Here is a 57,671-nt window from a genome sequence, read left to right on the forward strand (position 1 = left end):
GTGGCATTGTTGGTTTACCTAACGTTGGTAAATCTACCCTTTTCAATGCGTTAACTAAAGCGGGTATCGAAGCCGCAAACTTTCCATTTTGTACTATCGAGCCAAATACGGGTGTAGTACCGGTTCCTGATAATCGCCTAAATCAATTGGCCGAAATCGTGAATCCACAGCGTATTTTGCCAACGACTATGGAGTTCGTTGACATTGCTGGTTTGGTAAAAGGCGCATCAAAAGGTGAAGGCCTAGGTAACCAATTCCTAGCTAACATCCGTGAAACTGACGCCATTGGTCACGTAGTTCGTTGTTTTGAAAACGAAAATATCGTTCACGTTGCTGGTACTATCGATCCTGCAGATGACATTGACGTTATTAACACAGAGCTTGTATTAGCGGATATGGACGCAGCTGATCGTGCAATCCAGCGTAATGCTAAAAAAGCAAAAGGTGGCGATAAAGACGCTAAATTCCAAAACGTTGTACTTGAAAAAGTAAAAGCACACCTAGATGAAGGCCTTACACTGCGTTCATTACACTTGGAAAAAGAAGAAAAAGAAGCAATTAAGCCATTGAACTTCTTAACCATCAAGCCAACGATGTACATTGCAAACGTAAACGAAGATGGCTTTGAAAATAACCCTTACTTAGACAAGGTACGTGAAATTGCTGCGGCTGAAGATGCTGTTGTGATCCCTGTGTGTGCGGCAATCGAAGCTGAGCTTTCTGAGCTTGATGAAGAAGATAAATTAGAGTTTATGGAAGATTTAGGCCTTGAAGAACCTGGTCTAAACCTTGTGATCCGAGGTGGTTACGAGCTACTTAAACTTCAAACTTACTTCACTGCTGGCGTAAAAGAAGTACGAGCTTGGACAATTCCTATCGGCGCAACTGCACCGCAAGCAGCTGGTAAAATTCACACGGACTTTGAACGTGGTTTTATCCGTGCACAAACGATTGCATTTGACGATTATATCCAGTATCGCGGCGAAAGCGGCGCTAAAGATGCGGGCAAATTCCGCCAAGAAGGTAAAGATTATATCGTCAAAGATGGCGACGTTTTGAACTTCTTATTTAATGTCTAATCGACATTAAACTTAAAAAGGACCACTTGTTGGTCCTTTTTTGCTTCTATCGACTACTTTATGGTTACGCTAAAATACTCTCAGCTCGCTCAATCGATTAAAATAACAGCGAGTAATGACATTAACATGACCAATTAGGCTATTAAATCTGCAAACAGACGCTCATTGGCAGTTTTTTGCAAAAAAGGTGTTGACGACTTTAGGGCATATCAGCATAATACGCCCCGCATCAGCGATGATGAGAAATAAAAAAAGATGGCTATGTAGCTCAGCTGGTTAGAGCACATCACTCATAATGATGGGGTCCCCTGTTCAAATCAGGGCATAGCCACCATATTTTTTATTACTACCAAACTCATCGATTTAGCTGGTCAAATTGCGGGGGTGGCGGAATTGGTAGACGCGCTGGATTTAGGTTCCAGTATCTTCGGGTGTGAGAGTTCAAGTCTCTCCCTCCGCACCAACTTTTATAAGTTGGTTTGAGTAATCGTTGGAGTATCGCCAAGCGGTAAGGCAGCGGGTTTTGATCCCGCCATTCCCAGGTTCAAATCCTGGTACTCCAGCCAATGGCTATGTAGCTCAGCTGGTTAGAGCACATCACTCATAATGATGGGGTCCCCTGTTCAAATCAGGGCATAGCCACCATTTACTCCCACTAAAGTGCATAGTGGTTAAATAGCACAACCTCCTGTGCGGAGTAGCGGAATTGGCCAGATGTTGAATTAGACGCTGGATTTAGGTTCCTCTAGAAAAACACAACCTCCTGTGCGGGGGTGGCGGAATTGGTAGACGCGCTGGATTTAGGTTCCAGTATCTTCGGGTGTGAGAGTTCAAGTCTCTCCCTCCGCACCATCTCTTAAAGATGTAAAAATTAAAATATAGAATTCTTGATTGTTGGAGTATCGCCAAGCGGTAAGGCAGCGGGTTTTGATCCCGCCATTCCCAGGTTCAAATCCTGGTACTCCAGCCACTTTATCTACCAATTAAAGTGGAAAATCGAAGCCTTAGGTAACTCTTTGGCAAGCTAGTAGCTTAACTACTCAATTATGCTTTTTGCATATCCTGTGATGCGGGGGTGGCGGAATTGGTAGACGCGCTGGATTTAGGTTCCAGTATCTTCGGGTGTGAGAGTTCAAGTCTCTCCCTCCGCACCAACTTCTCGATAAGAAGTAAAATTATCAGACGCAAGTCGACGTTGTTGGAGTATCGCCAAGCGGTAAGGCAGCGGGTTTTGATCCCGCCATTCCCAGGTTCAAATCCTGGTACTCCAGCCATGCGGGGGTGGCGGAATTGGTAGACGCGCTGGATTTAGGTTCCAGTATCTTCGGGTGTGAGAGTTCAAGTCTCTCCCTCCGCACCATCTTCTCGATAAGAAGTAAACTAATCAAAATTAAGTAATATAGTTGGAGTATCGCCAAGCGGTAAGGCAGCGGGTTTTGATCCCGCCATTCCCAGGTTCAAATCCTGGTACTCCAGCCACGCGGGGGTGGCGGAATTGGTAGACGCGCTGGATTTAGGTTCCAGTATCTTCGGGTGTGAGAGTTCAAGTCTCTCCCTCCGCACCATTACTTAATATCTTTTCCCTTCAAGTAAATTATCAATGCTTGTTTCTGTTCCTAAATTTTATATTTCCCTTAATCATTGCTACAAAAAAACGGACCTAAGCCCGCTTTTTCAAACGCTATTATATAACTACCACCCCATTGCGTGTTCCAGTACTTTACGCTTTAACGGCCCAGCCTGATTTGCTATCTTTAAAACGCCATTACGTAACAATTTTAGCGGCTTAATTTCATTAGAAAAGCCAAAGTAACAGGCATCCATCATACTCATCATGGCTAAGTTATCGCCTCGACGTTTACGTTCGTACTCCTTTAGTGCTTTGCAGGTGCCCAAGTCATCTAGACCCTCTAAACACTCAGCAAGCGCAGCAACATCTTTAAAGCCTAAATTTACGCCCTGACCCGCTAATGGATTTATGGTGTGAGCAGCATCGCCTACCAGTACCAAGCGACCTTGACTGTAGTGATTAGCATGTTGACGAGCTAGCGGAAACAACGCTTTTTGCTCTACCGTGAAATCACCTGGCAGCTCAAAAAAGTGCTCAAGCACATGATCTTTTAACTGCTCATTTGATAAGCTCTGTAAACTCGCCAATTTCGCTGCATCTTGATACCAAATCAAGTTGGCGTAAGGTGCCTGCATGGGTAAAAAGGCAATTGGCCCAGAGGGTTTAAATTGCTGCCAAGTTTTATATTGTTGTGGTGCATCAAGCTTAATTAAAATGCCTAGGCACGCTTGTTGATATTGCCACCCTGTAACTCCTATATTTGCGAGTTGGCGTACTTGAGAGCGGCCACCATCAGCGGCAATAAGTAAGTCTGCTTGATAAGATTTATTATCATAGTGCAAAGTTATCGAATCAATATTTTGCTCAAGCGTAATTGGCGCAGAAGTAACTTGTTCTACTTCAATATCGTAGTGTGCAAACTGCGCCCACAAACTGGCTTGAATAAGTTTATTTTCAATCAAATGCCCTAAGTGTGTTTGCGAAACCTCTTCTCTATCGAACAACAACGTATTATTTGGCTGCTCGTATGCTGCCAATTGGTGATAAGGAGCGGCTCTATTATCTCGAAGTAAAGGCATTGCACCAAGTTCGTCCAACAGGCTTTCTGAGAACCGATTAATCGCCGAAACTCGAATATCCACTTGCTCGCTTGTTAGCACCTCATTTGCATCAATCAAATGACTTTCTAGTACACGAACCTGCGCGCCTAGTTTAGCTAGCTTGAGCGCGGCAGCAGCTCCAACCATACCGCCACCAACAACCACTACCTTGTTTTTCATATTGTTTGCCTTATCAATTTGAAACGTCTTTATTGTATCTTAACTCCATAGCATTTGTCCGTTTGTAATCGCCACAATACGCTTGGCCTTGATCTGCCTTTTTAAAGTTAAAATCTATACTTGGCTAGTGACCCTAGGTCAGATAAAATACGCGTCCTTTAAGCTTTGCAATTGCATCGCGAACTTACAATTGCGCGACATTGTGCGTTAAAACCGAATTGAAAACGAGGCAATATTTCAATGAGTAAAAAGTTGCATATTAAAACCTGGGGTTGTCAGATGAACGAGTACGACTCTCAGAAAATGGCTGATCTACTGGATGCCACAAACGGCTATCAATTAACAGAAGAAGCCGAGCAAGCTGATGTTATCTTACTCAATACCTGTTCGATTCGTGAAAAGGCACAAGAGAAAGTATTTCACCAATTAGGTCGTTGGAAACTACTAAAAGACGATAACCCTGATTTAGTCATTGGTGTTGGTGGTTGTGTAGCATCGCAAGAAGGTGACACCATCCGTCAACGTGCACCATTTGTAGACATTGTGTTTGGCCCGCAAACACTACATCGTCTACCTGAAATGATTAAGCAAGTTCAAGGCAAGCAAGGTGCTGTGGTTGATATTTCATTTCCAGAAATTGAAAAGTTTGACCGCCTGCCTGAGCCAAAAGCAGATGGCCCAACCGCGTTCGTATCCATTATGGAAGGTTGTTCAAAATACTGTACCTTCTGTGTGGTACCATATACTCGTGGTGAAGAAGTAAGCCGTCCCCTTGATGATGTACTTCTTGAAGTTGCACAATTAGCAGAACAAGGTGTACGAGAAGTAAACCTACTTGGCCAAAACGTAAATGCTTACCGTGGTGAAACGCACGATGGTGAAACCTGCTACTTCTCAGATTTACTGCGCTATGTGGCAGCAATTGACGGTATTGACCGTATTCGCTATACCACTTCGCACCCAGTTGAGTTTACACCAGATATTATAGAAGCGTATGCAGATGTGCCTGAGCTCGTTGATCACCTACACTTACCAGTACAAAGCGGCTCAGACAGAGTTTTGAACTTAATGAAGCGTGGTCACACCGCTCTTGAGTACAAATCGACTATCCGTAAGCTACGTAAAATTCGCCCTAACCTAAGCATGTCTTCAGATTTCATCATCGGCTTCCCAGGTGAAACAACTGCGGACTTTGAAGCAACGATGAACCTTATCAATGATATTGGCTTTGATATGAGCTTTAGCTTCATCTACTCAGCACGCCCAGGTACACCTGCAGCCGACTTGCCTGATGATGTCTCCGAACAGGAGAAAAAAGAGCGTTTATATATTTTACAAAACCGCATCAGCCAGATGGCTCAAGATATCAGCCGTAAGATGTTTGATACCGAGCAGCGTATCCTAGTTGAAGGCCCTTCAAAGAAAAACCCAATGGAATTACGAGGTCGCACTGAAAATAACCGAGTAGTAAACTTTGAAGGCCCACACTCAGTGATCGGTCAGTTTGTTGACGTGCGTATAACCGAAGCTTTACCTAACTCTTTACGTGGCGAACTTATTCGTACAGAATCAGAGATGAACTTGCGTAAGGATGTTGCGCCGGCAGATATTTTGAACCGCGCACCGGCAGAACCAGAAGCTGATGAATTAGGTGTAACTACGTTTACCCCATAAATCAGATTGATTGCGCCAGCTTTTGCTGGCGCACTTGTTACAGGAAGCTATTTTGAGTAGTCAGATAAAAAATATAGAGTTTTACCTAGAACCCGCCGATAACAATCGTCTTTCATCACTGTGTGGTCCCTTTGATGAAAACATCAAACAAATAGAGCGTAGATTAGGGGTAGAAATCGCCCATCGTGATAATTGGTTTAAAGTAACAGGCCAGCCTGTACAAACCAAAGCCGCCATGGATATTTTAAAGTCATTGTATGTTGATACTCAGCCTTTGCGTGGCCAAATAAACGAAATCGAGCCAGACAACGTACATCTAGCTATTAGTGAAGCGAATGTATTAGAGCAAGATGCTCCGGCTGTGTGGGAGCAAGAAGTCTATATTAAAACACGCCGCGGTGTGGTAAAACCTCGCAACCCAAATCAAAGCCAATATGTAGCCAACATTCTAAATCATGATATTTGTTTTGGTATCGGACCTGCAGGTACTGGTAAAACTTACCTTGCCGTTGCTGCAGCGGTCGATGCGTTAGAGCGACAAGAAATTCGCCGGATTTTGCTTACTCGCCCAGCAGTTGAAGCCGGTGAAAAGCTGGGTTTCCTGCCCGGAGATTTAACACAGAAAATTGACCCTTATCTACGCCCACTTTACGATGCGCTTTTTGAAATGCTCGGCTTTGAAAAAGTAGAGCGCCTCATTGAAAAAAACGTCATTGAAGTGGCCCCTCTTGCCTATATGCGTGGCCGAACACTTAATGATGCGTTTATTATTTTGGACGAAAGCCAAAATACCACCACTGAGCAAATGAAGATGTTCTTAACCCGCATAGGTTTTAACTCAAAAGCCGTGATCACAGGTGACATCACCCAAGTCGATTTGCCTCGTGGTGCACGTTCTGGGCTTCGTCACGCTATTGAAGTGCTAGGTGACGTAGAAGAAATTTCGTTTAACTTCTTTAAATCTCACGATGTTGTTCGTCACCCTGTCGTGGCAAGAATTGTTGAAGCATACGAGAAAAAAGAAGAAACCGAGCGCAAAGAAAAAGCACTTAAAGAGCAAGCCTACAGACAAGCAAAAGAGCAAGATAAATGAGCGTAGACGTAGATTTACAAATTGCCTGTGAATTTGACGAGTTACCATCTCAAGCACAGTTTGAGCTATGGGCAAGCCAAGCATTACAACCCTATTTAGAACATAGTGAACTGACCATTCGAATCGCGGATGAGCAGGAAAGCCAAGAACTAAACCACCAGTTCCGAGGTAAGAATAAACCGACCAACGTACTGTCATTTCCATTTGAAGCTCCGCCAGGTATTGAATTACCGTTGGTCGGAGATTTAATCATTTGCCCACAGGTTGTAAAACTAGAAGCAATAGAACAAGAAAAACCTTTCCATGAACATTTTGCTCATATGGTGATCCACGGTTGCTTGCATTTACTTGGCTTTGACCATATAAATGAACAGGATGCTCTAGAGATGGAAAGCCTTGAAAAAGAATTTTTAGCGCAATTGGGCATAAGTGATCCCTACCGCGACGATTTGTAACTATTTTATGGTCAAATAGCATCATCATTTAATTTGATATTTTACGGAGTAAAAAACGACAATGAGCGACGATAACTCGCAGAGTAGCCAGGGTTCTTCTGGCAAAACCTGGTTGGGACGCATCACACAGATGCTGCAAGGGGAACCCCAAAACAAAGAAGAGTTGGTAGAAGTCATTGCCGATGCTCAGGAACGCGATCTTATCGACCCTGAGACAAAGGATATGATGGAAGGTGTATTAGGTGTTTCTGAGCTTAAAGTGCGCGATATTATGATCCCACGTTCACAAATGATAACACTTGATGTAGATGAGTCATTAGAGCAGCAGCTACCTACCATGGTAGAGTCTTCTCACTCACGCTTTCCCGTTATTTGTGAAGACAAAGACCATGTTGAAGGTATTTTATTGGCAAAAGATCTACTGCCATTAATTTTAAACAAAGACGACTGTCTGCCTACAATCCGTGAGTATTTGCGCCCTGCAATCGTAGTACCTGAAAGTAAACGCGTTGATGCATTACTCAATGAGTTTCGCCAAAAACGCTACCATATGGCCATCGTAGTGGACGAATACGGTGGCGTATCAGGCCTAGTTACCATTGAAGACATCCTTGAAATTATTGTGGGTGAAATCGAAGATGAGCATGATGATGATGAAGATCAACAGGATATTCGCCAATTATCTAGACACACCTACATGGTACAAGCTCTAACGCCGCTAGATGAATTTAACGAATTCTTTAAAACAGGCTTTGATAAGCAAGAAGCTGATACCATTGGTGGCATTATCTTACATGCCTTTGGTCACATGCCAAGTCGTGGCGAAACCATTGATATAGAGCCACTTCAATTCAAAGTGACTAACTCTGACAACCGCCGTATTATTCAACTCCAAGTCACTGTTCCTAAATCAGAAGATGGCGACGACGAAGCTGAGTAAACTCATTAATTTATGCAAAGATAAGCGCGCATGGTTGGCTATATTTTCTGGCTGTGCGCTTACTTTTGCTTATGCGCCTTTTAACATCTGGCCGCTAACGCTGATTGCCATTGCCCTTGCCTGTTACGTAACCGATACCAGTTCTACTAAACAAGCCGCAAAGTATGGCTTTATGTTCGGCTTTGCTTGGTTTGGCTTTGGCATTAGCTGGGTGCATGTCTCTATTGCCCAGTTTGGCGGCCTACCGTTACCAATTTCATTGTTGTTGATGGCACTGTTATGCAGCTACTTAGCGCTCTATCCAATGTGCGCATTTATGCTTGCCAGCAAATTTACACACAACCCACAACAGCGAACCATTATGTTAGTTGCGGGTTTTGCTATTTTCGAGTGGCTAAGAGGTCAAGTTCTAACAGGCTTCCCATGGCTCAGCTTTGGCTATACGCTTACCGATAGCCCATTGAACATCTTCGCTCCAATAATTGGTGAAGCAGGATTGACGCTGTTTTGTGTGTTTGCAGGCGCGAGTCTTTACTATCTGGCGAAGCTGAAAATATTTAAGCCCGTTTTAGCTGTGTCTGCTGTACTCGCGTTACTGTTTTCAAGCCTTATGCTTCTTGATAAACCTAAACATGCTAAGCAAACCCTTTCAGTCTTACTTGTACAAGGCAATATTCAACAAAGTCTACGCTGGGAACCTGAACACTTTTGGCCCACGATGTCTAAGTACCGAGACATGACTCGCCCTTTGTGGCATAACGTTGACATCGTAGTGTGGCCTGAAGCGGCAATACCCGAAATTGAAGACTTCGCAACCCCTTTTTTAAAAGATTTAGATAAAGCGGCAGCATTTAACAACACAGCACTTATTACAGGCATTCCTGACTATCAAATAAACAGCAAGACAGTATATAACACGCTTGTCGTACTGGGTAAAAAACACCGAGAAGACACAGAAGGCCATTATCAATATTTACATACTAATCGATACCAAAAACATCAACTATTACCAATTGGTGAGTTTGTACCCTTTGAAAGTATTCTACGCCCCCTTGCACCTTTGTTTAACTTAGCAATGTCATCATTTACACGAGGCGAACGCATTCAGCAAAACCTCATCGCGAACGGTCTACACATACTGCCTGCAATTTGCTATGAAATTGCTTTTAGTGAGCTTGTGTTGGATAACTTTACCAAAGACTCGGACATTCTATTTACTGTTAGTAACGATGCTTGGTTTGGTGACTCGCACGGCCCACACCAACATATGCAAATAGCACGTATGCGAGCATTGGAGCTGCAGCGACCATTAATAAGAGCTACTAATAATGGTATTACTGGCGTGTACGACCCAGTATCTAAAAAGCAACAAGTACTCCCTCAGTTTGTCTCTGATACACTTATAGCGAAGGTACAACTCACTCAAGGTTACAGCATATACAGCCAGTATGGACAAACCCCAATGTGGATATTGGTGTGGCTTGGTGTCTTTTTATGTGGCTTTCGCCCTTGTATTCGCACCATACGTAAACGCTTTGAAAGGCGCTTTCTTTAAACTAGAAGCGCCGTAATCAACTTGCATTTATAAATCTAAGTAACCAAGTCGGTTCAACTCAAGTGCCTGAAATTTTAGTGGATCTTGAATTCGACATTCACCGTTTACCCTCACGAAGTCAAGAACGACTCCTGTATCCTCTGCATTTTGGTGGCATTGTTTTGGCACCATAAGGTTTTTTAATTGTGAGGGAGAAAAGACCCAATCTTCATCTTGCTCAAGTAATGTCTTTTGCAAATATATCGCATAGGATGTTGCAATAAGTGCAGCCCAAGACGAATGGAGTTTCCAATCTGCGGCATACCTCATGCCAAACACGTCTGAAATCATTTTAGGGGTACTGTTGTGAACATCTGGATTAAAGTCTTTAATACCAAAGTTAACAAACTATCCCTCAATTTGAAACTGAAATGCTTAAGGCCGATGTTCAATTAATTTCGGGCAGTCGCTTTTTTAGCCGTTATGCCCCCCCTGTTTGGATTTTTGTCTTGCTTACTAGGCTCACGGTGATGGTTTGCCGAATCGCCCCTAAACTTATACGTCACATAGAGAGAAGCTTCCTTTAATTTGCTTTTTCTCTCAATAATTTCGTCGTCTATTGTCAGCTCCCAGACATATAAGTTCATGCATCGCGCTAGTGCAGCGCCGCTCACAATCATGCTATTTTGGTGCAAAATAGCATATACCAAAACCATAAAAACATATAACCAATTGAATTTATTTAAAATAAAAAGTTGGTATGGTTCTTCCAGTAGATAATTATCAATCACAACGACCGAAGGTGGTTATCATGTACGACTTATATCAAACTCTTTATTTACTATGGCACTTAGACATCAGTATTTGGCAAATTCATGACACACAACATCCAGTTAAACGCGCAAGGAGCTAGTGATGCGCTCAATATCTCGCAACCACCCTCTGGTGCTAGAGGCCGTTCACAAAGTACTGAGTGAGCAGTTTTCAATTTCTGAAGCAGCTGAACAATATGCACTACCTAAGCGTACCTTGTATGATGCTGTGCGTCTCGCTCAGGCTAAACCAAAGCAACAAAGTGACAAGTTAAACGCGACTAAACAGCTATTAGAGCAACACCTTAAAGAAGTCGAACAAACACTGCGCGGATTGCAACATTCATGAAAGTAAAAGTAATAAACATAATTCAACCTGAGCAAATCAGAAGTCTGCAATTTCAACTTATTGAATTGTTAGGCGCATGTATAAACGAAGGTGCATCGTTAGGCTTTTATGCGCCAGCAGATGCAAAGCGACTAACCTCATACTGGCAAGGTGTCGAGGCTTCAGTAGCGCAAAAAAAGCGCAGCCTTTATGCAATTTTTCATGATGATATGTTAATAGCCTCTGTACAACTAGTTCCCTGCCAAAAGCAAAATGGCCAACATCGTGCAGAAGTTGAAAAGCTCGTTGTTCATCCACAAGTGCAACGACAAGGATTAGCCCGAAAGTTAATGGCTGCGCTCGAAGCTGACGCTTTACAGCAAGGGATAAAGTTATTATTTCTTGATACACAAACAGGTGATAAATCTGAGCTGTTTTATCAGGCGCTTGGCTATAGTAAATCGGGCGAGATCCCAAAATTTGTCACAGATAGTAACGGCACATTTAGCAGCACCAGTTATTACTATAAACTCCTTTAGACAATCATTGTTAGCAGGGGCTACTTCCCTCCTGCAAGGTCGATAAAGCTGCCTGTTACATAACTGGCTTCATCGCTTAATAACCAAGCTATAGCATTGGCTACTTCTTCGCTGCTGCCACCACGTTTCAATGGTAATAAAGAGGCTAGACGGTCAACACGCTGCGGCTCTCCACCATCGGCATGAATATCAGTATAAATACAACCAGGTCTAACACAGTTCACCCTAATACCACTATCTGCTAGTTCCAACGATAAGCCAGTCGTAAAACTATCAATGGCTCCTTTGGAAGCCGCATAGTCCACATATTCATTGGCACCACCTAAGCGAGAAGCAGCTGAAGACACATTAACAATTGCACATTTGGTTGTATCATGGTGAGCTCTAAATTGCTTAATGGCTTCTCGAGCACAAATAAAATAAGGGGTAACGTTTTGCATCAAAATAGCATTTATACGTTCAGCATTCATCTGCTCTACCCGCATTTGCGCTTGTAAAACCCCAACATTGTTAACCAAGTGACTGACTGCCCCAAGCTCATCTTGGACCTGAGAAAACAGCTCAATCACCGCTTTTTCATCACTAATATCAGCTTGAAAAAGGGCACCATCGCCACCGCTCTTACGTATTTTTTCAAGTACAGAAGAAGCAGCGCTAGTATTACTTTTAAAGTTAATAGCAACTTTATACCCTTTCGAGGCAAGTTTAAGTACAGTCGCGGCACCAATACCACGACTCGCACCAGTTATTAATGCAACTTTGAGCAAAATTACAACCTAAGATTTATAAACATATAATCAATGTACATAAACAACATCGTGATTAAAACTGATATCTAAAAGCGATAGAGGCTGTTGCCTCATTTTCCTTACTCGCTCTTTGCTCACCATATCCCGCCATCACGCGCATTTTCCAGCCTCTTTCATGATACGCCCTTGCGAAAGAGTAGTTATAACTGACACCTAGACCATAGATGCTTCTACGGTCAAATACTTCCGAAAATGCAGAGGCAAATGCACAGCCTATCGCGCCACCAATGGATGGATCTTTGTCTTTTTCACATTCAATTTCTCGGTTGCTCGCTTTGACACCGACTGCACCGACAACAAGACCTAATGCATGTTTATTATTGTCACTAACTACTCTTTCCCAACCAAAAGTGAATCCGACATCCAAGCTTTGGCCTACTTGAAAGTACATACCACCTTCAGGGGAATAGCTACCAATTTCAGCATTAATAAAGTAAGGCAAGCCAGTGCCAATAGAGTACCCAACTGTGCTCTGTTGTGTATCAGCACTAGCAATAGATGTATATGCACTTGTTATTAGAGCGCATGCTAAAACAAGCTTTTTCATTAAATTTCCTTTCAATTATCTAGTTTTAAAATTCCGTTTTCAGGAACGAGAGAAGCTCAAGGAATATACTAAACAACATTACATCAAGCAATGAAATAAATGTAGAAGTTGTAAACTTTTACGTATGGGAAATCTAATTTCTCTTTTTATAAAATTTTTATTGCATCATAAAAGCTAGCACTAATATCCAATTGCTTCTTGATGATAGCCAATCCGAGTACATCACACAGCTTATGCAGTAAGGCTGTAGAGCAACTACCCAGCAGTGACTTTTACTGCGTATTTACGCGCTTATTGACGCTCAACTTTTCAACTTGATTTGAAAATGGTTGGGAAAGTTTGTTTCTATTTTTTGCAGGCTCTTATGGCTAACTCTGCGTTGGATTTTTCTGCTTTTTCACCCTCAGGCGCTTAGCGCTGAACACATTCACCTTATTGACACTATTACTGCAGAACCTGATCGCTTCATTGTAGCGCCAGCAATGATGAGTGCTTCGTCAGTGATGGGACATGCGGTGCGGGAAGGTAAAACTCGGTAGTATTTAGATGATGGTATTTATGGCTCTTTCAGCGGTCTAATGTTTGATGAAACAGACTATCCAATATCGCCATCAGCCAAAGTACGCAATGTTACCCAAGTGTACTTGCAGGACTAATATGCGACAGTATTGAAAAAGCAGTGCGAATAAGAATGCCGAGTAACAAACTCGGCATTCTTTTGGTTCTACTATTACCGATAATTACGATTCAATCGCCAATAGTTCTACCTCAAATATTAACAACGACCCAGGTTCAATTTTACCTGCGGCTCTATCGCCATAGCCTAAGTCTGGGTCAATAAAAAATCGGAACTTATCACCCACTTTCATCAATTGCACGCCCTCAGTCCAACCAGGAATAACTTGATTTAAACCAAAACTAATTGGGCTATCTCGTAATACCGAGCTGTCAAATACTGCACCATCAAGCAAAGTGCCATGATAATGTACTTTAACTTTACTGGTTTCTGTGGGATGGACCTCTCCACTACCACTTTGCAATACTTCATACTGCAAACCTGAAGCCGTCGTTTGAATTCCCTCTTTTGTAGCGTTTTGTGCTAAAAATTCCTGTGCCGCTTTGCGGTTAAACTGTGACGACTGCTTTTGTGTTTTAGACTGCTTATAGACAAGTCCTGCTAACACCAAGATTACAACCAATAAAATGATATTTGTGGTCGACATTATTCACCCTTTTCTTTGTCATCTTCTTTGTCTTCACCATTGACCACATTGGCAATATGCGCCAAGCGCGCTAGCGCCAATGCGTTGATGCTACCCTCTGGGTACTCACCATCGGTTAATTTACCCGCTGGTTTATCCATTAATAGTGTCAGCGCTTCGTCAACACTTTCTACGGCATAGATATTAAATTTACCTGCGGCTACCGCAGCCACAATCTCATCGTCTAAAACGAGGTTTACGCGGTTAGAATGAGGGATGATCACCCCTTGCCCCCCTGTTAAACCACGCATTTTGCAAAGCTTGAAGAAGCCTTCTATTTTCTCATTCACCCCACCGATGGCTTGTACTTCACCATGCTGGTTAATAGAACCCGTTAACGCTAAAGATTGATTTATAGGAAGTTGAGTAATAGCTGAAATCAGCCCACAAAGCTCCGCTAAAGAGGCACTATCACCATCGATGTAACCATAGCTTTGTTCAATTGCAATATTAGCGCTCAATGTTAAGGCAAAGTTTTGTGCATACTTATTACCTAAATAGCCGGTCAGTAGCATGACCCCTTTTGAGTGAATTGATTTACCTAACTCAGCTTCACGCTCAACATCAATCACCCCGTCCGCCCCAGCATACACAGTTGCCGTTATGCGTGCAGGTGTGCCAAATGCCGTATCACCGATGTGTAACACTGTCAGGCCATTTACTTTACCAACCGCTTTACCTTGAGTGGCGATCAGTGTGTGCCCTTCTTGAATATCACTTAGCATATTTTCGCTAAGCTGTCCGGTGCGATACTGTTTGCCAGCAACTGCCTCATCAATATGTTCTGCATCTATTTGCGTAACATCATCTTGCTTAGCATAAAAGCTGGCCTCCGCAACTAACTCCAGCACATCAGCAAAACGTGCTGATAACTTAGTATGGTGCTCGGCTTGGCGATAACTAAATTTGAGCAAGCGCACAAACGCTTCTGCACTTAACGTACAATTGAGTGTATTGCTTGCATAGTCTTGTACTTTAGTTATGAACTGGTACTGCATTTTATCCGAGCTTGGCAAGTAATAATCGAAATCAGCCAATACTCTAAACAACTCGCCAAATTCTTCATCGTATTCACCAATGGTGTAATACAAATCACGAGAGCCTAACAAAATGATTTTCACATCCAACGGGATAAGTTGTGGTTTTAGGGTAAAACTGCTGCCCACTGAGTTATCTTGGTATGGCAGGTCATTTTTAATTTGGTGCGTTTTAAGTGACAACTTAAGACCATCCCACACTTGTGGATTGGCCAGTACCTTTTCAGCATCCATGATTAAATAACCACCATTTGCACGATGCAATGCGCCCGCTTGGATTGAACGATAACTGGTGATCAACGTGCCTTGCGATGTGGCATATTCCACCTTGCCAAAAATATTGCCAAAGGTTGGATTTGGCTCATACACCACAGGTGCAGGATCATCGTCTTTATATTCCACTAAAATGTTGGGCGCAAAAAAGTCACTCAGCATTCCTTTTGCGTCAAAGTCGTCTTTGTTTTCATCACTACTGGCGTCGTCATCTAGCCACTCAAGCACTGCATCAACAATTTCTGTACGCAAATCTTTTAAGTAACGCACAACGCCAATATGGCTTGCATACTTATGCTCTAAAGTCCTCAATAAAGGTTTAGTTGCCATTTCAACCGTTGATTTTTTTAAGTTACGCAGCTTTTCTGATGATTCGCGCTTCCAGCGAGGAAGCTCTAGTAACGCTTCTATCAAAGCATCTTCTAGTTGCTCAATGGCGTTAATAAAGTGTGCTTGCAGGTGCTCATCTAGCGCCGCAAATTCATTGTCATCTAGTTGTTTTCCATCCACGACAGGTGCAAAGCCCACAAGATTACTTTCTTCTAACAAAGCCACACTTTTCTCTGCGGCCAATTGCTCCACTGCCGTCAATGCCGCGTTATATTTATTATCAAAATCTCGATCGATGGACTTTTTCTTTCGCTGATAACCCGGGTTATCAAAGGCAGCAGGAAAAGTATCAGCAACTTCATCCAAAAACTCATCGATGTCATCGGCAAGTTCTTTACTCTGCCCGGCTTGCATAAACATCGCAATTGGCTCACGGTGATCATCGTAGTTGTTTACGTATAACCACTCTTTAGGTGTCTGCCGTGTTTTGCTATGTGCTTCGAGTTTGTCTTTTACCATGGTGAAGCGGCCAAGCGCCGCTTCACCCATTACAAATACATTATAACCAGGTAGTTCCATACCCAGAGCAAAATCTAATGCGCTTTGAGCGCGTTGTTGACCAATAAAGGGAAGTGCTTCTGGGTAAGGGTTGTGCATACATGATTGCACATGGGTGATAGCAACCGACGGCGCTAGCGCGTCGGTAGATAATGGCGATATTTTTTTGGTCATTCCTAACTTCTTATTTCTAAACGCTAACTACAATCAAGCTAGGTTTTATGGAGACAATGCTTTACGCATAAACTCATTATGCCCACACTCTGAGCAAGGCATAATCTCACTGGCGTAAAATACATCCAATTTATTGCCACAATTCTTACATACTAATTGCCCCATGGCTATCCATTCTCCGCTCTTGTAAGTGCCTTTGTGATTAAAATCTTGCACTAAAGCTTGCCATTCTAACTGAGTCCTATCCTCTAATTGAGATAATTCATACCAAATAGAAGCTTTGAGTTCCTCCCACGCCAAATCATCGTAATCGCTTTTATGCTTCTTGAGGTGCGCTAAATCACGGCTCAAGTAATGCTTGTATGTCTGCAGCTTTTCTTGGGAAAAGTCTTTCAATGCCTGTTGATGCTCAATAAACTTCTCAACCAAATCATCCACTTCATGCTCTTTCACATCTTTAACCCAATCAATAAATTGACCTAGCCACGCTTTGTAACTTGACATGTCATACTCCATTTTTGCCGTATCAACTTAACTATAGCTTATGGGATACCCAGTGTGGCTTTTATACTCAGCGCAAATACTTAAAAATGCGCTGTGGCTACTGTGAATTGGTGCTTTTTTGGGGTATGCTATCGGGCAATTTTCTATCAATTTGCAAGAAGTCTGGAAACGTAGATGCAAGAGCAATATAACCCGCAAGACATAGAGTCAAAAGTCCAACAGTACTGGGAACAAAACAAGACATTTAAAGTCGTCGAAGACGAGAGCAAAGAGAAATATTACTGTCTCTCGATGTTCCCATATCCAAGTGGTCGACTGCACATGGGTCACGTTCGTAACTACACCATTGGTGATGTAGTATCACGCTTCCAACGCTTACAAGGTAAAAACGTGATGCAGCCTATGGGTTGGGACGCGTTTGGTCTACCAGCTGAAAACGCCGCGATTAAAAACAACACAGCACCAGCAAAATGGACATACGAAAACATCGATTACATGCGAAACCAACTAAAGCAGCTTGGCTTTGGTTACGACTGGGATCGTGAAATTGCCACTTGCCACCCTGAATACTACAAGTGGGAGCAGTGGTTTTTCACTAAGCTTTACGAAAAAGGCTTAGTATACAAAAAGATGTCTACCGTAAACTGGGACCCTGTAGACCAAACTGTACTGGCTAACGAGCAAGTAATTGACGGCCGAGGTTGGCGCTCAGGTGCTATTGTAGAACAAAAAGAAATTCCACAGTGGTTTATTAAAATCACTGACTATGCGCAAGAATTGCTCGACGATTTAGACAAGTTAGAAGACTGGCCTGAGCAAGTTAAAACGATGCAACGTAACTGGATTGGTCGCTCTGAAGGCTTAGAAATTGACTTTAAACGTGCCGATAACAGTGAGACGTTTACAGTTTACACCACTCGTCCAGATACCTTCATGGGTGTAACTTACGTGGGTATTGCTGCCGCTCACCCAATTGCACAAGAAGCCGCTAAAAACAACGCGGCAGTTGCTGCCTTTGTAGAAGAATGTAAAAACACCAAGGTTGCGGAAGCGGACATGGCAACCATGGAGAAAAAAGGGATTGATACAGGCTTTAAAGCGGTTCACCCACTAACAGGCCAAGAAGTACCAATCTGGATAGCTAACTTTGTATTAATGGACTACGGTTCAGGTGCAGTAATGGCAGTACCTGGTCACGACCAACGTGACTTTGAATTTGCAACCGCCTACGGTCTTGAAATCAAGCAAGTGATTGCACCTGAACCTGGGTCTGAGCTGGTTGCTGATTTAAATAAAGAAGCGTTTGCCGAAAAGGGCGTGTTAATTAACTCTGGTGAGTTTGATGGCCTAGATTTCGAAGGCGCATTCAACGCCATCGCAGACAAACTAGAAGCACAAAATGCTGGTAAGCGTAAAGTAAACTACCGTTTGCGTGACTGGGGCGTAAGCCGTCAGCGTTATTGGGGCTCGCCAATCCCAATGCTGAGCGACGAAAACGGTCAGGAGCTTGCTGCAACAGAAGATATGCTGCCTGTGCGTCTTCCTGAAGATGTGGTGATGAATGGTGTAACGTCGCCTATTAAAGCAGATCCTGAGTGGGCTAAAACTACCATGAATGGTCAACCTGTATTTCACGAAACAGATACTTTTGATACTTTCATGGAATCATCTTGGTACTACGCTCGCTACTGTAGCCCTCGTTTTAATGAAGGCATGTTAGAGCCTGGTGCTGCAAACTACTGGCTACCAGTAAATCAGTACATTGGTGGTATTGAGCATGCGATCTTGCACTTGTTGTACTCACGCTTTTTCCATAAGTTACTACGTGACTTTGGTTTAGTTAACTCGGATGAGCCATTTGAACGCCTACTATGTCAAGGCATGGTATTGGCCGATACCTTCTATCGTAAAGATGAAAAAGGCGGTGACATTTGGATCTCACCAACCGACGTGCAAACAGAAACCGACGACAAAGGCCGAGTCACTAAGGCATGGCATAAAGAAGACGGTCAGCCAGTATTCTCTGCAGGCATGAGCAAAATGTCTAAGTCTAAGAATAACGGTATCGACCCACAAACAGTTATCAAACAATACGGTGCTGATACGGTACGTTTATTCATGATGTTTACTGCACCACCAGAGCAAACGCTTGAATGGTCAGACTCAGGCGTAGAAGGCGCACATCGTTTCCTTAAGCGCGTTTGGAAATATGCCGTTGATGTTAACGCTGCAGGTAAAGCCCAGTTAAATGTTGCAGCCCTTAACAGCAACCAAAAAGCACTGCGCCGTGAAATTCACAAAGCCATTGCTAAAGTAACGGACGACTTATCACGTCGCCAAACGTTCAATACGGCAATTGCAGCTATCATGGAATTATCAAACAAGCTGGCAAAAGCGCCGCTTAATGATGAACAAGATATTGCACTGGCAAACGAAGCGCTTAACGCGATGATCATTATGCTTGCGCCAATTACGCCACACATGTGTCATGAGCTTTGGGTACAGTTGGGCAACCAAAACGATATTCTTGACGAAGCATGGCCTGTTGTAGATGAAGCCGCATTAGTAGAAGATGAAAAGCTCATCATCGTACAAGTTAACGGTAAGCTACGCGCTAAATTAACGGTGGCAGCTGATGCCAACCAAGCGCAAGTCGAAGCTCTGGCCTTTGCCGATGAAAACGTCACTAAATTCACGGATGATAAAACCATCCGTAAAGTGATTTATGTGCCGGGTAAACTACTGAACGTGGTAGCAAACTAAGATGCGCTTAACTGCGTTTTTCAAACACGGATTAGCGCTTGCGCTAGTCTGTGTTTTGTTATCTAGCTGTGGCTTTCATTTAAAGAAAGCCTCATATTTACCAATCGAAATGCGCACCTTGCAATTAACTGGTGATGACACACGTGCTCAACTATTTGAGTTACTTAGTAGTGATTTACGCCAAGCAAAAGTCGCTTTGGTTACATCAGCAAAAAATAATACACCAATTGCAAAATTACACCTGTATCGAGACACCTTAGAGCGACAAACACTCAGCTTGTTTAAAAATGGACAGGTGGCACAGTATCAACTTGCATATGGTGTGTCGTATCGTTTAACCCGTCCAAACCAAGAGCCCATAGAGCAACGCTTTGAGCTGTACCGTAATTATCAAGACGATCCTGATAACGCCATTGCAAAAGCTAAAGAACTTGAGTTACTACTCAATGAGCTCCGTCAGCTGGCCAGTGAGCGCATTGTTCGCGAGTTGTCACAACTATAATGCGCTATTACGCTAATCAACTGAGTAACCAATTACGCCAATCTCTGGCGTCATTTTATATGGTTTTTGGTGAAGAGCCGTTCCAAGAGGCAAATTGTGTACTGGAAATAAAGCAGGCAGCTAAAAAACAAGGGTTTGATGAAGTCATTAAATTTTCATTGCTACCGGGCTTTGATTGGCAAGAACTAATCGCTCAATATAATAGTATGTCGTTGTTTAGCGCTCGCACATTAATAGAGTTTGATTTAAACCAGCAAAAACCAGGCACACAAGGCAGCCAAGTTTTAAAAGAACTCGCCGCTCAACCTAACCCAGATGTGGTGTTAATTTTAAAAGGCTCAAAAGCAGGACAAGATATCCAGCGTAGTGCATGGTTTAAAGTGCTTGATAAGTCAGGCGTGTTTGTACCTTGTTACCCTTTAACTGGTACTCACTTGACCCGTTGGTTAGATGATCAATGTAAAGTTCTGAAGTTAAATTTGGCCAGCGATGCCAAACGCAGTTTGCTTAGCGCCACCGAAGGTAATTTACTGGCAACTCACCAAGAACTCGAAAAGCTATCATTGCTTTATAAGTCTGAACCAATTGACCAAAAGCAAGTGTTATCTGGGCTACTTAATCAAGCAAAGTTCGATATCTTTGATTTAAATAATGCGCTGCTACAGGGCAACACAAAACAGCTTGTTAAGGTTATGCTCAAACTAGCAGATGATAATGTAGAGCCAGCCAGTATTGTGTGGACGATAAATAAAGAAGCACAAACTTTATTGAGCTTAAAACAGGGTTTGCAGCAAGGGCAGAATATTAGCCAACTGTTTAAACAACATGGCGTTTGGAAGAACCAACAAGCAGCCACATCACAGGCAATAGACCGACTCCCCTTAATACGCCTCGAGCAGATAATTGAGTTGCTTGCGCAATTCGATGCAGCTTATAAGCGTGCTAATATTGTGGCTCCCTATCAGGCTTTAACACATATTGCGCTGTCTTTTTGTCAGCCAGTGCCATTCGAACTCCCATATCAGCGCGTAAACTAGAATTATGATTGCTTTATTTGGCGGAACGTTTGACCCTATTCACCTTGGCCATATCAATATGGCTAAACAGTGTGTTAAAGAACTAAAATTAGATAAGCTGAACTTCCTACCTTGTGCTATGCCTGTTCACAAAGCTCAACCAGGCATAACAGATGCGCACCGTCTGACAATGTTGTCGCTTGCCACGCAAGACAATCCCAAGTTTGCAATTGACCGCAGGGAGTTAATCAGGCAAGGCCCTTCTTATTCACTGTTAAGTTTACAAGAGTGTCGAACAGCTTCTCCCAATACACCGCTGTTATTTTTAATGGGTATGGACTCGTTTAACAGTTTACCCAGTTGGTACAAATGGCAAGATATTATCCAGCTTTGCCACATCATTGTTTATCAACGTCCAGGAGAAAAACTGGCGAATTCGGATCAATTAACACAATACTTAGCACAGGCTAGCACCACAAACCGTGAATTGCTCACTCAGCAACAAGGTGGATTGTGCTACTTTTTAGCGGGTGATACCTTTGACGCAGCATCTAGCGATATTCGTAAGCGCATAAAAAATAGAGAAAATACTGAACATTTGCTCAACGAACAAGTCAGAGAATACATTGATGAACATCACCTGTATGCTGAATAAGCCTTTATGCTGTGTTAGAATCGCCGATTATTTTATTTAGTAAAGAGACACAAACTTGAATTCTGAACAACTTTTAGACTTTGCTTTGGACAAAGTTGACGATATGAAGGCCCGTGATGTAGTAAAACTTGACGTGCGTGGTGTATCTTCTGTCACCGATTACTTGGTGATCTGCTCAGGTAACTCTAAGCGTCATGTCCAATCAATTGCAGAGCATGTTGCAAAAGAAGCGCGCCATGCCGGTGAAGAGCCTTTGGGTCAAGAAGGCCAAGATGTGGGTGAGTGGGTACTCGTAGATTTGGGCGATGTAGTCGTTCATGTTATGCAAGACCAAACACGTTCTTTGTATGACCTTGAAAAGCTTTGGGGCTAAATTTTGAAGATTCAACTCGTTGCCGTTGGAACCAAAATGCCAGCTTGGGTTGAAACCGGTTTCAAAGAATATCAGCGCCGCTTTCCCAAAGACATGGCGCTAGAACTCATTGAAATACCAGCAGGTAAACGCGGTAAGAACGCTGACATAAAAAGGATTTTACAAATAGAAGGTGAAAAGACCCTCGCTGCAATCCCCAAAGGCAATCGCATTGTTACATTAGAAGTAACGGGAAAGCCTTGGGATACACACCAACTTGCCAGCAATATGCAAAAATGGCAATTGGATGGTCGAGATATCAGTTTACTCATAGGTGGACCTGAAGGTTTAGCACCTGAGTGTATTGCCGCTTCAGAGCAAAAGTGGTCTTTGTCTAATTTGACACTGCCACACCCTTTAGTGCGTATAATTGTTGCAGAGAGCCTCTATCGGGGATGGAGCTTAAACAACAATCATCCATATCATAGAGAATAGTTAGCTGACAATGATAAAAGCAAGGCCAACGATCCGTGACCATTCCGCCGAAGCAAATTTATTTGCCCGTCGCGCTTTCATTGGCTTTATTTTTGTAGTTTCATTAATAGGTCTACTATTGATGAACGTCTACAACTTGCAGGTTGTTGACTTCGATACTTATAAAACTCGCTCCAATGACAATCGTATCAAGGTCATTCCTGTTGCTCCCAACAGAGGCTTAATCTACGACCGAAATGGTGTACTACTGGCAGAAAATCGGCCGGTTTATAATTTAGAAGTGGTGCCAGAAGAAGTAGAGAATCTTGACAAGAGTCTTCTCGAGATAAGTCAACTACTCGCCATTTCAGACCAGCAAATAAATGATTTTAAAGAAGATATCCGTAATAACCGTCGTTTTAAGAGCCAAGTTTTAAAAGCGCGTCTTGATGAAAAAGAAGTTGCGGTATTTTCTGTTAATCAACATAAATTCCCAGGCTTTAGTATCGAAGCCCGCTTATCCAGGTATTATCCTTATGGTGATACTCTGACTCACGCACTAGGCTATGTTGCAAAACTCAACAAAAAAGAGTTAGCAGAGCTAGAGCTAGAAGACCGCGCCACCAATTATCGTGCAACTCATGATATTGGTAAACGCGGCATTGAAAAATACTACGAAAAACAACTACACGGCATTGTTGGTTCACAACGTGTAGAAGTCAACAACCGTGGCCGAGTATTACGAACGCTCAGTGTTGAACCGCCTGTGCCAGGACAAGATTTAGTACTGACAATAGACATAGGCTTACAACAAATTGCACAACATGCATTAAAGGATACTAGAGGCGCTGTTATTGCGATAGATCCAAAAGACGGTGGTATACTCGCCTTGTATTCTAATCCAAGCTACGACCCAAACTTGTTTGTGCATGGTATCAGCAGTGAACAGTACAAAAAGCTGCTCAATGAGGACAGACCGTTAATCAATCGCGTCACACAAGGGCGCTACCCTCCCGCATCAACTATTAAACCTCACCTCGCTATTTTGGGATTAGAGGAAGGCGTGGTAACCGAAGAAACCAAAATATGGGACCCAGGCTTCTTTCAGATCCCCAACGTTGATCATAAATGGCGCGACTGGACTCGTTGGGGGCATGGTCATGTCGATATTTACAAAGCTATCGAAGAATCTTGCGATACTTATTTTTATCGAATCGCTTATAAGTTAGGCATTAGTAAAATTGCTGATTTTATGGATCAATTTGGATTTGGCGATCTCTCTGGAATCGATATCCATGAAGAAACGACGGCAATATTACCAACCGTGGATTGGAAGCGTGCCCGTTTTAAAGAAAATTGGTGGCCTGGCGATACTATTTCCGTGGGTATCGGCCAAGGTTATTGGACCGCCACACCAATTCAAATCGCTAACTCAGTGAGCATTCTGGTCAACCGTGGCGCTCACCGTCAACCCCACTTAGTGCAGGTCGCAAAGCAAGAACAGGCAATAACGCAACTATTCACTGAAGAGAAACCTCCTGTAACTCTGAGCAATCCACACCACTGGCAAGTTGCATTAGAAGCTATGCACAACACCGTACTCAGAGGCACTGCACGCAAGGCATTTAAAGGAGCGACTTATGATCCTGCTGGAAAAACCGGCACAGCTCAGGTCGTTAGTATTGCACAAGGTGAAAAGTATGATGCCAAAAACATTAAAGAACGCCACAGAGATAACGCTGTATACACAGGCTTTGCGCCATTTAATGACCCCAAAATAGTTGTCGCTATCGTGGTTGAAAACCAAAAAGCAGGGGGCGGCAGTATCGCAGCGCCTATCGCTAGACAACTGATGGATTACTATTTTTCTGCCTACCCTCTCGATTCGGAGCCGCAATGACGCCGTTACACACAAAGCGCACACTCTGGCAAAAAATTCACTTGGATTGGCCTTTACTTGTCGCCTTGATGTTGATGATGTTGGGCAGCTTGACTGTTGTATATAGCGCCAGTGGCCAAGACATGAGCATGATGTTTCGACATTGTACGCGCATGGCAGGTGCTGTCATCGCAATGTTGTTTATGGCCCAGCTCTCACCTAATACGTTAAAGCGCATTGTGATTCCTTTATATTTACTGGGTTTGGGCATGCTGATCGCGGTATTATTTGTCGGCGTAAGTAGTAAAGGTGCTCAGCGTTGGCTTAACTTGGGAATTACCCGCTTTCAGCCTTCAGAAATCATGAAGCTGGCGGTCCCTATGATGGTTGCCTGGTATATAGGACAGCATCGACTTCCCCCGTCAATTTGGAATTTAATTGTTGGCTTTACGATTGTGTTAGTGCCCACGATTTTAATAAAAGAACAGCCTGATTTAGGCACCTCTATTCTCATTGCCAGTTCGGGGATTTTTGTACTGTTTCTCTCAGGTTTAAGTTGGAAACTCATTGGTATGTTTGCGCTACTCGCAGGGCCAGCTGGCTTTGCATTTTGGCATTACGGCATGCACGCCTATCAAAAACAGCGAGTGCTTACCTTTTTAAACCCTGAGAGTGATCCTCTTGGTTCTGGCTATCATATCATTCAATCAAAAATAGCTATTGGCTCTGGCGGTGTTGAGGGTAAGGGTTGGTTACAAGGCACGCAGTCTCAACTAGAGTTTCTCCCTGAGCGGCACACTGATTTTATATTCTCCGTTTTAAGCGAAGAGTTTGGATTGTTTGGTGTTGTCATGCTACTTAGCGTTTACTTATTTATTATAGGCCGCGGTTTATTTATTGCAGTTAATGCACAAGATGCTTTTAGCAAGCTGCTGGCAGGCGCTCTAACGCTCACATTTTTCGTCTATGTATTTGTAAATATCGGCATGGTATCTGGGTTGCTTCCTGTCGTTGGTGTTCCTCTGCCACTTATCAGCTATGGTGGCACATCTATGGTGACGTTAATGGCCGGTTTTGGCATTATTATGGCTATCGCAACAGATAAGAGGATGTTATTGAAGTCATGAACAAAGCACAGCTAAAATTTGCTTGGTGTTTACTTTTGATAAGCATGCTCAGTGCCTGTAGCAACCGTTACCATATAAAGCATGATAAAGCCCCTCTTCGAGCACCCACCGTATTGGAAATGCAAGATGCGGTGCTAACGAACGAAGTCAAAAGCGTTGCTGCAGGGCGGCCATATACTGTATTAGGAAAGCAATACACGCCTATGTCAGACGAACGAGGCTACACTGAACAAGGCGTTGCCTCTTGGTATGGTAGAAAATTTCACGGCTATCACACCTCTAATGGCGAAATTTTCAACATGTTTGATATGACCGCTGCACATAAAACTCTACCATTACCCAGCTTTGTTAGAGTCACTAACCTCGATAACGGAAAGAGTGCCATTGTACGGGTTAACGACCGAGGACCTTTTCATGATGACAGGCTTATCGACTTATCTTATGCAGCAGCATACAAGCTAGGATATCACGTAAATGGTACAGCCAATGTTAAGGTTGAAGCCATTACTCTTGAGCGCCAAGCGCCACGCCTAACCTACATTCAAGTAGCTGCGGGTAGCCAATTAGACAAAATTCAAGAGATAGCGAACTCTTTAAAACAAAAGATGGCCCTTGATAATGTGATCACGTTAGAAAATGGGCTATACAAATTACGCTTAGGGCCAATGCAAGGTGATCAACACGCACAGTCGGTGTTAAATAACCTGCGAAAAGGTGAATTTAACCAAGCCTTCTTGCTTTATAGTGAACAACAACTTTAGAATATTGCGGTGACGCTAACTAACCAAACTTAAAATGCGAGCATAATGACTTTATTAAAATCAAAATTTATTACTCAGATTTGCGCCTTTGTGTGTTCTGCTTCTATTTTTGCAGCCAACGCGCAAATTTTGCCATCGCCTCCTCAAGTTAACGCTAAAGGTTATTTTTTAGTTGATTTTACGACTGGCAAAGTCATTGCAGAGGGTGAAGCAGATACCAAACTTGCACCTGCAAGTCTTACCAAAATGATGACAAGCTACGTAATTGGTACTGAAATAAACGCTGGAAATATTTCTCCAAGTGACATGGTCACTATCAGTGAAAAAGCATGGGCTAAGAACTTCCCAGAATCGTCAAAAATGTTTATCGAAGTAGGTAAACAAGTAAGCGTAGACGATTTAAATCGTGGCATTATCATTCAATCAGGCAATGATGCCTGTGTTGCAATGGCTGAGCACATTGCGGGCAGCGAAAGTGCTTTTGCCGACCTGATGAATGCCCATGCAGAAAAACTTGGCATGACCAATTCGCATTTTATTAACAGTCATGGTCTTGATACCGAAGAGCACTATACCACACCTAGAGATATGGCAACGCTTGGTGCCGCACTTATCCGTGATGTACCTGATGAATATGCTCTTTATAAAGAAAAGTCATTTACCTTCAATGGCATAAAGCAATACAACCGAAATACCCTGCTGTGGGATGCCAGCCTTGATGTGGATGGTATTAAAACGGGTCATACTTCAGAGGCTGGCTACAGCCTAGTCACATCCGCAACAAAAGACGATATGCGTCTTATCGCTGTGGTTATGGGCACAGCCAGTGAGCGAGCACGTAAGGTTGAAAGCAAAAAGCTACTCAACTACGGTTTTAGATTTTTTGAAACTATCACACCTTATAAAGCGGGTGATAGCTTTGCCGAGCAGCGCATTTGGATGGGTAATAAAGAAACTGTTTCACTGGGTATCTTACAAGACACACCAATCACGATTCCTCGTGGTCAACGTAAAAACCTAAAAGCAAACTTTGAGTTAGATAAAACTCTAGAAGCACCTCTTGCTAAAGGCAGTAAGGTCGGTACTTTGTTTTTACAACTTGAAGGTGAAGAAATTGCTCAGTATCCGCTTGTAACGCTTGAAGAAATAGGCGAAGGAAGTTTCTTCTCTAAGATCTACGACTATTTACGTTTACAGATCGCACAATAATTTAAAAATCATAAATGAACGCCTCCATTGCGAGGCGTTTTTTTTTGCCACAAAAATGGTAGAATGCCGCCATTATTCTCGGTTTGTAACCACAAACCGATTTGTTAAGCTTGCAAACAAGCAAGATAGTTCCAGTAGTGAGGACAGCGTAGTGGTAAATCCAGTAAAAAATACTAAGTTTGATGAGTACTTAGAATTCCCATGCCCATTCACCTTCAAAATAATGGGTGTTGCAAACGTGAGCCTTACGGACCAAGTATTAAGCAAACTTCAAGTAATGGCACCTGGCGATTACGCACCAAAAGTGAAGCCCAGTAGTAAAGGTAATTATGAGTCTATTACTGTGGTAGTCACTGTGATATCAAAAGAGCACATTGAACAAATTTACACCGAAATTGGTTCATTAGAAGACGTTCGTCACGTACTTTAATAGGCATGACGACAACTATGAGTCAACATAAAGTAATCGTGCGCCAACTTGGCCGATGCAGTTACGAGCCTATCTGGCAAAAAATGCAAACATACACAGATCAGCGCGATGACAATAGCGCTGATGAAATTTGGCTTGTTGAACATGAAAGCGTGTTCACGCAAGGTCAAGCGGGTAAAGACGAGCATTTACTCGCACCCGGTGACATTCCGGTGATTAAAGTAGATCGTGGAGGGCAAGTCACCTACCATGGACCCGGCCAGCAAATGATGTATGTACTGTTTAATTTACGTCGCTTAAAGATAGGTGTGCGCGAACTAGTCACATGGCTAGAGCAATGCATCATTGACTTTTTGGCAGAGCATAGCATTACAGCATACGCAAAAGCAGACGCACCTGGCGTATACGTTGATAACAGCAAAATCGCCTCTTTAGGGTTAAGAGTAAGACGAGGCTGCTCTTTTCATGGCTTAGCATTGAATGTAAACATGGATATGTCGCCATTTTCGCGCATTAACCCATGTGGCTATGCTGGCATGAATATGGTGCAAACAAGCGAATTAAACGGCCCAACCGCAATGGAAGAAGTGGCTAATGGGCTAGTCAAACACATGCTAAAACGACTCAATGCTGAAGTTGTAGAGCAAACACAAGGGTTTGAAAACGAATGAGTAAACCAGTAAAGATGGAGCCAGGGGTAAAACTAAGAGATGCCGAGAAAATGGCATTGATCCCCGTTAAAGTACTCCCCACTGAAAAACAAGAAATGCTGCGCAAACCTGATTGGTTGAAGATCCGTTTGCCAAAGTCAAGCGAACGCATTGATGGGATTAAACAAGCGATGCGAAAGCACGGCTTACATTCGGTCTGTGAAGAAGCGTCTTGTCCAAATCTATCAGAATGCTTTAACCACGGTACAGCTACTTTCATGATCTTAGGCGCGATATGTACACGCCGTTGCCCATTTTGCGATGTTGCTCACGGCCGCCCTCTTAAGCCTGACGCTGAAGAGCCTGAGAAGCTGGCACTCACAATTAAAGATATGAAGCTAAGCTATGTGGTGATCACGTCTGTAGACAGAGATGATTTGCGCGATGGTGGTGCTCAACATTTTGCTGATTGCATTACTGCGATTCGTAAACACAACCCCCATATCACGATAGAGATTCTAGTACCTGATTTTCGTGGCCGTATGGACCGCGCACTAGAAATATTAACCCGAACGCCACCAGATGTGTTTAACCATAACTTAGAAACTGCGCCACGCTTATACAAATTAGCGCGACCAGGTGCCGATTATAAGTGGTCGCTAGAACTATTACGTCGTTTTAAAGAAGCACACCCTAACGTTAAAACCAAGTCTGGTTTGATGGTTGGCTTAGGTGAAGAGATCTCAGAAATCGAAGAAGTACTCAGGGACTTACGAGAGCACAACGTAGATATGTTGACCGTCGGTCAATATTTACAACCTTCGAAGCACCATTTACCAGTTAAACGCTATGTAGCACCTGCAGAATTTGATGCGTTAAAAGACTATGCTGATGAAATTGGCTTCGTTCACGCAGCGTGTGGCCCATTCGTTCGCTCCAGCTACCACGCTGACCAACAAGCTGCTGGTAAAGAAGTAAAATAGAGCACAACACTTTAACAAGCGCCTTTTAGGCGCTTTTTTTATACTATTCGAACGTCCCCTTTCAGTTCTGCAACGCTTCAGGTAAGACCATTACGTGGCAAAGAATTTGTTACATTTAGTCCCTAAATTAAAAACCCCGTAAAACATAGATTACAATCGTTAACATTGATTTATGGCAAAACTATTTCATTTTTTAACACTCCAGTATATCTTGCTGGACTCTCTCACACACAAAGGGGCAATTTGTGCTTAAAAATAAAACACTGGGGAGTATGCTGATCGTCGCAGGTACGACCATAGGTGCAGGAATGTTAGCGCTACCTATTGCATCTGCAGGTCTTGGCTTTACGACAGCTTTAATACTGATTTTACTGTCTTGGTTACTGATGACCTATACCGCTCTGCTTATGCTGGAGCTTCACCAATATGCCAGTGCAGACGCAACACTGAACACCCTTGCTAAATCAATACTGGGTAAACGCGGGCAATATATTGCAAACTTTGCAATGATATTTTTATTTTATGCACTATGTGCTGCTTATATCGCTGGCGGTGGTACACAACTACAAGAAAAAATGAGTAATGTGCTTGGTATAGAGGTAGCACCTCAAGCAGGGTCTATTTTATTGGCTATTTTGGTTGCCAGTGTCGTAACTGCAGGCACAAGCACGGTAGATAAACTCAATAAAATGTTATTTGCAGTCAAAATTACCGTACTTGCCAGTTTGTTTTTTGTTTTAAGTCCTTATGTACACGGCCAGCACCTGCTCGATATGCCTATTCAACAAGGCTTGGTACTATCCGCAATCCCTGTAATCTTCACTTCGTTTGGCTTTCACGGTTCAATTCCTTCTATCGTGAAGTACGTTGGTTTAGATATTAAATCTCTGCGTCGCGTTATGATGTTTGGTGCGGCACTGCCACTGGTGATTTATGTATTCTGGCAACTACTCAGCCAAGGTGTTATGAGCCAGCAAAGCTTAATGCAAAGTAATGGCTTGTCTGGGTTTGTAAGTAACATATCTAACATAGCACACAACCCGCATATCAGTACCTTTGTTACTGTGTTTGCAGATTTAGCTCTTGCGACTTCATTTTTAGGCGTAAGCTTAGGCTTGTTTGATTTTTTTGCTGATGCGTTCAAAAAAGGCAATGGCAAACTAGATCGCAGCAAAACGGCGTTAATTACTTTTTTACCACCACTTGGCTTTGCTCTGTTCTATCCAAAAGGTTTTATCATGGCGTTAGGTTATGCGGCTATCGCACTCGTGATACTGGCTGTTTTTCTACCCGTAGCAATGGTTTGGTCACAACGTAAACAAGGCTTACAAACTGACGGTTACCAAGTTAGAGGTGGCTCACTAGGTTTGGCTATCGCGGCATTGTGTGGCCTACTAATCATTGCTGCTCAGATGCTGCAGATGACTGGTGTTATTCCTTCATTAGGCTAACAAACCCAATAATAAAGCAGCCTGAGGCTGCTTTATTGATTTTGCCCTGAAACCTCAATCGGGTCTGACTCTTGCGGCTTACCTTGTAAAATCGATATTTCTACACGGCGATTTCGCCTTCTGTCAGCATTGGTTTCATTTGGGACAAGAGGCCGTGTATCTGCATGGCCTACAACCACTAAACGATTTTTATCAAATCCTGGGGCTTTAACCATTTCACTCGCTACAGCGACCGCTCTTGTTGCTGATAAATCCCAGTTATTGCTGTATAACTCGTTACTGACTTGATAGTCATCAGTGTGCCCCGATACCGTGATCTCGCCTGGTACATCTTTTAATAAATTTGCAATTTCTAAAATTGTCGGGGTAAATTTCGGTTGCAAAAAAGCACTACCGGAAGGAAACGCGCCATTCTCTTGAATACGAATAATGATTTGTTGACCTAGCGATTCCAGCTCTATTGCACCGTCCATAATTTGCTTTTCTAGCTGTTGTGCAATCTTTTTGACCAGTTCATTCACTTGCTCCTGCTCAGCCGCTGAAACAGACTGCGTCATTGCTTGTTCCTGAGAAGTACTTTGAGACTCACCACCACGCTTATTACCGCGTTGCTCTTGTCTGCCCCCTGCGGAGCTTTCCTCACCAGCCTGAAACTCTAACATCTGCTGTGTCATTTCCACAGTCTGCTGTTGGATAGTTTCTATCGGTGTGGGTTCAGGCTTACCAGGTGTGAATTCCATCGCTATTACGCTAGTCCCTTTGGGGATATCTTTTACTTCGATTTTATTTTGTACACCAAAAGCAAACTTCATCGAGCCAGCTATTTGTTTGAACTTGAGTACGTCCATTTCTGAAAACGCCAAAAGAAGTACGAAAAAGCACATGAGCAAAGACATCAGATCTGCAAATGTCCCCATCCAAGCAGGCAAGCCAGGGGGTGGGCATTTACATTCTTTTTCTTCAGACATCAGCGCTATTCCTCTTTCTCATGCAAGCGTTTAGATGCTGGCAGGTAGTTTTTCAGAATGCCTTCAATAACTTTGGGGTTTTGACCGTCTTGAATTCCGAGAATCGCATCGAGTATAAGCCTTTGATTTAATTCTTCTTCATCTCTTCTGAGCTCTAATTTAGATTGAATAGGGATAGCAACAACGTTGGCAAGAAAAGCGCCATATAAAGTGGTTAACAAGGCAACTGCCATCGCAGGGCCTATTGCTTTAGGATCATCCATGTTTGAAAGCATCGCAACCAAACCAATTAGAGTACCGATCATACCCATTGCGGGCGCAATATCACCGAGCTTTTTGAATAAAGACGCCCCTTCATCGTGGCGGTTTGTTGTTAACGAGATGTCTTTTTGTAAAGTAGCTCGCACAACATCGGCATCATGACCGTCAACTAACATGTCGACTCCTTTGCGCATAAATGAATTGGGGATATCCGCTTCTTCAAGGGCTAAAAAGCCGCCTTTACGCGCTGAATCTGCCAATTCTACCGCTTTTTCAATTAGCTCCTCAGGTGTCTCAATTTTAAACATGAAGGCCTTGCCGACCACTTTACCAATGACGAAAAACTTTGGCATGCTAAAATTTGCCAAAACAATAAAGAGTGAACCACCGAAAACGATAACGCCAGACGCAGCGTCGGCAAACATTATTATCTCGCCATCACTACTCATGAACATGGACATCACAATCAGGCCTATTGCGCCTAGGATCCCAATAACGGTTGCTAAATCCACATACCCTCCAGAGAGTTTTATCTATTCTAATTCTTGCCCAAGCGACTCATGCTGATAAGGCATACAAAAGGTGTGCCATAAATTATTGAACATAAAGCAATGCTTATGAACCACTATTAACTATCGGCAAGCTACTGAATATCTTAAATCAATTATATTAAAAAGCACTAAAATTGCGAGCCACACCCGCCCACAGGTTTCAACATGTTTTGGGATAGTATAGTAAAAGCTAGCAGCAAACTTTGACCTTACCACATATTGCCCCTAAAATTGGGCGCTTATACTAGGGCATGGTGACTTTCTAGCTAGCAACGTTATTGTAGAACAGTTATGCTACGCAGCCTCAATCCTGCTAAAATGCGCAGACAAATATACAAAAAAGCTCAGCATGCCCAAATGTTGGCATTAATCACAAATGAGACAATATCATGGCAACAAAAAAACCAGACAATCTGAGTTTTGAAGAAGCAATGGCAGAACTTGAAGGGATCGTTCAGTCAATGGAGCAAGGTACATTGACGCTAGAGCAATCTTTAAAGCAGTTTGAAAGAGGTATTGCTTTGGCAAATTCATCAACCAATAAACTTCAACAAGCTGAACAAAAAGTCTCTATTCTAATGGCTAATGACAGCCAAAGTTCTACTGTTCCGTTTCAAGGTGATGTGGAATAGACTGTGGAATTAAAAGAACAACTAAATAACACTCAGACCCGCGTTGCAAATACTATTGCAAATTATTTCGCTCGCACATTAGATACCGATGACACCATCAAAGAAGCGACGTTCTATAGCATAAATAACGGTGGCAAGCGCTTAAGGCCATTTTTAGTGTATGCAACGGGGCAAATGCTTGGTGCGCATTTGGCTGATTTAGATATTGTGGCGGCTGCAATAGAGTGTATTCATAGCTATTCCTTGGTACACGATGACTTACCTGCGATGGACGATGATGAACTACGTCGAGGCAAACCAACGTGTCATATAGCTTTTAATGAGGCTCAAGCTATTTTGGCCGGTGATGCATTGCAAACTATTGCCTTTGAATTACTCAGTGAACATACTTTTAAGGTGCCAATGGCTCAGCAAGTAAAAATGTTAAACACGCTAGCTAAAGCCTCTGGGATTGAAGGCATGATTGGCGGTCAAGCGCTTGATCTTGCAGCCACCAATAGACTCGTTACACTAGATGAACTAGAGCGAATTCATAAGCTAAAAACTGGTGCGTTGTTAGGTGCCTCGATAGAATTAGGCGCGTTGTGTGCAACCGATGTAAAACCCTCAACCCATCAAGCACTGCAGCGCTATGCACAAAATATTGGCCTCGCTTTTCAAGTGCAAGATGACATTTTAGATATTGAGGGCGATACCTTGTCACTTGGCAAACCGCAAGGCTCTGACATTGAAAACAATAAGTCTACTTATCCTGCATTACTCGGCTTAGATGGCGCAAAAAGCAAAGCGCAAGCGTTAATCAATGATGCGATTGCAGCGCTAGAGGAAATAGACGAAGACACCGCTGTTTTAGCCGATTTAGCACACTATATTATTGAAAGAAAATATTAGGACCTATTTATCTTTTAAGTTTATTTTTGCGCCAGTTTGATTGGTGTTTATACACAGCAGAGCTACGTTGCATGGTTTTTCTATATGAGTCTGGGGAATAAAGACTTTGTGCTCCTACAAAATCACCTTACCCACCTCCATGTGGGGCAGCACGGTATAAATGGCAATAAAGCGCAGCCCTTTGGGGAATTAAAATTAAACAGCAAAGCTCAACAGGCCCAAGCAGCGCTCAATTAATCGCTGTTCATGACAAATTAATGGCTAATTTGTATAAATAGGTAAAACTAACAGCAGCCTTTGTATATAATTGTGCGAAGTTTGCGTAGGACACATAATTGATACCATGAAATTGGATAGTAGCAAGTACCCCTTATTAGCTTTGGCTGATGACCCAAAGCAACTGCGGAAGATACCGCAGCACAAACTTACCACACTCAGTAATGAGCTTAGAGAGTATTTACTCAACTCAGTGTCACAAAGTAGTGGCCACTTCGCATCAGGACTTGGCACTGTCGAACTGACGGTTGCACTTCATTACGTTTACAATACCCCTGATGATAGGCTTATTTGGGATGTTGGCCATCAGGCTTACCCACATAAAATTCTCACTGGCAGACGAGACCAGATCCATACAATACGTCAAAAAGATGGATTGCACCCTTTTCCGTACCGCGATGAAAGTGAATACGACACTTTCAGTGTTGGCCACTCTAGCACGTCTATTTCTGCGGCACTGGGTATGTCCATCGCCGCGCAAAAAGAAGGCAAAGGCAGAAAAACAGTTGCGGTGATTGGTGATGGCGCTATAACTGCTGGCATGGCTTTTGAAGCGATGAATCATGCCGGTGACGTAAAGTCAGATATGTTGATCGTACTTAACGATAATGAAATGTCTATTTCTGAGAATGTTGGTGCACTTACTAACCACTTTGCTCGTATCTTATCTGGTAGTTTTTATACCAATATTCGCGAAGGCAGTAAGCGATTACTCTCAGGTGTTCCACCGGTTAAAGAGCTCGCCAGTCGAATGGAAGAGCACCTAAAAGGCATGGTGATCCCGGGTACATTTTTCGAAGAGTTAGGCCTTAATTACATCGGCCCAATTGATGGTCATGATGTAAACATGTTAGTCGATACGTTACGTAATATGCGCAATCTAAAAGGTCCTCAGCTACTGCACATCAAAACGCAAAAGGGTAAAGGTTACAAACCGGCCGAAGCAGATCCTATCGGATATCATGCCGTGCCTAAATTTGATCCTAGCGTTCATAGTTTGCCTAAATCAGCGCCAAGTGCCCCCAGTTTTTCTAAAGTATTTGGTGATTGGCTATGTGACCAAGCCCAAAATGATAGCAACTTAATGGCCATTACCCCTGCCATGCGTGAAGGTTCAGGTATGGTGCGCTTCTCCAAAGAATACCCTGAGCAATATTTTGACGTTGCGATTGCAGAGCAGCATGCCGTAACACTTGCGGCAGGCTTTGCCTGCGAAGGATTGAAACCTGTAGTTGCTATATACTCAAGTTTCTTGCAACGTGCGTATGACCAATTAATTCATGACGTTGCCTTGCAAAACCTCCCAGTCCTATTTGCAGTGGATCGTGCCGGTGTAGTCGGTGCTGACGGGGAAACTCACCAAGGTGCGTATGATTTAAGCTTTATGCGCTGTATTCCCAATATGGTTATTATGGCGCCAAGTGATACCAACGAATGTCGTCAAATGCTTCATACAGGCTATCTGCACAATGGTCCCGCAGCGGTCCGTTACCCTCGCGGCAGTGCTGGGGATGCAAGCATTGAGCAAACTATGCAACCACTGACGATTGGTAAAGGAAGAATTATTCAAGACGGAGAAAAGCTGGCAATACTCAGCTTTGGTACATTATTACACAATGCCAAACTCGCTGCCGAACAATGCAACGCGACCTTAGTCGATATGCGCTTTGTTAAACCACTCGATACAGAGTTACTACGAAAGCTGCAAACGACACATGAGCATTTTGTGACGCTAGAAGATAATGCTATTGCAGGAGGGGCAGGTAGCGCTGTTAGCGAGTTTTACGCAAATATTGGTGCATCAGTCAAAATAACCCACTTGGGCCTGCCTGATGAGTTCATAAAACACGGTACACAAGAGCAAATGCATGCCCAATTGGGACTAGATGAGCAAAGTATCTTGAAAAAAGTTCAAGAGATTCTATAAAAAGGAGCATATGCTCCTTTTTTACTTTTGAGGTCTGCTATGCCACGTCAATTTGCGACATTCCAAGAATTTTATCCATTCTATTTGGAACAACACCAACACCCCTGGTGTCGAGCTTGTCATTACTTAGGTAGTACGCTGGTATTAGTCAACCTCATTGCGGCGCTTTATTGGCAAAGCCTGCTCTTTGTTATATTAATACCGATATGTGGCTATGGCTTTGCTTGGCTCGGCCATTTTGTTTTTGAGCATAACCGTCCTGCGACCTTTAACCATCCATTTTATTCACTAGCCGCCGGTTGGGTTATGTATTTTCGATGGCTGTTCAGACGTGCTTAACGCATCCAAACTTCCACCTCAGCTAAGCCGTTACTTTGCAGCACTTCAAGCTGAGACTCGATATTACTGCTTTGCTCAAACTCAAAGGCATCTAGCTGGTCATCAAAGGTAATTGTTGCTGCACCATCACCACCTCGTTGCTTGACTTGGTGCAAAGCGATATCCGCTAGGTTCACAGATGCTTCCCAACCTATTACTTGACCTCCAAGCAAAGGTAATGGGTACAAAGACCACCCCATAGATACACTCAATGCCAGAGATTTACCATTGGGCAACTTAAAGTCAAAATCAGCGACTGCCTTACAAAGCTCTCTTGAATAACTCTCTACATCATCGCGTTTGAAATCTCGTAGTAGCAGTAAAAATTCATCACCACTCCAGCGAGCAACATAGTCAGAACCTTGAGTGCGAGAGTTCAACAACGCGGCCATTTGTTGCAAACAGCTATCACCACCAAGCGGCCCATATGCATCATTTACTTTGCTGAACTTATCAATGTTTAGGATCATCAGCACCAAGCTCTTATTTTGCTGCTGTAATGACTGAGCATTACGTTGGAAATGCTCGACATCTTTAGGTAATTGATCAAATAAAAATCGACGGCTACGTAACCCTGTTAGCTCGTCTGTGTGGCTCACAAGTTTAAGTTGTGTATTAACCTGATTAAGCTTTTCATTGGCTTTACGAAGCTCAGTCGTGCGCTCTGCAACCAAGTCTTCTAAGGCTTGATGTTTCCGACGTTCTTGCGCTCTAAACACCCAGAATATGAGATAAAACAAGAATGCAAACCCACAGGTGATCAGGAGCCTAAAATACATGGTTTCATCAAACCTCCTGGGGATGGAAATGTTTATTTGCTTCCTTGTTGCGGCTTGCCAGTCTTGACCGCGTCTTTTTGCCTGTAGTTCAAATGTATATTCACCAGGGGATAAGTTCGTGTAAATAGCATCTTGGCGTCTTTGTGTTTCACGCCAATCTGCGTTTGTTATACCATTGCTTAATAATCTATATCTAAACTCAACGCTTTGTGGTGCATAAAAATCAATCGCTGTGTATTGTACCGTTAAATCTCGCTCAGCAGTATTTAGAAAAATTTTACTTTCCAATTCGTTACCCGATAACCTGCGCTCCGCTGTAAACAAGGCTTCGAGCTTTAAAGTCAGTTCATCAGAGCCAAACAACTGCATATTCTTTGGTATTTTTACAACACCTTGAGAGCTTGGATACCAAATTGCGTCTTGTGTTTCCATCACCGCATCATGCCCAAAGCCAGAGCAGCAACGGCTAGCCTTACCATCAAGCTGTCTATCAAATTGGCTAATGACTTGATCGACTTTTAAGTTGCTTATTGGCCCTTTAAATTGCGCTACAGGCATTCGATAAACACCTTTTTTTGTACCTACCCATACTTGTTGTAACTGCTTATCAAAATGCAGAGATGTAATTGAACCGTACGGTAACCCATTCGATGCATCTAACTGATACCACTGCCCATCTGCGGTCAGATAAAAAAGACCATCACTCCAAGAACCAATTAAAGTCGCAACATCTTGGATGTGAAATATGCTCGTAATGTAGGCACTCTCAAGTGATGTCTGCCCACCCAACTTTTCGATACCCCGATCGTTATAGCGATACGCCCCTTTATTCGTGCCGATAAAACCAAAATTTGGAAAATCAACAACAAAGGTTACAAATTGACTGCCAAGAAAGGTATTGTAATTAAACGGCGTTAGTTCTGAATATTCTAATCGATACAAGCCTCGGCCGGTGCCAAACCATAAGCCCCCTTCATTTGATGGGCTGATAGAAAACACAGGATTTTGACGTAGCTCCCGGTAAGGAAGGCTGCGTAACTCTCCCTCCTCATAGACCAGTACTCCGCGGTCGGTCCCCATCAATAAAGCTTCGCCCTGAAACTCTAAATCGTTCACAGTCAAGCGCTCCAAGCTATTGATATCAATTACTTGCTGATATTGCCCATCCGGATCCAAGGTGCCGATACCATAACGGTTTGCAACCCAAATTTGTCCCATTGGTGAACGTGTGATAGCGGTTATGCCTTGATTTGTATCGCTCCCGAGCGAATATCTTGCTACTTTACCTGCATGCGCAAACCACAACCCTTCATTGAGGCTGGCGAGCCAAATATTATTTTCATTGTCTTTGAAAATATCTGAAAACCAAACGCTTTGCTCAGACTGCACGGGTCTGACTGATTGCCATGGCCCCCGACCTTCTTTAAACATTAGACTATTTGAAGTAGACACCCATACGCCGCCTTCACCATCGCTCATAAATTTATATACAGCGGTATTACCTATTTCATCATAGCGGCGAAGAACTTCATCTATATCCAAAAAATAAGCCCCCAATTCAGTGGCTAAAAATAATCGGCCATCTATCCAAGCGAGATCATGCAAAATGGTCTGCGCTAGTTGCTGAGGAAGTGACAAGCGACTGGATAACTCCAATCTAAATGCATTTTCAGTTGAAACGCTAGCTTGTTTAATTTTTAATAAATGCCGCTCATTAACCAACCAAATCCCATCGTTAGCCAACGCCATTTTAGACACAGCGCCCACTATCTGGTTAATTTTAACCGCCGATAATTTTCGAGCGGGTACAGAGCTATTAGCAAGTGCTAAACTTTGATGTGATATATAATGAAGGCCATTCGCAGCAACCCAAATACTACCTTGATTATCTTCAATAATATCCCGTACGGGTCCCGATATATTCAGTGACTCTACTTCGAAAGTCTGTGGGTTTATGCGATGCACTCCTCGGCGAGTACCTACCCATAGCATGCCATCGTTACCAACTAGCAATTTATGAATGGCATTAGAGCGCAAAAAATCGGTATTTTGGGTCGTTAAATTAGTAAATTTTTGCCCATCAAAACGACTCAAACCAAATTGAGTCGCAAGCCATATATAGCCTTGCTTATCTTGCGTTATGCTTTTAATAGACTGTGAAGGTAAGCCATTTTGTAAGTTCCATTGTTTTACAACATAATCATTGATAGACGCATACGTTGCGTGCGTCATAAAACTAATCACAACAAAAAGTATAAACCTAAACAATCTATCCATAGTTGACACTATTTTCAGCCTAATTTCAGAGCGTTAATACACCAGTTTTAAACAAAGCCTGCAAGCAAATTAATGAAAAAATACCCGCAAGAATATCATCCGCCATAATACCAAATCCGCCATGTAAGCGTTTATCAAGCATTTTAATGGGTCCAGGCTTTACGATATCAAAAAAGCGGAACAATAAAAAACCAACAATTAATGACTGCCAGTTCAAAGTCGCCCCTATCATTGTGATATAAAAACCAGCCACCTCATCCCACACTATTGAAGGGTGATCGTGTACTTGCACATCTTTTGCTGTTTGTCCACACACCCACAAACCAAACACACTGATCACCAATGCAAACACTATTTGCAGCCACAGTGGGAAAGTAGCGGTGATAAAAATAAAGGGTAATGCGGCAAAAGTCCCCATAGTTCCCGGCGCAATTGGCGACAAACCAAGCCCAAACCCTAAGCCAAAAAACTGATGAGGGCGTTTAAGATCAAATTTATACTGCTTAGCCAAATCGACTCCTAGCTAAAATGTTCAAAGCCAACTTCTGGAAGTGGCCATGGCTGATTGTTATTAAGCAGCTCTAACCTGCCATCGTTATTAACAATTTGCCCAATACACACAGGCTCTACCCCATACTGGTTTAGCTTTGCCTCCAGCATATTCTTATTGTCATCACTGACTGTAAATAACAACTCGTAATCATCGCCATAAGCCAGTGCCAATTGCAAACGAAGCTCGTCATTGTCTAAACTATTAAGAGCGGCAGAAGTGGGCACTTTATCGGCGTGAATAACAGCCCCTACGCCTGATTGCTTGAGAATATGCGATAAATCAGCTAGCAAGCCGTCAGATATATCAATAGCGGAAGTTGCAACACCTCTTAATACTTGACCTGCAGCTACCCTTGGGGATGGGTAAAAAAAGCGCTCATTGGCATTTTTAAGGTGTACAGGAGCTATCGACCAGCCTTGTTTACGAGCTTCAATCGCCAACCCCGCATCACCCAATGGGCCCGTAACATAAATCCAATCACCATTACGAGCACCAGAGCGAGTTAAAGCTTTGCCATTTGGTACGATGCCTTTAGCACACACGGTTATGGTTAAAGGGCCTTGCGTTGTGTCGCCACCGATAATTTGCACATTGTAGTATTCCGCTATTTCATGCATCCCATCGGTAAACGCTTCAAGCCACTGTGCATCAATATTTGGTAGAGTTAAACCAATCGATAACCATGCAGGCTCCGCTCCCATCGCAGCTAAATCACTCAAATTAACCGCGATAACTCGATGCCCGAGTGCACGAGGTGGTATGTCAGCAAAAAAATGAACACCTTCAACTAACGTATCTGTTGTTATCGCTAATTGACAGTTTTCAGGCACATTCACGAGCGCACAATCGTCACCAATCCCTAAATCTACATCTCTGCGCGAAATGCCACGACCAGTAAAGTAGCGATTTATAAGTTCAAATTCCTTCATACACAAAAAAGCCGGCCAACGCCGGCTCTCCTTAAATTTAGCCTTATTTTCGCAACTCTTTTACAGCCTTATCTAAGACACCATTAACAAATTTATGGCTATCTTCGGCTCCAAAAATTTTGGCAAGCTCTATACCTTCGTTGATTGCCACTTTATAAGGTACATCTTCTCTGAACTTAAGCTCATATGCACTCAATCTTAATACAGCGCGTTCAACTTCATCTAAGTCATCAAATGGTCTTGATAAGTGCGGTTTAACAATCTCATCAAGCTGCTTTTGATTAACCGCAACACCACGTGCCAAATCTTTAAAATACTCAACGTCCACTTTAGAGACATCATTTTCGATCAACATTTGTTGTTCAATGTCGGCGATTGGGTTTGCGCTTAATTGCCATGAGTACACGGCTTGCAAGGCCAATATACGTGCTTTACGTCTAGCTGCTGGTTTCACAGAGGATCCTCTTAAATTTGCTCTAGCACGTTTACCATTTCCAAGGCGCCAAGTGCAGCTTCGCCACCCTTGTTACCCATTTTGGTACCCGCGCGTTCTATGGCTTGCTCAATGCTTTCAGTGGTAAGTACGCCAAATGCAACTGGAATATCATACTCCAAAGACACATTTGCCAACCCTTTGTTTGATTCATTAGCAACTAAGTCAAAATGTGGTGTACCACCTCGAATGATCACACCCAATGCAATGATGGCATCAAACTGTTTCTTCATTGCAATACGCTTTGCTGCTAAAGGTAACTCAACGGCACCCGGCACATATACCACGGTGATGTCTTCATCGCTTACGCCACCGGTACGCTTTAACTCGTCTACAGCACCTTCTAGTAAACTCTTACCAATAAAGTCGTTAAAACGAGAAATAACAATGGCAAATTTTTTGCCCGGTGCATATTTGTTACCTTCAATAATGTTCATTAGATGATCCTAATCTTATAAATACCAATGCTGAAGCATGTACCGAATTATTCGGTCAAGCAATTGCCAAATTGGGGCGCATAATAGCACAATTTTACCTATCCCCAAACAACTTAAAACGGGCCTATATTAGGCCCGCTATCTAGTGACTTTTACTATCCTTATTGTGGCTCGACGTAATCAACCACTTCTAGATGGAATCCAGACAACGCATGATACTTTTTCGGCATGCTCATCAAGCGCATTTTTTGGATGCCCAAATCAGCTAGAATTTGTGAGCCAACACCTACCGTACGTGAAGTACCTTGAAACTTGCGTACATTTACTTGCTCACCTTTATCTTGAGCTGCAAACGCTTTTACCATCGCTTCAATTTCATGGCTTTGCTCTTGTTTGCCCAGTACAACCAACACTCCATTATTTTCACTGATGTACTGCATCGCGCTGTGTAAACTCCAGCTTCTGTCAGCACCACGGTCTGACAACAAAATATCATTGAAGGTACTTTGCAGATGAACACGCACTAAAGTGGTATCACCCGGCTTTACTTCACCTTTGAGCAATGCATAATGGAGCTGGTTATCAATGGTATCTTTGTATGTGACTAGATCAAATTCACCATATTCAGTTGGCAGCTTACACTGTGCCACTTTTTCAATGGTGGTTTCGTTTAGGTTTCGATATTCGATTAAATCAGCGATAGTACCAATTTTAATACCATGCTCTTTAGCAAACACTTCTAGCTGTGGACGGCGCGCCATTGTGCCATCTGGATTTAGTATTTCTACTATAACTGACGAAGGCTCAAGTCCTGCTAAACGAGCAAGATCACACCCAGCCTCTGTATGGCCTGCGCGAGTCAATACTCCACCAGGTTGCGCCATGATAGGAAAAATATGGCCTGGTTGAACAATATCACTCGGTAGTGCTCCTTTTGCAACGGCAGCCTGAACGGTACGTGCTCTATCTGCTGCAGAAATACCTGTGGTAACACCTTTTGCAGCTTCGATCGATAATGTGAAATTAGTAGAGAACTGAGCTCCGTTGTTGCGAACCATAAGAGGTAAATCTAATTGTTGGCAGCGCTGTTGAGTCATAGTTAAACAAATTAAGCCGCGACCATAAGTTGCCATAAAGTTAATCGCATCTGCCGAAATATGCTCGGCGGCGATAATTAAATCACCTTCATTTTCACGGTCTTCATCATCCATCAAGATGACCATTTTGCCGGCTTTTATGTCATCAATGATTTCTTGTGCGCTGTTCAGATTCATAATCTACCTATCTAATTAAGGTTCATTGGGGTTATTTTATAAAGCCCGCTTTGGCTAACAAACTGGCTGTGAGAGTTGACTCGCTAGCCTGAGGTTGCGCTCCTAGCACTAAGCGCTCTAAATAACGGGCAATTTGATCAACTTCTAAATTGACCTTGCTGCCGACTTTAAAATCGGCAATAGTTGTCTCTTGTGCGGTATGGGGCACAATCGTTAATTTAAATTGCTGCTGTTTGACTTCATTAACCGTCAAGCTAATGCCATCAATTGCAACAGACCCCTTATGGGGAATATATTTCATTAACTCAGCAGGCGCTTCTAGCCAGTATTCGGTAGCACGTGCATTTGCTTCAATGGCAACCACAGTCGCGATACCATCAACATGACCCGATACTAGGTGGCCCCCTAAACGAGAAATGGGCTGTAGTGCTTTCTCTAAATTAACTTTTTGCCCTTGTTTGTAACGGGAAAACTGAGTTAACTTTATGGTCTCGTTTGATAAGTCTGCTCTGAAACCATCTTTAAACTTCTCTACTACGGTTAAACAGACGCCATTTGTCGCTATGCTATCGCCAAGATTTACATCTGTCATATCTAGGTTGTCGCTACCGACACGTACGATTAAGTCCCCTTGGGATGGGGTTAGCTCGCTCAATGTTCCTGTCGCTTCAATAATACCTGTAAACATATAGCCTCTTAAATTAGCGGGTTATGGCCGTAATACGAATATCTTCGCCTATTTGGCGCACATCGAGAAACTCTAACTGGGTGATTTCATCCATCACGGTGATCTCGGGCAAATTAACTAAACTTTTGCCGTGACACCCTATTAGCTTCGGCGCTAAATATACCACATATTCATCGATTAGCTGTTGCCGTGCGAACACTCCCGCTAAAGTAGCCCCAGACTCAAGCCAAACATGGTTGATACCTCGCTCAGCTAAATGCTCTAGAGCGGCGCGGCAAGAGATCTTTTGTTGCTGTGCTGGCAATTCAATTTGCTCTACGAAATGCGGCCACTGTCGTTGATTATCAAGGTGTGTACGTAAAATTAAAATTGGCGCTGCTATTTGAAACAATGCTAGATCTGGCGTTAATCTATTTTGTGAGTCAATGATCACGCGCAATGGCTGTCTTAAAGTCTGGCCTTTGGGTAGGTCAATCTCTGGTTCTTTAATTCGCACATTAAGTTTGGCATCATCCATTATTACGGTATCAGCACCGCTGAGTATTGCGCAGCTTTGCGCTCTAAAGCGTTGCACATCTTTACGTGCATTAGGCCCTGTGATCCATTTGCTTTGTCCATTTTTTAGCGCTGTTTTACCATCAAGGCTTGCCGCAAGCTTACACGTTACATATGGCAAACCTTGTTCCATTCGTTTTAGAAAACCTTTATTCAACGCTCTTGCTTGCTCTTGCAATAAGCCAGACGCGGTTTCAATACCGGCATCTTCGAGCATCGCTAAGCCTTTGCCCGCAACTTGAGGGTTGGGGTCTACCATCGCAGCAACGACGCGTGAGATGCCAGCCTTAATCAAACCTTCGGCGCAAGGCGGTGTTCGTCCATAGTGACTGCATGGCTCTAAGGTCACATACGCAGTTGCACCTTTGGCGTTTTGCCCTGCTTCTTTTAACGCATTGACTTCAGCATGACCTTCGCCCGCTCGTTGGTGATAGCCTTGCCCTACTACCTGAGCATTTTTAACAATCACACAGCCAACATTCGGATTTGGTGTAGTTGTAAAGCGCCCTTTTGCGGCAAGCTCAATTGCCAGCGCCATGTAACGATGATCATCGTTAGTAAACATACTTAGTCACCCAGTCTTGCTATTTCTTCACCAAATTCACGAATATCTTCAAACGAACGATATACCGATGCAAACCGTACATAGGCAACTTTATCAAGCTTTTTCAACGCTTCCATGATGCATTCACCGATTAGATGACTAGGCACTTCACGTTCACCAGTAGCACGGATTTTAGATTTTATCTCATGGATCACTTCATCAATTTGCTCGGTGCTAACAGGGCGCTTTTCTAAAGCTCGAGCCAAGCCATTGATCAGTTTATCTTCATTAAAAGGCTCACGAGATCCATCTTGTTTGATCACCCGTGGCATAACCAATTCAGCACCTTCAAAAGTTGTAAAGCGCTCGTGGCATTCAATACACTCTCGGCGTCTTCGCACTTGGTGGCCAGAGCTCACCAAACGAGAGTCTATTACTTTGGTATCTTTAGCAGTACAAAAAGGACAGTGCATAGTGTTTCACTTTAGAAATCTTACAAAAAAGGCCGCTAAACAGCGGCCCTTATCATAACAAAAAATGTTATTTAGTGCGTACAATTATGCGTAAACAGGTAATTTAGCGCAAATTGCTTTCACTTTTTCTTTAACCTGAGCTTGTACAGACTCATCATTGATGTTGTCTAATACATCACAAATCCAACCTGCTAACTCTTTCGATTCTGCTTCTTTGAAGCCACGACGAGTAATGGCAGGAGAACCAATACGCAGACCAGAAGTCACAAATGGTGAGCGAGGGTCGTTTGGTACTGAGTTTTTGTTTACCGTGATATTTGCGCGGCCAAGAGCAGCATCTGCATCTTTACCTGTGATGTCTTTATCAATTAAATCAAGTAGGAATAGGTGGTTCTCTGTTTTACCAGAAACAACTTTATAACCACGCTCTTGAAGCACTGAAACCATCGCTTGTGCATTCTTAACAACTTGTGTTTGATATTCTTTAAACTCAGGCTGTAGTGCTTCTTTAAATGCCACCGCTTTTGCAGCGATTACGTGACATAAAGGACCACCTTGTCCGCCAGGGAATACAGCACTATTTAGCTTTTTGTAGATGTCTTCATCGTTACACGCAGATATAATTAGACCGCCACGAGGACCAGCTAAGGTTTTGTGCGTAGTAGTAGTCACAACGTGTGCATGAGGCACTGGGCTTGGATAGATACCAGCTGCGACAAGACCTGCAACGTGCGCCATATCAACAAGTAAATATGCACCTACTTTATCTGCAATTTCACGGAACTTAGCCCAGTCAACAATGCCTGAATACGCTGAGAAACCACCGATGATCATTTTAGGCTTGTGCTCTAAAGCCAAAGCTTCTACTTGAGCGTAGTCAATCTCACCAGTTTGTTCATTTAAACCGTACTGAATCGCGTTGTACGTTTTACCAGAAAAGTTAACATGTGAACCGTGAGTAAGGTGGCCACCGTGCGCTAAGCTCATGCCTAACACTGTGTCATGTGGCTGAAGTAACGCTTGGAAAACAGCGGCATTTGCTTGCGAACCAGCATGAGGCTGAACGTTTGCGTAGTTTGAGCCGAATAACTCATTTGCACGATCGATTGCCAATTGTTCAACAACATCTACATATTCACAACCACCGTAGTAACGCTTACCAGGATAACCTTCAGCGTATTTATTTGTTAACTGAGACCCCTGTGCTTCTAAAACACGTGGACTACAATAGTTTTCAGACGCGATAAGCTCGATATGCTCTTCTTGGCGCGTTGTTTCTTGCGCAATTGCTTTCGCTAATTCAGGGTCAAAATCTGCAATATTCATGTTACGTTCTAACATGGGGTCTCCTAGGTGCACGTATGGTATTAAAAGCCGTATTGTACGCTCAAACGCGTTTCATGCCTATGATCTTGGCATGAGCATATTTAAACAGGGATTGAATTTATTTCACAGTATTAAAAGAATGATATTTTTTTATTTAAATATTAATTTATTAAATGTTTTTAGTGGATAAAATTAAGTATTTTAATGTTTGATACAGACCGCTCTTGCCTAAGAGCGGTCTAACCTGCGGGCTATTTACAGCAATTTACTAAAAATAGCCGCTTTTAATTTATCGTAATCCGCCGTCATCGGCTGTGCTAAACAAGTTTTGTTTAGTGCTTGCTGCAGTACGTCAGGCATCTCTATTTGCTGAGCGAGCACCTGTTCTACCGACTCTTTAAATTTCGCAGGGTGAGCTGTCGCTAAAAATATTCCAGTGCTATGTGGTGCCTTGTCCAATGTCAGCCCTTCATACGCAATTGCTGTATGCGGCTCGGCTATATATCCACCAGCAGCCACTTCACGCATGACTTCTTGAGTTCGTTGCTCACCAACACAACGTGAATAAAATTCACGTTTGTTGAATTGACCGTTATCCAACATGCTTTGAACGCGAGGCCAATTATTAGGTTTACTCACATCCATAGCATTTGATAACGACTCAATGGTCTCGTTTGGTGACCATTCACCCGACTCTATATAACGCGGTACAGTATCATTTTGATTAGTCGTAGCTGAAAGCTTACTTACAGGTAAGCCTATAACTGACGCAATCATTGCCGCGCACACATTACCAAAATTACCACTTGGAACCGAAACGTGCACGTCGGTGCGCTGTTCTTTTGGTAGCTGAGCTAATGCCTCAAAGTAATAACAAACCTGAGCAAGCAACCTGCTGATATTAATTGAATTGGCTGAGTTCAAACCCAGTTTTTGCTTTACTTCATCATCTAAAAACGCTTGCTTAACTAAGCTTTGGCAGTCATCGAAGCTACCTTCAACTGCATAACAGTGAATATTGCCACCAAGTGTTGTGAATAACTTTTGCTGGGCGAGTGATATTTTGCCTTCAGGATATAAGATCACCACATCAACGTTAGGCTTATTGTAAAAGGCGTGTGCAACTGCAGCACCAGTGTCACCACTGGTTGCGGTTAAAATCGTTACTCGCTCGTCTTGATTAAACAAACCTATGCATTCAGCCATAAAACGACCACCAAAATCTTTAAATGCTAAAGTTGGGCCGTGAAATAGCTCTAAGCAGTAATTTTTTTCATCTACTTTTGCCAGCTTAACCGGAAAATTAAACGCGCGTTGAACCATTTCAGTCAGGGTATCTTTGGGCAACTCATCACCAATTAGGTGAGCTAATATTTGCGCACTACGCTCAACAAAAGGTAAATCTAATAACGCATCTACATCAGCTAAACGCGTCAAATCAGTTGGAAAAAATACCCCCTGATTGCGCCCTAGCCCTGTTTTAACCGCTTCTGTAAACGATACTTTTTGATGTTCATCTTTTAAGTTAACCAATTGCATTACAAATTTACTCCTTGAGAAATAGCACGAGTGCCTAAGTTATCGAGTTTACAGATATGGCTAAAGCCTTGTTCATTAATATAATTTTTTTCAAGCCATTGCTGACATTGCTGCGCCTCTTCAAGTGTTTTACAAATAGCAAACAAGGTTGGCCCCGCACCTGAAATACTTACTAATTTGGCGCCATACTCGGGTAACGCTGCTTTCGCATCGCTAAAGCCTGCAATCAAAGATTGGCGGTAAGGTTCGGCCAATTCATCCTTCATCAGGGCGAGGGCGTCATCAAAACGGCCGCTTTGCAGCAAAACACAATAGCTAGATAAACGCTGCGCAAATTCCACTGCGCTATGAGTTGTTAAGCTTTGTGGTAATACGCCTCTGGCCTTTGCGGTATTAAGGGCAAAACCAGGGTAAGCGGCAACGTAGTACCACAGCTCATCCACAGGCAACGCGAGCGCCTTGTTAGGCACCAAATCTGCTGTTAACTGCAAGCCCCCCAAATAACAGGGCGTAATGTTGTCATAATGACGAGCACCGCTGACTTTACCTTCAAAATCAGCCATTAGTTCAATCATCTGTGATTGGGATAGCTTGGTATCGGCATATTTATCCAGTGCAACAAATGTAGCAACAACAGAACAAGCGCTAGACCCAAGTCCTGAGCCAATTGGTAGGCGCTTTTCCAAAGTCAGTAGTGCCGCAGGCATGTCCGGTGCTATAAGCTCCCTGAAATGTAATAAACACTGGAAAGACAAGTTTTCGTGCGCGTCAGTTGGCAGCTTAGCAGCATAAGGACCTACACATTTAAATGTATCTTGTTCTGCGTGTTCAATATGAACAACATCACCTAGTAAAGTGCCATCAATTGGCGCAAGGGCTGCACCTAATGAGTCAAAACCTACACAAAAATTACCAATCGATGCAGGGGCATAAATCGAAATCATTAAAAGTCCTACCCTAAAGTGTTTTTAAAATATCAGCAAATACACCTGCTGAAGTTACTTCTGCACCCGCACCGTAGCCGCGAATAACAAACGGACGAGGTTGATAGTATTGACTTAGAATTGCCAACGCATTTTCTCCGTCTCGGATATCGTAAAGCGCATGCGCCTTATCGACTGCTTCAATGCCCACACGGCAGTGACCATTTTCGATACTGCCAACATAGCGCAGCACTTTACCTTCGTTTGCTGCACTTTGAATTTTGTCAGCAAAGCTTGCATCAAGCTCTGGCAAACGAGCCATAAACTCTTCAACTGAAGTACCTGTCGCAAAATCAGCGGGTACCACTGGCTCAACTTCAATATCACTCAATTCCAGTTTTAAACCAGACTCACGCGCAATGATAAGCAGCTTTCTAGCCACATCTGTTCCTGATAAATCATCTCTAGGATCTGGCTCAGTAAAGCCATTGCTTTTCGCTTTTTCGGTGGCTTGAGATAAACTCAAGCCATCTTGCAACGCGCCAAACATATAAGATAACGAACCTGATAAAATACCATTAAACGACAATAATTCATCGCCTGCACCAAATAACAATTGCAAGTTGTCTAACACAGGAAGACCTGCTCCAACATTGGTCTCATATAAGAACTTTCTTTGCTTGCTTTGCGCCGCTTTTGTTAAGGCCTGATAATACTCATAGCTCCCCGTATTCGCCTTTTTGTTAGCAGCCACTACATGAAAGCCCGCATTTAAAAAACCAACGTATTGATCTGCAAGGTGCTGTGAAGAAGAGCAGTCAACCAATACAGGGTTTATTAAATGATTGGCTTTAACAAATTCCTCAACACGTTCTAAAGAAAAGCTCTGCTCTTGGCTCGCAAGCTCAGATTGCCATGTATCAAATGGCACACCATCAGCATTAAGATAGAGCTGTTTTGAATTCGCAACACCGTATAAGTTAAGCTTGATATTACGTTTTTCTAGCCAAGCCTGCTGTTTTTCAAGTTGTTTGATAAGCTCCTGCCCCACCAAGCCACAACCCAATAAAAATACGTCTATTGAAGGAATATGAGTAAAGAAGTTTTCGTGACAAACCTTCACCGCATCATTACATTTTGTACCGTCTATGACAGCTGAAATAGCACTTTCAGTTGAATCCTGAGCGATTGCCACAATGTTTAACTGTGCTTGCGCTAATGATGCAAAGAACTTAGCTGCTAACCCTTTATGGGCTCTCATATTGTCGCCGACTAAAGTTACGATTGCTAAGTCACGCTGTACTTGCACCGGTTCGATTAATCCGGCTTGTGCTTCAAGCTCAAAAGCCTGTTCAAGCGCACTAAGTGCTAATTCAAGGTCACTGTCATGAACACAGAAACTGATACTGAATTCACATGAGCTTTGCGTGATCAACACAATAGACACGTTATCATTAGCCAGCGCATTAAAGACTCGCGACGCCATGCCGACTTTGCCTTTCATTCCTGGGCCTGACACAGTAAGCATGGCTAGACTTTCTAAGCTTGATAAAGCTTTAACCGCTTCATCACCACGGCGCTCATTACTAATTACTGAACCTGCAACATCAGGGTTATGTGTATTTTTTATTTCGCACGGCACAGAGAATTTAGCGCAAGGTAAAATTGTCTTAGGGTGCAAAACTTTAGCACCAAAATATGACAGCTCCATGGCCTCTTTATATGACAGCCAATCCACTTTAGTTGCCTTTTTAATAAAACGTGGATCGGCGTTATAAACACCGTCAACATCTGTCCAAATTTGGCACACTTGTGCACGCAAGCAAGCAGCTGCAACCGCTGCAGAATAATCAGAACCATTTCTACCAAGTGTCGTCAATTCACCACGTGAGTTACTCGCGGTGAACCCTGGCATGATGTAGTACTTACTTGGGTTCGCATTCATTGCGGCAGCAAACTTAGGCTGGCTCAGCTGTAGATCAACTTCAGCATCTAAATACCCGCCCTGACTGACAATACACTCCGTCGCTTCAAGATACACAGCTTGCGAACTACCTAGCATTGCCTGCATTAAGGCAACACTGACTCGCTCACCAAAGCTTATCACGTAAGCCCTAACTGGATCTGGACAGTTGCTTAAAAGCTTTACACCGGCAAGTTTGTTTTGTAGGTCTTCAAAGTTCGGCCAATGTGCAACTGTTCCGTAAAGATTTTCAACTTCAGCATGCAAAGCTTGTGCACGCTCATGCAGTGCTTGCCACTGCGATGAGTAATCTTGCCCAAGCTCAGCTAAGTCAACCAACTCAACAAGCTGATCCGTCATCCCCCCTGGAGCCGAGAGCACCACAAGCGCTTCTTCACCCGCTTGATTCAAGATTAAGCTTTGGACTTGCTTAAGACAGTTAAAGTTAGCTAGCGAAGAGCCACCAAATTTTAAAACACGCATTGTTATATTTCCTCATTCCTAAAACTAAAAAAGGCCTGTGTTCGTAGTGAACACAGGCCTTTTTTAAATACGCACCGACCTATGCCACTATCCAGATTGGATGGTGGTTGTAATAATGGTCGTAGTGTTAAATTTTATTTTCATATTTTTAGCTTGCCCGAAATATAGGCACTTTGTCAACTGGTAAATCTGACAAATAATATGCAAAATAATCAAGTGTAATTCAAATGAAAGCAAATAGTATGCGTAATAATATCATTCGACTGGTCAGTGGTTGCAAAAAGAATTGATAGATTAATAAACTGTAAATAGTTTTTCAGCGAATACCATAACGACTTAGCAGCTTTAGTAGATACTCACCATTCACTGGTTTTTCAATAAATTCTATTGCACCAAGCTGGGTTACACGTAGTTTCATTTCAGGTTGAATATCCGCTGATATGACAACAATGAAGGTCTCTATACTAGGATCTTTTTTTATCTGCTCAAGCACACCAATACCGTCGAGTCTTGGCATGGTCAAATCCAAACATAACAAATCTATATTCTGATTTTTCAGTTGCTCTAAGGCATCTACGCCATCTTTGGCTTGTTTTATGTCTGCGTTAGACAGATTGCTCAAACAGCGTACAACTTGTTTTCTTGCAACCACGGAGTCATCACACACTAATATTGAGTAGTTCATTACAATCAATCTATTATTTTGTATCCATCGCTCTTATAACACAAGATTGTTTCTTCAGTAAGTGATACTAGACACAATGATAATAGAGCACTTTTCCTGAATTAAAAAAGCAAGATATTTATTTATTTTTAAGCCTTTATTGGCTAACTTTACCAATAGCCGTACTAAAAAAATTATTATTTGGGGAGCCAAAGTTCATTCATGCTGCAAAAAAGCCTATCAAAAAAGCTACTCACGAATGTGCTGTCGGTTTACTTCTTACTAACGTTCGTTGTGACTTGCGGTCAAGTTGTCGCGGAGTATGTTAATACTAAAGATTATATCCGCAATGAGTTGACGATGCTGCAAAAAACGTTCAGCCGAAGTCTCACACGTGCCATTTGGGAATTAAACACCAAGCAAACGGTCACTACAGCCGAAGGGTTGCTGGCAATACCTATGATCGAAGGTATTATTGTGCGTGACGATAGCGGTGAAATAATATCTCAACTTGGCCGTTCATTGGATATACACGAATTGTATAGTCAACAATTAGTACAAGAAGAGGCAATCATTGAAGATACCCCTTCAGGCTTGTTTGGCTACACTTTCCCGCTCATATTTGAGTTTTCAGGTCGAGCAACTCAAGTGGGCGATGTAACTTTGTTCTCATCCCGAGATGTTGTCTTCAGTCGCATCATGATCTCAATTTACTTCTTAATCGGTAATGCCATGATTAAGACGACATTCTTGATCATTTTATTTTTGATTGCATTTCGCCGACTATTAACTGAACCTTTGACTGACCTCACCGACCAAATCGAAGAAATAGAACTCGATGATATTGATGGAAGAAAGATTGACATAGGTACTTCAGAACGTAACGAATTAAAGGTAATGGAAGAGGCGTTCAATAAGCTTATCGACAAAGTGTCAGAATATCGAAAGCAATTAGATCAAACGCAAAAAGAGCTCATCATTAGCAACGAAAAGCTCGATCAACATAATCTACAATTAGAGCAAGAAGTTGCTCGAAAAACCTCAAACTTGAGTCAGGCGATGATGGACCTTCAGCAACAAAAGTACGAGCTTGAAAAGCAAAAATTAACATTAACCGAAGAAGTAGACCTGCGTAGCCAGACAGAGCAAGAATTGCTCACCAAGCAAAAAGAATTAGAGCGATATGTTGATGAGCTCAACATGGCTCAAGAACGTCTGGTTGGCTCTGAAAAGATGGCGGCGCTAGGCGGACTTGTTGCAGGTATCACTCATGACATTAACACCCCTGTTGGTATAGGCGTTACCGCCACCTCGTTTTTACAAGAACGATTAACCAAGCTCGAAGCAGCCTATAAAGACAAAACATTATCACCAAAAGCACTTGAAGAGTTTATTAACGAAGCTAAACAAAGTACCAGTTTGTTAACTACCAATTTAGATAGGGCTTCTGAGCTGGTTGCCAGCTTTAAACAAATCGCAGTTGACCAAGCCAGTGAAGCGGTTAGAAAAATAAATTTCAAAGAGTATCTGTCTGAGGTTGTGCGCTCACTGCATCCGAAAATCAAAAAAACTAAACATATCATTGATATTGACTGTCCTGATGACTTAATACTTCATTTACCCGCAGGGGCAATCAGTCAAATATTTACTAATTTGATTATGAACTCTCTTATTCATGGTTTTGATGGGATTGATAAAGGCATTATTGATATTACGATCACCGATGATCATGATGATGTGAAAATTGTATACAAAGATAATGGACGTGGTGTGACTAAAGAGCAGCTTGAGAAACTTTTTGACCCATTTTTTACCACTAAGCGAGATCAAGGCGGTAGCGGTTTAGGTACTCACATTACCTTAAACCTGGTAAAACAAACTCTGAATGGCGATATTGAAGTAAGTAGTGAAGAAGGTAAAGGTTTGACTTACTACATTAAATTCCCTAAGCACATGCAAGCGCCAATGAGTATGTTTAGTTAAATTTAAAATGCCATATGCAAAGTTTTGTATATGGCTCTCCCATTTGGCTGCAAATTATTGTTATTATGCCCGTCTATTTTAAAGCACGGATACTCATAATATGTGGTTTAGTAACCTGATCTGTTATCGATTCAAGCAAGACGTTTCATACAACCAAGATGAATTTGAAAAAGCATTAGAACAAGATGTATTTAGACCTTGTGGTAGCCAAGATATGAGTACTTTTGGTTGGACCAAAGCTCTAGGTAAACACGGCGAAAGCTTATCGCATTTCTCACAAAACAGTATTCTGCTATGCGCAAAGCGTGAAGAAAAAGTACTTCCTGCTTCAGTTATCAACGATATGGTCGCCGAAAAAGTAGAACTGATTGAGCGCGAAGAAAACCGTCCAGTAAAGAAAAAAGAAAAAGACGAATTAAAAGAAAATATCCTTAGCACGTTGTTGCCACAAGCTTTCAAAAAGTCGAGTCTACAATTTGCCTTCATCGACCAAGCCAATGGCTGGGTAGTCGTCAATAGCGCAAGCTTTAATAAAGCGGAAGAGCTACTGGCTTTATTAAGAAAGTCGCTAGGCACATTACCTGTTGTCCCTGCATTTGCTAACTATGATTTGGATGTTTTTCTTACCGATTGGCTGACCAAATTCGAAGCCCCTGAAGGTTTTGCAATTGGCACCGACGCTGAGCTTCAAGAACCTGATGATAATGGTGCTCAGGTAAAGCTTAAACAGCATGATTTATCTTCAGATGAAATCAAAAGCCACCTAGATAATGGCAAGCGCGTCACCAAACTTGCTTTTGACTGGCGCGAGCGAGTGAAGTTTATTCTACAAAATGACGGGTCGATTAAACGCTTGAGCTACGCTGATGCGTTAAAAGAACAAAATGCTGATATTCCAAAAGAAGATATGGCCGTAAAGCTAGATGCTGACTTTATTTTAGTAAGTGAAGAAATCAAAGAGCTTTTAGAAGAACTTACCCAGAGCTTGGGCGATAGCTCTGATATGTAATAAACAATTGGTAAGTCGGGTCGAAGAGCTCGGGTCGAAGAGCTCGGGTCGAAGAGCTCGACTTACCAACTCCGTATATTTGGTTTATGCAAACATGGTTTTGACATCTTCAAGTATTTCGTGATATTCATCGCTGGTGAATATATCTACTGAACGAACAACGCCTTTTTGCTCATAAACTTCTAACGATGCGGTTTTATCCGAAACCTGCAAAATCCCTTCTAAAATTGCCCCGACACGAATGAAATCAACATAGCTATCTTGCTCTGGTCGATAATTAGGGTTTGCCCAGTTTTCAGCAACTTCTATAAAGTCTTCAGTGAACCCCCATTCGCGCATGATTGCCCCACCAATCTTACCCGCTAACTTTTGAATTGCGTGCGCCAAGAAGCTTGGATTAGCGAATACCTCAGGATGGCGCTCAGCTTCAGTTAAAATAGGTAACACGCCAATATTAAAAACCAAAGAAGCAAGGGTTATAGTATCTCTGTTAAGTGAGGTGTGTTTATGCTCACGGAGATAAAACTCCATTGTAGTAATAGCTTGGCAGGCAACTTTTAAAGTCTTTTGCCATGCTTTGTCCATATAGGTTTTTATTAACTTATTGTTAGAAACAAATAGCTGCTCCATCGCCATCGCCGTTGCAATGTTTTTGATTTGCCTAAGCCCTATTCGAGTAACGGCTTGATTTAGCGTATTTACCTTCACAGTACGCCCTAAAAAGGCACTATTGGCTACTTTTATCATTCTCGCCGATAGAGCCGGGTCGTGCGAAATTACGTCAGCCATTTGCATTAAGTTTACTTCTGGGTCGTCCGCCGCTTGACGAACTTTCACCGCTACATCAGGTAACGTTGGCAACACAAGTGTGTCGTTATTTATTCTATCAATAAGGATGGTAAGTAAAGCATTCTCTGTTGACATAGGTCCAATCCTAAAACTACTCAGTGGCATTAACATACTGTTGTTATATGATTTTAGTATTGTTCAACATCGGCATAAAGTTAAGACGCTGATGTAAAAATATTCCATTAAAATGATTGTGGCTAATTTCTCAGTCATTACATCGCGTCGATGCAGCATATTTTTTACGAATAAGGTAAAGTACCTGAGTAATTTTCACTTCCAATAACAAATAAAGAGAGCACTATGAGACTTTCTAAAATAAGCCAAGCATTAATCGTTGCGAGCACTTTAGCCTTGAGCGCCTGTTCAGACCCTGCCAGCAACTCACCTAAGGCACAAAGTGCACAGCAAGAACAACCAAGCTATGCGTTAGTTAATACGCCACAATCACGCTTAGACATTTACACCGAAGTGACTTTAAAAACGGATTTGTCGCACCTAAGCGACAATCAAAAGCAAATGATCGGCAAATTAATCGATGCGTCTAAAATTATGGACGACCTATTTTGGAAGCAAAGTTTTGAAATGGACAAAGCAACCTTTTTGAGTCGTATCGCAGATGACAAAGTTCGCAAATTTGCTGATATTAATTATGGGCCGTGGGACAGACTAGATGGTGACAAAGTCTTTCTAAGTGGTTTTGAAGATAAAACACCAGGTGCAGAATTTTATCCTCACGATATGACCAAAGAAGAGCTAAATAATTCTGATTTAAAAGATAAAAACGGCTTATATTCAATTATTAAGCGTGACGAACAAGGTAAACTCTACAGCCTGCCTTATTCAAAAATATACGAACAAGAACTCACCCAAGCGGCTCAACTGTTGCGTGAAGCCAGCAAACTTGCAGAAGATAAAGAATTTGCTAATTATCTAACTCTTCGTGCAGATGCACTCCTGAACAATAGTTACCAAACGTCTGATTTTGCATGGATGGAC

Annotated in this window: 53 protein-coding genes and 11 tRNA genes (2 of these 64 cut by a window edge); 40 read left to right on the forward strand and 24 right to left on the reverse strand. The window is 42.7% G+C overall.

Annotated elements, in window-relative coordinates; genetic code table 11:
* From ychF to HG263_RS18680, 12 genes are all read left to right on the forward strand, one after another.
* Positions 1 to 1,079, forward strand: partial view of a redox-regulated ATPase YchF gene (gene ychF, locus HG263_RS18625; protein WP_171627595.1) — the 3' portion only. It extends 13 nt beyond the left edge of the window; the window shows 1,079 of its 1,092 coding nt (coding positions 14-1,092); its start codon lies off the left edge, out of view; it ends in the stop codon at positions 1,077 to 1,079.
* A 257-nt stretch (positions 1,080 to 1,336) separates the two neighbouring features.
* Positions 1,337 to 1,413, forward strand: a tRNA-Met gene (locus HG263_RS18630).
* A 44-nt stretch (positions 1,414 to 1,457) separates the two neighbouring features.
* Positions 1,458 to 1,542, forward strand: a tRNA-Leu gene (locus tag HG263_RS18635).
* A gap of 28 nt (positions 1,543 to 1,570) precedes the next feature.
* Positions 1,571 to 1,645: transfer RNA gene (locus tag HG263_RS18640), tRNA-Gln, on the forward strand.
* A gap of 2 nt (positions 1,646 to 1,647) precedes the next feature.
* Positions 1,648 to 1,724 (forward strand) — tRNA-Met (locus HG263_RS18645).
* 122 nt (positions 1,725 to 1,846) lie between these two features.
* Positions 1,847 to 1,931: transfer RNA gene (locus tag HG263_RS18650), tRNA-Leu, on the forward strand.
* Positions 1,932 to 1,974: 43 nt separating this feature from the next.
* Positions 1,975 to 2,049: transfer RNA gene (locus HG263_RS18655), tRNA-Gln, on the forward strand.
* A gap of 99 nt (positions 2,050 to 2,148) precedes the next feature.
* Positions 2,149 to 2,233: transfer RNA gene (locus HG263_RS18660), tRNA-Leu, on the forward strand.
* A gap of 45 nt (positions 2,234 to 2,278) precedes the next feature.
* A tRNA-Gln gene (locus tag HG263_RS18665) sits at positions 2,279 to 2,353 on the forward strand.
* Position 2,354: 1 nt separating this feature from the next.
* Positions 2,355 to 2,439 (forward strand) — tRNA-Leu (locus tag HG263_RS18670).
* Positions 2,440 to 2,483: 44 nt separating this feature from the next.
* Positions 2,484 to 2,558 (forward strand) — tRNA-Gln (locus HG263_RS18675).
* A 1-nt stretch (position 2,559) separates the two neighbouring features.
* Positions 2,560 to 2,644: transfer RNA gene (locus tag HG263_RS18680), tRNA-Leu, on the forward strand.
* A 127-nt stretch (positions 2,645 to 2,771) separates the two neighbouring features.
* On the opposite strand, the gene HG263_RS18685 is transcribed toward HG263_RS18680, so the two are convergent.
* Positions 2,772 to 3,929, reverse strand: coding sequence for an FAD-dependent monooxygenase (locus HG263_RS18685; protein WP_171627596.1), 1,158 nt, complete (start codon positions 3,927 to 3,929; stop codon positions 2,772 to 2,774).
* A gap of 240 nt (positions 3,930 to 4,169) precedes the next feature.
* Between HG263_RS18685 and miaB the strand changes: the two genes are divergently transcribed.
* The 5 genes from miaB to lnt all read left to right on the forward strand — a co-directional run bounded on the left by miaB (position 4,170) and on the right by lnt (position 9,646).
* Positions 4,170 to 5,603, forward strand: coding sequence for a tRNA (N6-isopentenyl adenosine(37)-C2)-methylthiotransferase MiaB (gene miaB / locus HG263_RS18690; protein WP_171627597.1), 1,434 nt, complete (start codon positions 4,170 to 4,172; stop codon positions 5,601 to 5,603).
* Between the two features lie 52 nt (positions 5,604 to 5,655).
* Complete coding sequence (locus HG263_RS18695) at positions 5,656 to 6,696, forward strand: PhoH family protein (protein WP_171627598.1); 1,041 nt, start codon at positions 5,656 to 5,658, stop codon at positions 6,694 to 6,696.
* Positions 6,693 to 7,151: an rRNA maturation RNase YbeY gene (gene ybeY / locus HG263_RS18700; protein WP_171627599.1), complete on the forward strand. Its 459-nt coding sequence runs from the start codon at positions 6,693 to 6,695 to the stop codon at positions 7,149 to 7,151. Before HG263_RS18695 ends, ybeY begins: the two co-directional genes overlap by 4 nt.
* Positions 7,152 to 7,212: 61 nt before the next feature.
* A complete protein-coding gene (gene corC, locus HG263_RS18705; protein ID WP_171627600.1) occupies positions 7,213 to 8,091 on the forward strand; it encodes a CNNM family magnesium/cobalt transport protein CorC in 879 nt (292 codons plus the stop codon).
* Entirely contained in the window at positions 8,069 to 9,646 is a 1,578-nt protein-coding gene (lnt, locus tag HG263_RS18710) for an apolipoprotein N-acyltransferase (protein WP_171627601.1), read from the forward strand. The genes corC and lnt overlap by 23 nt, the downstream gene beginning before the upstream one ends.
* Positions 9,647 to 9,673: 27 nt before the next feature.
* On the opposite strand, the gene HG263_RS18715 is transcribed toward lnt, so the two are convergent.
* Positions 9,674 to 9,955 (reverse strand): hypothetical protein, encoded by a 282-nt coding sequence (locus HG263_RS18715; protein ID WP_171627602.1) that lies wholly within the window; start codon positions 9,953 to 9,955, stop codon positions 9,674 to 9,676.
* A 585-nt stretch (positions 9,956 to 10,540) separates the two neighbouring features.
* Between HG263_RS18715 and HG263_RS18720 the strand changes: the two genes are divergently transcribed.
* Both HG263_RS18720 and HG263_RS18725 read left to right on the forward strand, forming a co-directional pair.
* Positions 10,541 to 10,786 carry a helix-turn-helix domain-containing protein gene (locus tag HG263_RS18720; protein WP_171627603.1) on the forward strand — a complete coding sequence of 82 codons (246 nt, stop codon included), beginning with the start codon at positions 10,541 to 10,543 and terminating at the stop codon, positions 10,784 to 10,786.
* The gene (locus HG263_RS18725; protein ID WP_171627604.1) at positions 10,783 to 11,304 is read left to right on the forward strand and encodes a GNAT family N-acetyltransferase; all 522 of its coding nucleotides are present in this window, start codon (positions 10,783 to 10,785) and stop codon (positions 11,302 to 11,304) included. The genes HG263_RS18720 and HG263_RS18725 overlap by 4 nt, the downstream gene beginning before the upstream one ends.
* A gap of 20 nt (positions 11,305 to 11,324) precedes the next feature.
* Here HG263_RS18725 and HG263_RS18730 read toward each other — a convergent pair whose 3' ends face one another.
* From HG263_RS18730 to HG263_RS18750, 5 genes are all read right to left on the reverse strand, one after another.
* Entirely contained in the window at positions 11,325 to 12,071 is a 747-nt protein-coding gene (locus HG263_RS18730; protein WP_171627605.1) for an SDR family oxidoreductase, read from the reverse strand.
* A 55-nt stretch (positions 12,072 to 12,126) separates the two neighbouring features.
* On the reverse strand, positions 12,127 to 12,660 hold the full coding sequence (locus HG263_RS18735) for a hypothetical protein (RefSeq protein ID WP_171627606.1): 534 nt from the start codon (positions 12,658 to 12,660) through the stop codon (positions 12,127 to 12,129).
* Between the two features lie 740 nt (positions 12,661 to 13,400).
* Positions 13,401 to 13,883, reverse strand: a complete 483-nt coding sequence (locus HG263_RS18740) for an FKBP-type peptidyl-prolyl cis-trans isomerase (protein ID WP_171627607.1) — start codon at positions 13,881 to 13,883, stop codon at positions 13,401 to 13,403.
* Entirely contained in the window at positions 13,883 to 16,294 is a 2,412-nt protein-coding gene (locus HG263_RS18745) for a Lon protease family protein (RefSeq protein WP_171627608.1), read from the reverse strand. Before HG263_RS18745 ends, HG263_RS18740 begins: the two co-directional genes overlap by 1 nt.
* A gap of 45 nt (positions 16,295 to 16,339) precedes the next feature.
* Entirely contained in the window at positions 16,340 to 16,798 is a 459-nt protein-coding gene (locus tag HG263_RS18750) for a zinc ribbon-containing protein (RefSeq protein WP_171627609.1), read from the reverse strand.
* A gap of 174 nt (positions 16,799 to 16,972) precedes the next feature.
* On the opposite strand from HG263_RS18750, the gene leuS reads away from it, so the two are divergent.
* From leuS to HG263_RS18820, 14 genes are all read left to right on the forward strand, one after another.
* Positions 16,973 to 19,561, forward strand: a complete 2,589-nt coding sequence (gene leuS, locus HG263_RS18755; protein WP_171627610.1) for a leucine--tRNA ligase — start codon at positions 16,973 to 16,975, stop codon at positions 19,559 to 19,561.
* A gap of 1 nt (position 19,562) precedes the next feature.
* Entirely contained in the window at positions 19,563 to 20,063 is a 501-nt protein-coding gene (locus HG263_RS18760) for an LPS-assembly lipoprotein LptE (RefSeq protein WP_171627611.1), read from the forward strand.
* Entirely contained in the window at positions 20,063 to 21,100 is a 1,038-nt protein-coding gene (gene holA, locus HG263_RS18765; protein ID WP_171627612.1) for a DNA polymerase III subunit delta, read from the forward strand. The genes HG263_RS18760 and holA overlap by 1 nt, the downstream gene beginning before the upstream one ends.
* 4 nt (positions 21,101 to 21,104) lie before the next feature.
* Complete coding sequence (gene nadD / locus HG263_RS18770; protein WP_171627613.1) at positions 21,105 to 21,734, forward strand: nicotinate-nucleotide adenylyltransferase; 630 nt, start codon at positions 21,105 to 21,107, stop codon at positions 21,732 to 21,734.
* Between the two features lie 55 nt (positions 21,735 to 21,789).
* Complete coding sequence (gene rsfS, locus HG263_RS18775; protein ID WP_171627614.1) at positions 21,790 to 22,107, forward strand: ribosome silencing factor; 318 nt, start codon at positions 21,790 to 21,792, stop codon at positions 22,105 to 22,107.
* A 3-nt stretch (positions 22,108 to 22,110) separates the two neighbouring features.
* Positions 22,111 to 22,581 carry a 23S rRNA (pseudouridine(1915)-N(3))-methyltransferase RlmH gene (gene rlmH, locus HG263_RS18780; RefSeq protein ID WP_171627615.1) on the forward strand — a complete coding sequence of 157 codons (471 nt, stop codon included), beginning with the start codon at positions 22,111 to 22,113 and terminating at the stop codon, positions 22,579 to 22,581.
* A 10-nt stretch (positions 22,582 to 22,591) separates the two neighbouring features.
* The gene (gene mrdA / locus HG263_RS18785) at positions 22,592 to 24,460 is read left to right on the forward strand and encodes a penicillin-binding protein 2 (RefSeq protein WP_171627616.1); all 1,869 of its coding nucleotides are present in this window, start codon (positions 22,592 to 22,594) and stop codon (positions 24,458 to 24,460) included.
* Positions 24,457 to 25,566 (forward strand): rod shape-determining protein RodA, encoded by a 1,110-nt coding sequence (gene rodA, locus HG263_RS18790; RefSeq protein ID WP_171627617.1) that lies wholly within the window; start codon positions 24,457 to 24,459, stop codon positions 25,564 to 25,566. Before mrdA ends, rodA begins: the two co-directional genes overlap by 4 nt.
* Positions 25,563 to 26,327, forward strand: a complete 765-nt coding sequence (locus HG263_RS18795) for a septal ring lytic transglycosylase RlpA family protein (protein WP_171627618.1) — start codon at positions 25,563 to 25,565, stop codon at positions 26,325 to 26,327. Before rodA ends, HG263_RS18795 begins: the two co-directional genes overlap by 4 nt.
* A gap of 45 nt (positions 26,328 to 26,372) precedes the next feature.
* On the forward strand, positions 26,373 to 27,536 hold the full coding sequence (locus tag HG263_RS18800) for a serine hydrolase (protein ID WP_171627619.1): 1,164 nt from the start codon (positions 26,373 to 26,375) through the stop codon (positions 27,534 to 27,536).
* 151 nt (positions 27,537 to 27,687) lie between these two features.
* The gene (gene ybeD, locus HG263_RS22470; protein ID WP_171627620.1) at positions 27,688 to 27,966 is read left to right on the forward strand and encodes a DUF493 family protein YbeD; all 279 of its coding nucleotides are present in this window, start codon (positions 27,688 to 27,690) and stop codon (positions 27,964 to 27,966) included.
* Positions 27,967 to 27,983: 17 nt separating this feature from the next.
* Positions 27,984 to 28,637 (forward strand): lipoyl(octanoyl) transferase LipB, encoded by a 654-nt coding sequence (lipB, locus tag HG263_RS18810; protein ID WP_171627621.1) that lies wholly within the window; start codon positions 27,984 to 27,986, stop codon positions 28,635 to 28,637.
* A complete protein-coding gene (gene lipA / locus HG263_RS18815) occupies positions 28,634 to 29,599 on the forward strand; it encodes a lipoyl synthase (RefSeq protein ID WP_171627622.1) in 966 nt (321 codons plus the stop codon). Before lipB ends, lipA begins: the two co-directional genes overlap by 4 nt.
* 245 nt (positions 29,600 to 29,844) lie before the next feature.
* A complete protein-coding gene (locus HG263_RS18820) occupies positions 29,845 to 31,050 on the forward strand; it encodes an aromatic amino acid transport family protein (RefSeq protein WP_171627623.1) in 1,206 nt (401 codons plus the stop codon).
* Positions 31,051 to 31,082: 32 nt separating this feature from the next.
* Here the strand turns inward: HG263_RS18820 and HG263_RS18825 are convergent, their stop codons facing one another.
* Positions 31,083 to 32,018, reverse strand: coding sequence for a flagellar motor protein MotB (locus HG263_RS18825; protein ID WP_171627624.1), 936 nt, complete (start codon positions 32,016 to 32,018; stop codon positions 31,083 to 31,085).
* Between the two features lie 5 nt (positions 32,019 to 32,023).
* Entirely contained in the window at positions 32,024 to 32,791 is a 768-nt protein-coding gene (gene pomA, locus HG263_RS18830) for a flagellar motor protein PomA (RefSeq protein ID WP_171627625.1), read from the reverse strand.
* 428 nt (positions 32,792 to 33,219) lie between these two features.
* Here pomA and HG263_RS18835 point away from each other — a divergent pair, with 428 nt between their 5' ends.
* From HG263_RS18835 to HG263_RS18850, 4 genes are all read left to right on the forward strand, one after another.
* Entirely contained in the window at positions 33,220 to 33,462 is a 243-nt protein-coding gene (locus HG263_RS18835; RefSeq protein WP_171627626.1) for an exodeoxyribonuclease VII small subunit, read from the forward strand.
* 3 nt (positions 33,463 to 33,465) lie between these two features.
* Positions 33,466 to 34,353 (forward strand): (2E,6E)-farnesyl diphosphate synthase, encoded by an 888-nt coding sequence (gene ispA, locus HG263_RS18840; RefSeq protein ID WP_171627627.1) that lies wholly within the window; start codon positions 33,466 to 33,468, stop codon positions 34,351 to 34,353.
* A gap of 343 nt (positions 34,354 to 34,696) precedes the next feature.
* Positions 34,697 to 36,556, forward strand: coding sequence for a 1-deoxy-D-xylulose-5-phosphate synthase (gene dxs / locus HG263_RS18845; protein WP_171627628.1), 1,860 nt, complete (start codon positions 34,697 to 34,699; stop codon positions 36,554 to 36,556).
* Positions 36,557 to 36,595: 39 nt separating this feature from the next.
* The gene (locus HG263_RS18850) at positions 36,596 to 36,895 is read left to right on the forward strand and encodes an Mpo1-like protein (protein ID WP_171627629.1); all 300 of its coding nucleotides are present in this window, start codon (positions 36,596 to 36,598) and stop codon (positions 36,893 to 36,895) included.
* Here HG263_RS18850 and HG263_RS18855 read toward each other — a convergent pair.
* The 14 genes from HG263_RS18855 to HG263_RS18920 form a co-directional block, all read right to left on the reverse strand.
* Entirely contained in the window at positions 36,892 to 39,981 is a 3,090-nt protein-coding gene (locus HG263_RS18855) for a diguanylate cyclase domain-containing protein (RefSeq protein ID WP_439332003.1), read from the reverse strand. The two genes, HG263_RS18850 and HG263_RS18855, sit on opposite strands and share 4 nt — an antisense overlap.
* A gap of 34 nt (positions 39,982 to 40,015) precedes the next feature.
* Positions 40,016 to 40,501: a phosphatidylglycerophosphatase A family protein gene (locus HG263_RS18860; protein WP_171627631.1), complete on the reverse strand. Its 486-nt coding sequence runs from the start codon at positions 40,499 to 40,501 to the stop codon at positions 40,016 to 40,018.
* Between the two features lie 8 nt (positions 40,502 to 40,509).
* A complete protein-coding gene (gene thiL / locus HG263_RS18865) occupies positions 40,510 to 41,472 on the reverse strand; it encodes a thiamine-phosphate kinase (RefSeq protein ID WP_171627632.1) in 963 nt (320 codons plus the stop codon).
* Between the two features lie 43 nt (positions 41,473 to 41,515).
* Positions 41,516 to 41,926 (reverse strand): transcription antitermination factor NusB, encoded by a 411-nt coding sequence (gene nusB / locus HG263_RS18870; RefSeq protein WP_152086708.1) that lies wholly within the window; start codon positions 41,924 to 41,926, stop codon positions 41,516 to 41,518.
* Positions 41,927 to 41,937: 11 nt separating this feature from the next.
* Positions 41,938 to 42,402 carry a 6,7-dimethyl-8-ribityllumazine synthase gene (ribH, locus tag HG263_RS18875; RefSeq protein ID WP_171627633.1) on the reverse strand — a complete coding sequence of 155 codons (465 nt, stop codon included), beginning with the start codon at positions 42,400 to 42,402 and terminating at the stop codon, positions 41,938 to 41,940.
* A 161-nt stretch (positions 42,403 to 42,563) separates the two neighbouring features.
* Positions 42,564 to 43,676, reverse strand: coding sequence for a bifunctional 3,4-dihydroxy-2-butanone-4-phosphate synthase/GTP cyclohydrolase II (ribBA, locus tag HG263_RS18880; protein WP_171627634.1), 1,113 nt, complete (start codon positions 43,674 to 43,676; stop codon positions 42,564 to 42,566).
* 31 nt (positions 43,677 to 43,707) lie between these two features.
* Positions 43,708 to 44,352 (reverse strand): riboflavin synthase, encoded by a 645-nt coding sequence (locus tag HG263_RS18885; protein ID WP_369334499.1) that lies wholly within the window; start codon positions 44,350 to 44,352, stop codon positions 43,708 to 43,710.
* 25 nt (positions 44,353 to 44,377) lie between these two features.
* Entirely contained in the window at positions 44,378 to 45,484 is a 1,107-nt protein-coding gene (gene ribD, locus HG263_RS18890; RefSeq protein ID WP_171627636.1) for a bifunctional diaminohydroxyphosphoribosylaminopyrimidine deaminase/5-amino-6-(5-phosphoribosylamino)uracil reductase RibD, read from the reverse strand.
* A 2-nt stretch (positions 45,485 to 45,486) separates the two neighbouring features.
* Positions 45,487 to 45,936, reverse strand: a complete 450-nt coding sequence (gene nrdR / locus HG263_RS18895) for a transcriptional regulator NrdR (protein WP_171627637.1) — start codon at positions 45,934 to 45,936, stop codon at positions 45,487 to 45,489.
* An 84-nt stretch (positions 45,937 to 46,020) separates the two neighbouring features.
* Complete coding sequence (gene glyA / locus HG263_RS18900) at positions 46,021 to 47,277, reverse strand: serine hydroxymethyltransferase (protein WP_171627638.1); 1,257 nt, start codon at positions 47,275 to 47,277, stop codon at positions 46,021 to 46,023.
* A gap of 240 nt (positions 47,278 to 47,517) precedes the next feature.
* Positions 47,518 to 48,801, reverse strand: coding sequence for a threonine synthase (gene thrC / locus HG263_RS18905; protein ID WP_171627639.1), 1,284 nt, complete (start codon positions 48,799 to 48,801; stop codon positions 47,518 to 47,520).
* Positions 48,801 to 49,745, reverse strand: coding sequence for a homoserine kinase (gene thrB / locus HG263_RS18910; RefSeq protein WP_171627640.1), 945 nt, complete (start codon positions 49,743 to 49,745; stop codon positions 48,801 to 48,803). Before thrB ends, thrC begins: the two co-directional genes overlap by 1 nt.
* Positions 49,746 to 49,758: 13 nt before the next feature.
* Positions 49,759 to 52,170 (reverse strand): bifunctional aspartate kinase/homoserine dehydrogenase I, encoded by a 2,412-nt coding sequence (gene thrA, locus HG263_RS18915; protein ID WP_171627641.1) that lies wholly within the window; start codon positions 52,168 to 52,170, stop codon positions 49,759 to 49,761.
* 316 nt (positions 52,171 to 52,486) lie between these two features.
* Positions 52,487 to 52,855: a response regulator gene (locus HG263_RS18920; protein ID WP_171627642.1), complete on the reverse strand. Its 369-nt coding sequence runs from the start codon at positions 52,853 to 52,855 to the stop codon at positions 52,487 to 52,489.
* Between the two features lie 201 nt (positions 52,856 to 53,056).
* Here HG263_RS18920 and HG263_RS18925 point away from each other — a divergent pair, with 201 nt between their 5' ends.
* Positions 53,057 to 54,817, forward strand: coding sequence for a sensor histidine kinase (locus HG263_RS18925; protein ID WP_171627643.1), 1,761 nt, complete (start codon positions 53,057 to 53,059; stop codon positions 54,815 to 54,817).
* A gap of 100 nt (positions 54,818 to 54,917) precedes the next feature.
* Positions 54,918 to 55,826: a recombination-associated protein RdgC gene (gene rdgC / locus HG263_RS18930; protein WP_171627644.1), complete on the forward strand. Its 909-nt coding sequence runs from the start codon at positions 54,918 to 54,920 to the stop codon at positions 55,824 to 55,826.
* An 84-nt stretch (positions 55,827 to 55,910) separates the two neighbouring features.
* Here rdgC and HG263_RS18935 read toward each other — a convergent pair whose 3' ends face one another.
* Positions 55,911 to 56,750, reverse strand: a complete 840-nt coding sequence (locus HG263_RS18935; protein ID WP_171627645.1) for an HDOD domain-containing protein — start codon at positions 56,748 to 56,750, stop codon at positions 55,911 to 55,913.
* Positions 56,751 to 56,975: 225 nt separating this feature from the next.
* On the opposite strand from HG263_RS18935, the gene HG263_RS18940 reads away from it, so the two are divergent.
* On the forward strand, positions 56,976 to 57,671 hold the 5' end (the start) of the coding sequence (locus tag HG263_RS18940) for a DUF8614 domain-containing protein (protein ID WP_171627646.1). Its footprint extends 990 nt past the window's final position; only the first 696 of its 1,686 coding nucleotides appear in the window; its start codon is at positions 56,976 to 56,978; the stop codon falls past the right edge of the window.

It is taken from the genome of Pseudoalteromonas caenipelagi (assembly GCF_013140855.1).
Classification (GTDB): domain Bacteria; phylum Pseudomonadota; class Gammaproteobacteria; order Enterobacterales; family Alteromonadaceae; genus Pseudoalteromonas; species Pseudoalteromonas caenipelagi.

Coding starts and splice junctions, on each gene's coding strand:
- HG263_RS18685 (WP_171627596.1), bottom strand. CDS start 3,929: ATGAAAAACAAGGTAGTGGTTGTTGGTGGCGGTATGGTTGGAGCTGCT.
- miaB (WP_171627597.1), top strand. CDS start 4,170: ATGAGTAAAAAGTTGCATATTAAAACCTGGGGTTGTCAGATGAACGAG.
- ybeY (WP_171627599.1), top strand. CDS start 6,693: ATGAGCGTAGACGTAGATTTACAAATTGCCTGTGAATTTGACGAGTTA.
- corC (WP_171627600.1), top strand. CDS start 7,213: ATGAGCGACGATAACTCGCAGAGTAGCCAGGGTTCTTCTGGCAAAACC.
- lnt (WP_171627601.1), top strand. CDS start 8,069: ATGGCGACGACGAAGCTGAGTAAACTCATTAATTTATGCAAAGATAAG.
- HG263_RS18715 (WP_171627602.1), bottom strand. CDS start 9,955: ATGAGGTATGCCGCAGATTGGAAACTCCATTCGTCTTGGGCTGCACTT.
- HG263_RS18720 (WP_171627603.1), top strand. CDS start 10,541: ATGCGCTCAATATCTCGCAACCACCCTCTGGTGCTAGAGGCCGTTCAC.
- HG263_RS18725 (WP_171627604.1), top strand. CDS start 10,783: ATGAAAGTAAAAGTAATAAACATAATTCAACCTGAGCAAATCAGAAGT.
- HG263_RS18735 (WP_171627606.1), bottom strand. CDS start 12,660: ATGAAAAAGCTTGTTTTAGCATGCGCTCTAATAACAAGTGCATATACA.
- HG263_RS18740 (WP_171627607.1), bottom strand. CDS start 13,883: ATGTCGACCACAAATATCATTTTATTGGTTGTAATCTTGGTGTTAGCA.
- HG263_RS18745 (WP_171627608.1), bottom strand. CDS start 16,294: ATGACCAAAAAAATATCGCCATTATCTACCGACGCGCTAGCGCCGTCG.
- HG263_RS18750 (WP_171627609.1), bottom strand. CDS start 16,798: ATGTCAAGTTACAAAGCGTGGCTAGGTCAATTTATTGATTGGGTTAAA.
- leuS (WP_171627610.1), top strand. CDS start 16,973: ATGCAAGAGCAATATAACCCGCAAGACATAGAGTCAAAAGTCCAACAG.
- HG263_RS18760 (WP_171627611.1), top strand. CDS start 19,563: ATGCGCTTAACTGCGTTTTTCAAACACGGATTAGCGCTTGCGCTAGTC.
- holA (WP_171627612.1), top strand. CDS start 20,063: ATGCGCTATTACGCTAATCAACTGAGTAACCAATTACGCCAATCTCTG.
- nadD (WP_171627613.1), top strand. CDS start 21,105: ATGATTGCTTTATTTGGCGGAACGTTTGACCCTATTCACCTTGGCCAT.
- mrdA (WP_171627616.1), top strand. CDS start 22,592: ATGATAAAAGCAAGGCCAACGATCCGTGACCATTCCGCCGAAGCAAAT.
- rodA (WP_171627617.1), top strand. CDS start 24,457: ATGACGCCGTTACACACAAAGCGCACACTCTGGCAAAAAATTCACTTG.
- HG263_RS18795 (WP_171627618.1), top strand. CDS start 25,563: ATGAACAAAGCACAGCTAAAATTTGCTTGGTGTTTACTTTTGATAAGC.
- HG263_RS18800 (WP_171627619.1), top strand. CDS start 26,373: ATGACTTTATTAAAATCAAAATTTATTACTCAGATTTGCGCCTTTGTG.
- lipB (WP_171627621.1), top strand. CDS start 27,984: ATGAGTCAACATAAAGTAATCGTGCGCCAACTTGGCCGATGCAGTTAC.
- lipA (WP_171627622.1), top strand. CDS start 28,634: ATGAGTAAACCAGTAAAGATGGAGCCAGGGGTAAAACTAAGAGATGCC.
- HG263_RS18825 (WP_171627624.1), bottom strand. CDS start 32,018: ATGTCTGAAGAAAAAGAATGTAAATGCCCACCCCCTGGCTTGCCTGCT.
- HG263_RS18835 (WP_171627626.1), top strand. CDS start 33,220: ATGGCAACAAAAAAACCAGACAATCTGAGTTTTGAAGAAGCAATGGCA.
- dxs (WP_171627628.1), top strand. CDS start 34,697: ATGAAATTGGATAGTAGCAAGTACCCCTTATTAGCTTTGGCTGATGAC.
- HG263_RS18850 (WP_171627629.1), top strand. CDS start 36,596: ATGCCACGTCAATTTGCGACATTCCAAGAATTTTATCCATTCTATTTG.
- thiL (WP_171627632.1), bottom strand. CDS start 41,472: ATGAAGGAATTTGAACTTATAAATCGCTACTTTACTGGTCGTGGCATT.
- ribH (WP_171627633.1), bottom strand. CDS start 42,402: ATGAACATTATTGAAGGTAACAAATATGCACCGGGCAAAAAATTTGCC.
- ribBA (WP_171627634.1), bottom strand. CDS start 43,676: ATGAATCTGAACAGCGCACAAGAAATCATTGATGACATAAAAGCCGGC.
- ribD (WP_171627636.1), bottom strand. CDS start 45,484: ATGTTTACTAACGATGATCATCGTTACATGGCGCTGGCAATTGAGCTT.
- nrdR (WP_171627637.1), bottom strand. CDS start 45,936: ATGCACTGTCCTTTTTGTACTGCTAAAGATACCAAAGTAATAGACTCT.
- glyA (WP_171627638.1), bottom strand. CDS start 47,277: ATGTTAGAACGTAACATGAATATTGCAGATTTTGACCCTGAATTAGCG.
- thrC (WP_171627639.1), bottom strand. CDS start 48,801: ATGCAATTGGTTAACTTAAAAGATGAACATCAAAAAGTATCGTTTACA.
- thrB (WP_171627640.1), bottom strand. CDS start 49,745: ATGATTTCGATTTATGCCCCTGCATCGATTGGTAATTTTTGTGTAGGT.
- thrA (WP_171627641.1), bottom strand. CDS start 52,170: ATGCGTGTTTTAAAATTTGGTGGCTCTTCGCTAGCTAACTTTAACTGT.
- HG263_RS18920 (WP_171627642.1), bottom strand. CDS start 52,855: ATGAACTACTCAATATTAGTGTGTGATGACTCCGTGGTTGCAAGAAAA.
- HG263_RS18925 (WP_171627643.1), top strand. CDS start 53,057: ATGCTGCAAAAAAGCCTATCAAAAAAGCTACTCACGAATGTGCTGTCG.
- rdgC (WP_171627644.1), top strand. CDS start 54,918: ATGTGGTTTAGTAACCTGATCTGTTATCGATTCAAGCAAGACGTTTCA.
- HG263_RS18935 (WP_171627645.1), bottom strand. CDS start 56,750: ATGTCAACAGAGAATGCTTTACTTACCATCCTTATTGATAGAATAAAT.